Source organism: Streptomyces sp. NPDC039465 (genome assembly GCF_055639315.1).
Genome location: NZ_JBVKAP010000004.1, coordinates 423,562 through 478,894, shown reverse-complemented (window position 1 = coordinate 478,894; position 55,333 = coordinate 423,562). Strand labels below are relative to the sequence as shown.

Annotated in this window: 53 protein-coding genes (1 of these 53 cut by a window edge); 17 read left to right on the top strand and 36 right to left on the bottom strand. The window is 71.8% G+C overall.

All coding sequences use genetic code 11. The features are described from left to right. Positions 1-3 precede the first annotated feature (3 nt). Positions 4-837 carry a diacylglycerol kinase family protein gene (locus ACZ7LT_RS16725; protein WP_471236777.1) on the top strand — a complete coding sequence of 278 codons (834 nt, stop codon included), beginning with the start codon at positions 4-6 and terminating at the stop codon, positions 835-837. A gap of 131 nt (positions 838-968) precedes the next feature. On the opposite strand, the gene ACZ7LT_RS16720 is transcribed toward ACZ7LT_RS16725, so the two are convergent. Then, positions 969-1,466, bottom strand: a complete 498-nt coding sequence (locus ACZ7LT_RS16720) for a GbsR/MarR family transcriptional regulator (RefSeq protein WP_471236776.1) — start codon at positions 1,464-1,466, stop codon at positions 969-971. Between the two features lie 84 nt (positions 1,467-1,550). Between ACZ7LT_RS16720 and ACZ7LT_RS16715 the strand changes: the two genes are divergently transcribed. Next, complete coding sequence (locus tag ACZ7LT_RS16715; protein WP_471236775.1) at positions 1,551-2,447, top strand: ABC transporter ATP-binding protein; 897 nt, start codon at positions 1,551-1,553, stop codon at positions 2,445-2,447. Continuing rightward, entirely contained in the window at positions 2,444-4,012 is a 1,569-nt protein-coding gene (locus ACZ7LT_RS16710; RefSeq protein ID WP_471236774.1) for an ABC transporter permease, read from the top strand. Before ACZ7LT_RS16715 ends, ACZ7LT_RS16710 begins: the two co-directional genes overlap by 4 nt. Before the next feature lie 67 nt (positions 4,013-4,079). Here the strand turns inward: ACZ7LT_RS16710 and ACZ7LT_RS16705 are convergent, their stop codons facing one another. The 14 genes from ACZ7LT_RS16705 to ACZ7LT_RS16640 form a co-directional block, all read right to left on the bottom strand. After that, positions 4,080-5,246, bottom strand: coding sequence for a cytochrome P450 (locus ACZ7LT_RS16705; RefSeq protein ID WP_471236773.1), 1,167 nt, complete (start codon positions 5,244-5,246; stop codon positions 4,080-4,082). Positions 5,247-5,336: 90 nt separating this feature from the next. Further along, complete coding sequence (locus ACZ7LT_RS16700) at positions 5,337-5,996, bottom strand: response regulator (protein ID WP_471236772.1); 660 nt, start codon at positions 5,994-5,996, stop codon at positions 5,337-5,339. Further along, positions 5,993-7,363 carry a sensor histidine kinase gene (locus ACZ7LT_RS16695; RefSeq protein WP_471236771.1) on the bottom strand — a complete coding sequence of 457 codons (1,371 nt, stop codon included), beginning with the start codon at positions 7,361-7,363 and terminating at the stop codon, positions 5,993-5,995. The genes ACZ7LT_RS16700 and ACZ7LT_RS16695 overlap by 4 nt, the downstream gene beginning before the upstream one ends. 32 nt (positions 7,364-7,395) lie before the next feature. After that, positions 7,396-8,256, bottom strand: a complete 861-nt coding sequence (locus tag ACZ7LT_RS16690; protein ID WP_471236770.1) for an NAD(P)H-binding protein — start codon at positions 8,254-8,256, stop codon at positions 7,396-7,398. Positions 8,257-8,344: 88 nt separating this feature from the next. Continuing rightward, on the bottom strand, positions 8,345-9,010 hold the full coding sequence (locus ACZ7LT_RS16685; protein ID WP_471236769.1) for a response regulator: 666 nt from the start codon (positions 9,008-9,010) through the stop codon (positions 8,345-8,347). After that, positions 9,007-10,305, bottom strand: coding sequence for a sensor histidine kinase (locus ACZ7LT_RS16680; RefSeq protein ID WP_471236982.1), 1,299 nt, complete (start codon positions 10,303-10,305; stop codon positions 9,007-9,009). Before ACZ7LT_RS16680 ends, ACZ7LT_RS16685 begins: the two co-directional genes overlap by 4 nt. Position 10,306: 1 nt before the next feature. Continuing rightward, a complete protein-coding gene (locus tag ACZ7LT_RS16675) occupies positions 10,307-11,452 on the bottom strand; it encodes an acyltransferase family protein (RefSeq protein ID WP_471236768.1) in 1,146 nt (381 codons plus the stop codon). Continuing rightward, positions 11,445-12,377, bottom strand: coding sequence for an alpha/beta hydrolase (locus tag ACZ7LT_RS16670; protein WP_471236767.1), 933 nt, complete (start codon positions 12,375-12,377; stop codon positions 11,445-11,447). The genes ACZ7LT_RS16675 and ACZ7LT_RS16670 overlap by 8 nt, the downstream gene beginning before the upstream one ends. Before the next feature lie 152 nt (positions 12,378-12,529). Further along, a complete protein-coding gene (locus ACZ7LT_RS16665; RefSeq protein ID WP_471236766.1) occupies positions 12,530-13,399 on the bottom strand; it encodes an alpha/beta hydrolase in 870 nt (289 codons plus the stop codon). An 87-nt stretch (positions 13,400-13,486) separates the two neighbouring features. Continuing rightward, on the bottom strand, positions 13,487-14,710 hold the full coding sequence (gene kynU / locus ACZ7LT_RS16660; RefSeq protein ID WP_471236765.1) for a kynureninase: 1,224 nt from the start codon (positions 14,708-14,710) through the stop codon (positions 13,487-13,489). Continuing rightward, positions 14,703-15,548, bottom strand: coding sequence for a tryptophan 2,3-dioxygenase (gene kynA / locus ACZ7LT_RS16655; protein ID WP_471236764.1), 846 nt, complete (start codon positions 15,546-15,548; stop codon positions 14,703-14,705). Before kynA ends, kynU begins: the two co-directional genes overlap by 8 nt. A 113-nt stretch (positions 15,549-15,661) precedes the next feature. Continuing rightward, complete coding sequence (locus tag ACZ7LT_RS16650; protein WP_471236763.1) at positions 15,662-16,450, bottom strand: DUF3152 domain-containing protein; 789 nt, start codon at positions 16,448-16,450, stop codon at positions 15,662-15,664. 520 nt (positions 16,451-16,970) lie between these two features. Next, positions 16,971-17,384 carry a DUF3151 domain-containing protein gene (locus tag ACZ7LT_RS16645; protein WP_471236762.1) on the bottom strand — a complete coding sequence of 138 codons (414 nt, stop codon included), beginning with the start codon at positions 17,382-17,384 and terminating at the stop codon, positions 16,971-16,973. Between the two features lie 41 nt (positions 17,385-17,425). Then, positions 17,426-17,776 carry a hypothetical protein gene (locus tag ACZ7LT_RS16640; protein WP_471236761.1) on the bottom strand — a complete coding sequence of 117 codons (351 nt, stop codon included), beginning with the start codon at positions 17,774-17,776 and terminating at the stop codon, positions 17,426-17,428. Between the two features lie 287 nt (positions 17,777-18,063). On the opposite strand from ACZ7LT_RS16640, the gene ACZ7LT_RS16635 reads away from it, so the two are divergent. Together ACZ7LT_RS16635 and ACZ7LT_RS16630 are read left to right on the top strand one after the other, a co-directional pair. Then, complete coding sequence (locus tag ACZ7LT_RS16635; RefSeq protein WP_471236760.1) at positions 18,064-21,042, top strand: LodA/GoxA family CTQ-dependent oxidase; 2,979 nt, start codon at positions 18,064-18,066, stop codon at positions 21,040-21,042. A 20-nt stretch (positions 21,043-21,062) separates the two neighbouring features. After that, a complete protein-coding gene (locus ACZ7LT_RS16630; RefSeq protein ID WP_471236759.1) occupies positions 21,063-22,280 on the top strand; it encodes a tryptophan 7-halogenase in 1,218 nt (405 codons plus the stop codon). Here the strand turns inward: ACZ7LT_RS16630 and ACZ7LT_RS16625 are convergent. Further along, positions 22,267-22,995, bottom strand: coding sequence for a hypothetical protein (locus ACZ7LT_RS16625; protein ID WP_471236758.1), 729 nt, complete (start codon positions 22,993-22,995; stop codon positions 22,267-22,269). The two genes, ACZ7LT_RS16630 and ACZ7LT_RS16625, sit on opposite strands and share 14 nt — an antisense overlap. A gap of 454 nt (positions 22,996-23,449) precedes the next feature. Here ACZ7LT_RS16625 and ACZ7LT_RS16620 point away from each other — a divergent pair, with 454 nt between their 5' ends. Both ACZ7LT_RS16620 and ACZ7LT_RS16615 read left to right on the top strand, forming a co-directional pair. Beyond that, complete coding sequence (locus ACZ7LT_RS16620) at positions 23,450-24,517, top strand: ferritin-like domain-containing protein (RefSeq protein WP_471236757.1); 1,068 nt, start codon at positions 23,450-23,452, stop codon at positions 24,515-24,517. Positions 24,518-24,550: 33 nt separating this feature from the next. Continuing rightward, complete coding sequence (locus ACZ7LT_RS16615) at positions 24,551-25,720, top strand: hypothetical protein (RefSeq protein WP_471236756.1); 1,170 nt, start codon at positions 24,551-24,553, stop codon at positions 25,718-25,720. A 239-nt stretch (positions 25,721-25,959) separates the two neighbouring features. Here ACZ7LT_RS16615 and ACZ7LT_RS16610 read toward each other — a convergent pair whose 3' ends face one another. Then, entirely contained in the window at positions 25,960-26,190 is a 231-nt protein-coding gene (locus ACZ7LT_RS16610; protein ID WP_471236755.1) for a hypothetical protein, read from the bottom strand. Positions 26,191-26,420: 230 nt separating this feature from the next. After that, positions 26,421-26,849 carry a hypothetical protein gene (locus tag ACZ7LT_RS16605; RefSeq protein WP_471236754.1) on the bottom strand — a complete coding sequence of 143 codons (429 nt, stop codon included), beginning with the start codon at positions 26,847-26,849 and terminating at the stop codon, positions 26,421-26,423. Between the two features lie 117 nt (positions 26,850-26,966). Here ACZ7LT_RS16605 and ACZ7LT_RS16600 point away from each other — a divergent pair, with 117 nt between their 5' ends. Together ACZ7LT_RS16600 and cyaB are read left to right on the top strand one after the other, a co-directional pair. Further along, positions 26,967-27,725 (top strand): GntR family transcriptional regulator, encoded by a 759-nt coding sequence (locus ACZ7LT_RS16600; protein WP_471236753.1) that lies wholly within the window; start codon positions 26,967-26,969, stop codon positions 27,723-27,725. 23 nt (positions 27,726-27,748) lie between these two features. Next, complete coding sequence (gene cyaB, locus ACZ7LT_RS16595; protein WP_471236752.1) at positions 27,749-28,306, top strand: class IV adenylate cyclase; 558 nt, start codon at positions 27,749-27,751, stop codon at positions 28,304-28,306. Positions 28,307-28,351: 45 nt separating this feature from the next. Here cyaB and ACZ7LT_RS16590 read toward each other — a convergent pair whose 3' ends face one another. From ACZ7LT_RS16590 to ACZ7LT_RS16560, 7 genes are all read right to left on the bottom strand, one after another. Continuing rightward, complete coding sequence (locus ACZ7LT_RS16590; protein WP_471236751.1) at positions 28,352-29,785, bottom strand: MFS transporter; 1,434 nt, start codon at positions 29,783-29,785, stop codon at positions 28,352-28,354. A gap of 170 nt (positions 29,786-29,955) precedes the next feature. Further along, positions 29,956-30,978, bottom strand: coding sequence for a class II fructose-bisphosphate aldolase (gene fbaA, locus ACZ7LT_RS16585; protein ID WP_471236750.1), 1,023 nt, complete (start codon positions 30,976-30,978; stop codon positions 29,956-29,958). A gap of 250 nt (positions 30,979-31,228) precedes the next feature. After that, on the bottom strand, positions 31,229-31,777 hold the full coding sequence (gene pyrE, locus ACZ7LT_RS16580) for an orotate phosphoribosyltransferase (protein ID WP_471236749.1): 549 nt from the start codon (positions 31,775-31,777) through the stop codon (positions 31,229-31,231). A gap of 63 nt (positions 31,778-31,840) precedes the next feature. After that, positions 31,841-32,641 (bottom strand): aldose epimerase family protein, encoded by an 801-nt coding sequence (locus ACZ7LT_RS16575; protein ID WP_471236748.1) that lies wholly within the window; start codon positions 32,639-32,641, stop codon positions 31,841-31,843. Positions 32,642-32,695: 54 nt separating this feature from the next. After that, positions 32,696-33,439, bottom strand: a complete 744-nt coding sequence (locus tag ACZ7LT_RS16570) for an SRPBCC domain-containing protein (protein WP_471236747.1) — start codon at positions 33,437-33,439, stop codon at positions 32,696-32,698. Positions 33,440-33,760: 321 nt separating this feature from the next. Then, positions 33,761-35,407, bottom strand: a complete 1,647-nt coding sequence (locus tag ACZ7LT_RS16565) for a polyamine aminopropyltransferase (RefSeq protein WP_471236746.1) — start codon at positions 35,405-35,407, stop codon at positions 33,761-33,763. Positions 35,408-35,491: 84 nt separating this feature from the next. Further along, positions 35,492-36,010: a DUF2617 family protein gene (locus ACZ7LT_RS16560; protein ID WP_471236745.1), complete on the bottom strand. Its 519-nt coding sequence runs from the start codon at positions 36,008-36,010 to the stop codon at positions 35,492-35,494. Between the two features lie 726 nt (positions 36,011-36,736). On the opposite strand from ACZ7LT_RS16560, the gene ACZ7LT_RS16555 reads away from it, so the two are divergent. After that, positions 36,737-37,912, top strand: coding sequence for a pyridoxal phosphate-dependent aminotransferase (locus ACZ7LT_RS16555; protein WP_471236744.1), 1,176 nt, complete (start codon positions 36,737-36,739; stop codon positions 37,910-37,912). A gap of 61 nt (positions 37,913-37,973) precedes the next feature. Next, a complete protein-coding gene (locus ACZ7LT_RS16550) occupies positions 37,974-39,188 on the top strand; it encodes a glycosyltransferase family 39 protein (protein ID WP_471236743.1) in 1,215 nt (404 codons plus the stop codon). An 11-nt stretch (positions 39,189-39,199) separates the two neighbouring features. Here the strand turns inward: ACZ7LT_RS16550 and ACZ7LT_RS16545 are convergent, their stop codons facing one another. Further along, positions 39,200-39,733: a type III secretion system chaperone family protein gene (locus tag ACZ7LT_RS16545; RefSeq protein ID WP_471236742.1), complete on the bottom strand. Its 534-nt coding sequence runs from the start codon at positions 39,731-39,733 to the stop codon at positions 39,200-39,202. 163 nt (positions 39,734-39,896) lie between these two features. Then, positions 39,897-42,482, bottom strand: coding sequence for an ATP-dependent chaperone ClpB (gene clpB / locus ACZ7LT_RS16540; RefSeq protein ID WP_471236741.1), 2,586 nt, complete (start codon positions 42,480-42,482; stop codon positions 39,897-39,899). Between the two features lie 145 nt (positions 42,483-42,627). On the opposite strand from clpB, the gene ACZ7LT_RS16535 reads away from it, so the two are divergent. Continuing rightward, on the top strand, positions 42,628-43,041 hold the full coding sequence (locus tag ACZ7LT_RS16535) for a pyridoxamine 5'-phosphate oxidase family protein (RefSeq protein WP_471236740.1): 414 nt from the start codon (positions 42,628-42,630) through the stop codon (positions 43,039-43,041). Between the two features lie 148 nt (positions 43,042-43,189). On the opposite strand, the gene ACZ7LT_RS16530 is transcribed toward ACZ7LT_RS16535, so the two are convergent. Beyond that, positions 43,190-43,507 carry a (2Fe-2S)-binding protein gene (locus tag ACZ7LT_RS16530; protein WP_471236739.1) on the bottom strand — a complete coding sequence of 106 codons (318 nt, stop codon included), beginning with the start codon at positions 43,505-43,507 and terminating at the stop codon, positions 43,190-43,192. Then, positions 43,504-43,722, bottom strand: a complete 219-nt coding sequence (locus tag ACZ7LT_RS16525) for a hypothetical protein (protein WP_471236738.1) — start codon at positions 43,720-43,722, stop codon at positions 43,504-43,506. Before ACZ7LT_RS16525 ends, ACZ7LT_RS16530 begins: the two co-directional genes overlap by 4 nt. 132 nt (positions 43,723-43,854) lie before the next feature. Here ACZ7LT_RS16525 and ACZ7LT_RS16520 point away from each other — a divergent pair, with 132 nt between their 5' ends. Then, positions 43,855-44,835, top strand: coding sequence for a helix-turn-helix transcriptional regulator (locus ACZ7LT_RS16520; protein WP_471236737.1), 981 nt, complete (start codon positions 43,855-43,857; stop codon positions 44,833-44,835). A 2-nt stretch (positions 44,836-44,837) separates the two neighbouring features. Next, a complete protein-coding gene (locus tag ACZ7LT_RS16515) occupies positions 44,838-45,338 on the top strand; it encodes a hypothetical protein (RefSeq protein ID WP_471236736.1) in 501 nt (166 codons plus the stop codon). Between the two features lie 98 nt (positions 45,339-45,436). Here the strand turns inward: ACZ7LT_RS16515 and ACZ7LT_RS16510 are convergent, their stop codons facing one another. From ACZ7LT_RS16510 to dnaK, 4 genes are read right to left on the bottom strand one after another with little or no spacing between them, the layout of a single operon-like run. Then, on the bottom strand, positions 45,437-45,889 hold the full coding sequence (locus ACZ7LT_RS16510) for a heat shock protein transcriptional repressor HspR (RefSeq protein WP_471236735.1): 453 nt from the start codon (positions 45,887-45,889) through the stop codon (positions 45,437-45,439). Between the two features lie 4 nt (positions 45,890-45,893). Then, positions 45,894-47,069: a molecular chaperone DnaJ gene (gene dnaJ, locus ACZ7LT_RS16505; RefSeq protein ID WP_471236734.1), complete on the bottom strand. Its 1,176-nt coding sequence runs from the start codon at positions 47,067-47,069 to the stop codon at positions 45,894-45,896. 30 nt (positions 47,070-47,099) lie between these two features. Next, complete coding sequence (grpE, locus tag ACZ7LT_RS16500) at positions 47,100-47,750, bottom strand: nucleotide exchange factor GrpE (protein WP_471236733.1); 651 nt, start codon at positions 47,748-47,750, stop codon at positions 47,100-47,102. After that, entirely contained in the window at positions 47,747-49,594 is a 1,848-nt protein-coding gene (gene dnaK, locus ACZ7LT_RS16495; RefSeq protein WP_471236732.1) for a molecular chaperone DnaK, read from the bottom strand. Before dnaK ends, grpE begins: the two co-directional genes overlap by 4 nt. 285 nt (positions 49,595-49,879) lie before the next feature. Between dnaK and ACZ7LT_RS16490 the strand changes: the two genes are divergently transcribed. The 3 genes from ACZ7LT_RS16490 (at position 49,880) to ACZ7LT_RS16480 (ending at position 53,940) form a co-directional block, all read left to right on the top strand. Further along, complete coding sequence (locus ACZ7LT_RS16490) at positions 49,880-50,377, top strand: sugar transferase (protein ID WP_471236731.1); 498 nt, start codon at positions 49,880-49,882, stop codon at positions 50,375-50,377. Positions 50,378-50,553: 176 nt separating this feature from the next. Beyond that, entirely contained in the window at positions 50,554-52,809 is a 2,256-nt protein-coding gene (locus ACZ7LT_RS16485; protein WP_471236730.1) for a (Fe-S)-binding protein, read from the top strand. Positions 52,810-52,980: 171 nt separating this feature from the next. After that, positions 52,981-53,940 carry a Yip1 family protein gene (locus ACZ7LT_RS16480; RefSeq protein ID WP_471236729.1) on the top strand — a complete coding sequence of 320 codons (960 nt, stop codon included), beginning with the start codon at positions 52,981-52,983 and terminating at the stop codon, positions 53,938-53,940. Positions 53,941-54,005: 65 nt separating this feature from the next. Here the strand turns inward: ACZ7LT_RS16480 and ACZ7LT_RS16475 are convergent, their stop codons facing one another. The 3 genes from ACZ7LT_RS16475 to ACZ7LT_RS16465 form a co-directional block, all read right to left on the bottom strand. After that, on the bottom strand, positions 54,006-54,503 hold the full coding sequence (locus ACZ7LT_RS16475; protein WP_019888140.1) for a phosphoribosyltransferase: 498 nt from the start codon (positions 54,501-54,503) through the stop codon (positions 54,006-54,008). Positions 54,504-54,506: 3 nt separating this feature from the next. Beyond that, positions 54,507-55,082, bottom strand: a complete 576-nt coding sequence (gene dcd / locus ACZ7LT_RS16470) for a dCTP deaminase (RefSeq protein WP_030690788.1) — start codon at positions 55,080-55,082, stop codon at positions 54,507-54,509. An 82-nt stretch (positions 55,083-55,164) separates the two neighbouring features. Then, positions 55,165-55,333, bottom strand: the 3' portion of a protein-coding gene (locus ACZ7LT_RS16465; protein WP_471236728.1) for a hypothetical protein. Its footprint extends 11 nt past the window's final position; 169 of the gene's 180 nt are visible here — the last part of the coding sequence; the start codon falls outside the window, past its right edge; its stop codon occupies positions 55,165-55,167.

The window sequence follows — 55,333 nt, the reverse complement described above, 5'->3', positions numbered from 1 at the left end:
GAGGTGTCGGCTCCCGACCAGCTCCTGGTGGTCATCGACCCGGTCGCGCGCCGCAGCGACGGCGAGTCCGTACGGATCGCGAAGGATGTCCTGAGTGCCGGATCGTCGGCGAAGATCTGCTTCCCGGAGGACCCCCAGGAGTACGCGAGAGCCTTGGCGCGCCGGGGTTCCCGCAGGCCCGTCGTCATCGGTGACGACGGGTCGCTGCTGCGGATGGTGACCCTGCTGCACCGGGAGCGGGAGCTGTCGGCGGGGGCGGTGTCGATGGTTCCGGTGGGGGCCGCGGGCTCGCTGGAAATCGCCCGTTCGCTCGGCGTGCCGATGGGCGCGGTGGCGGCGGCGCGGACGGTCCTGGAGGGGTCCGCCCGGCGGCTGGATCTGCTCGTCGACGAGAGCGACGGGGTGGTGGTCGGGGGGCTGCGGATCCCGGCGACGACCGGTTCCCCGGGGCCGCCCGGCCATCCGTCGTCGGTCTGGGACACCTGCCGCTCGCTGGTCCGCACGCTGGTGCGCCCCGCGCCCGTCCTCGCGGCGGTGCGCACGCACCGGCTGCGGGTGGAGGCGGACGGGGTGCTGCTGAGCGATGTGGACGAGCCCGTGGAGGCTGTGAGCGTCCGTTCCACGGCGGGCCGCGCGGAGGTCGTGGTGCGCCCGCCCACGGGGTCGCCGCTGCGGGCGGTGGCGACGGCGGTCACGGTCTCGGGCCCGGACTTCCGCTACCGCGCGGACACGGTCCTGTCGGGCCCGGTGCGGAAACGTACCTGGACGGTCCGCCCGGGGGCGTGGGGCCTGACGCTGCCGCGCGCCTGGCCGCCGGAGCAGCGGAGAGCGGGCTGAGGCAGCGGCGCGCCTTGGCGCCGGACCAGCGGGCCGCGGGCTGACGCGGCCGTGCGCCTGGCCGCCGGAGGCGCTCGCCGCCCGGTCCGCGCGCGGCGCGCCGGCCTCCGGCGCGCCGCCTGGCGCGGCCCCTACTCCGCCGCGGAGCCCGCCGCGTCCTTCGTGGCGCGGTGGGCCCGCCAGCGGTCCAGCATGCCGAGCATCTCCTTCTGCAGGAACGCGAAGAACTCGGCCGTCTCGGCCGTCCGCGCGCCCGCCGCCGTGTCCTCGCCCAGCGTCCGCGCGCCATCCCTGAGCACCTTCTCCCAGCGCGACAGCATCTGGTCCCGGCGGGTGAACGTCTCGTACCAGAGCTCGTTGTGGAGCACGTACCGCTCCCGGCGCGAGCCCGGGTCGCGCTCCCGGCTGACCATGTTCACCTGGGCCAGATAGCGCACGGCGCCGGACACCGCCGCCGGGCTGATCCGCAGGTGCTCGGAGAGCTCCGCGGAGGTCATCGACGCCGACTCGGAGGCGAGGAGGGCGGCGAAGACCCGGGCGGCCATGCGGGACATGCCCGCTTCCGTCAGCTCGGCGGCGAACCGCTCCACAAAACGGGACACATCTTCATCAGTGGTCATGTCGGGCATCGTCTCCCTCGCTCGCGATCTCGATACGACTTTATACGCTTCCTTAACTTCATAAATTTGTGAAACTAGCGTAGGTTCACAACCATGACGAAGGCAATCACCGTCGCCGGACTGCACAAGTCGTTCGGCCGCACGCACGCACTGGACGGCCTCGACCTCGACGTCGAGACCGGCGAGGTCCACGGCTTCCTCGGCCCCAACGGCGCCGGGAAGTCCACCACCATCCGGGTCCTGCTCGGCCTGCTGCGCGCCGACTCCGGCGCCGCCCAGCTCCTCGGCAAGGACCCGTGGCACAACGCGGTCGAGCTGCACCGGCGGATCGCCTACGTCCCCGGAGACGTCACCCTCTGGCGCAACCTCTCCGGCGGCGAGGTCATCGACCTGTACGGACGGCTGCGCGGCGGCCTCGACAAGGCCCGGCGGGCCGAGCTCGTCGAGCGGTTCGAGCTCGACCCGACCAAGAAGGGGCGTACGTACTCCAAGGGCAACCGCCAGAAGGTCGCCCTCGTCGCCGCCTTCGCCTCGGACGTCGACCTGCTCATCCTCGACGAGCCCACCAGCGGCCTCGACCCGCTGATGGAGGAGGTCTTCCAGAGCTGCGTCGCCGAGGAGCGCGACCGCGGCCGGACCGTCCTGCTCTCCTCGCACATCCTCAGCGAGGTCGAGACCCTCTGCGACCGGGTCAGCATCATCCGCAAGGGGCAGACGGTCGAGACCGGTTCACTCGCCGACCTGCGCCACCTCACCCGTACCAGCGTCACCGCCGAACTGGCCGGCCCGCCCAACGGGCTCGCCCATCTGCCCGGCGTCCACGACCTCGACGTCCAGGGGCTGCGGGTCAAGCTCCAGGTCGACACCGACAAGCTCGACGCCGTGCTCCGCTCCCTCACCGAGTCGGGGGTGCGCTCGCTCACCAGCACCCCGCCCACCCTGGAGGAGCTGTTCCTCCGCCACTACACGGACGAGGTGACCGCGCGATGAGCGCCCTCGCAGGAACCGGAACGCTCGGACGGCTCGCGCTGCGCCGCGACCGGCTGATGACGCCGCTGTGGGCGGTGGTCGTCGGCGGACTGGCGGCCAGTGGCGTCGGTTCCCTGGCCGCCCTGTACGACACCGCGGCGAAGCGGGCCGAGATGGCCGCATCGATGAACGCCAACAGCTCGATGAGATCGCTCTACGGGCCGGTCTTCTCCGACTCCGTCGGAGGGCTCGTGGCCTGGCGGTTCGGCACCTTCACCGCCGTACTCGCCGCTGTCATGAGCCTGATCATCGTGGTGCGGCACACCCGCGAGGAGGAGGAGACGGGCCGTCAGGAGATGCTCTCCGCCGGGATGGTGGGGCGGCGCGCCCCGCTGACGGCGGCGCTGCTCGCCGCGCTCGTCGCCAACGCAGCGGTGGCCCTGATCGTCACGGCCGGGCTCGCCGGGCAGGGCGCGGGCGGGGCGCTCGCCCTCGGCCTCGCGGTCGGCGGGACCGGCATGTTCTTCGCCACGACGGCGGCGATCGCCGCGCAGCTCACGGAGAGCGCACGGCTCGCCAAGGGCCTGACGGCGGCGGTGCTCGGGCTCGCGTTCGGCCTGCGGGCGGCGGGTGACGCGGGGACGGCCGGGGGCGGTTCGGTGCTGACCTGGCTCTCGCCGCTCGGCTGGGCCGAGAACGTACGGGCCTTCGCCGGCGAGCGCTGGTGGGTGCTGCTGCTGATCGCTCTCACCGTGGCCGTGCAGGCGGCGGTGGCCTACGGGCTCGCCGGGCGGCGCGACGTCGGCATGAGCTTCCTGCCGGCCCGCCCCGGACCGGCCGAAGGCCGCATCGCCACGGTCGGCGGCCTCGCCTGGCGCCTCCAGCGCGGCAGCCTGCTGGGCTGGTCGGCCGGCTTCCTCCTCGCCGGGCTCGCCTTCGGCGGGATGGCCGACGGCGCGGCGGATCTCGTCGGCGACAACGAACAGACGCGCCAGATCTTCGAGCGGATGGGCGGGCAGGCGGGCCTCAGCAACGCGTTCCTCGCGACGATGGCCGGGCTCCTCGGAATGATCGGCGCGCTGTACGTGGTCGGATCCGTCCTGCGGCTGCACGGCGAGGAGACCTCACAGCGGGCGGAACCCCTGCTGGCGGGCGCGGTCGGCCGGCTGCGGTGGGCGGCGGGCCATCTGGCCATCGCCTTCGGCGGAGCCGTGGTGATCATGTTCCTCGCGGGGACGGGCCTGGCGGTGTCCTACGGCCGGGACTTCGGCCCGATCCTCGGGGCGTGCCTCGTCCAGCTGCCCGCGATCTGGGTCCTTGGCGGCCTGGCGGTGCTGCTGTGGGGCGCGTTCCCGAAGGCGGCGGTGGCAGCTTGGGGCGTGGCGGGGCTGGCCCTGGCCCTGGGCTGGATCGGCCCGGCGCTGGACCTGCCCCGGTCGGTCCTGGACCTCTCCCCCTTCGGCCACCTGCCGAAGCTCCCGGGCGGCGCGATGGAATGGCCGCCGGTGCTGGTCCTCGCGGGTGTGGCGGCGGCTCTGGTGGCGGTGGGGCTGGCGGCGCTGCGGCGGCGTGATCTGACGACCTGACGGGCTTTGCGCTCGTGCCCCCGGTGCCTGGTCGGCGCCGGGGGCACCGCCCAATGACGGGGTGCCCTCACACCGCCACCGGCAGCGACTCCAGTCCCCTCAGGACGAAGCCCGGCTTGCGGCGCGGGGTGGCGGCGAGCGTCAGGGACGGGGCGCGGGTGAGGAGGGCGGAGAGGGTGGCGGAGAGTTCCAGCCGGGCCAGGGGCGCGCCCAGGCAGTAGTGGATCCCCGCGCCGAAGGAGATGTGGGGGTTGTCGCGGCGTGCGAGGTCCAGGGTGTCCGGGTCGGCGAAGACCGCCGGATCGCGGTTGGCCGAGCCGAAGAGGAGCGCGACCTCCGCGCCGCGCGGGATGGGGACGCCGTCGACCTCGATGTCCTCCAGGACCCACCGCTCGAAGAGCTGGAGTGGGGTGTCGTAGCGCAGCAGCTCCTCCACGGCCGTGGGCAGCAGGGCAGGGTCCGCCCGCAGCGCCGCCAGGGCTTCGGGGTGCCGGAACAGCGCCCACCAGCCGTTGACCGTCGCGTTCACCGTCGCCTCGTGCCCCGCGTTCAGGAGCAGCGCGCAGGTGGAGACCATCTCCTGCTCGCCGAGGTCGACGGCGATCAGCCCCGAGATCAGGTCGTCGCCCGGCTCGACCCGTCGCCGGGCGATCAACTCCCGTAGGTACGCGGAGAATTCGTCCGAGGCGCGTACCGCGCGCCGGGCCGCCTCCTCGGACGGGTTCAGCTCGTACATCCCGCAGATGTCGGCCGACCAGGGCCGCAGCGCCGGCCGGTCCTCTTCGGGGACACCCAGCATCTGCGCGATGACGGCGACCGGCAGCGGCTCGGCCACCGCCGTGACCAGGTCCCCGCCGCCCTCCGCGACGAGCCGGTCCACCAGCTCGTCCGCGAGCCCCTGGACGTAGGGCGCCAGCCGCTCCACCGTGCGCGGAGTGAACGCCTTGGACACCAGACGCCGGATCCGGGTGTGGTCCGGGGGCTCCAGATCGAGCATGCCGTGGTCGTTGAGGGTGTGGAACGGCTCCTGCCAGGCCGGCGGGGCGGGCCGGTCCGGGTACGTACGCCCCAACCGCCGGTCCCGCAGCAGCCCGGACACGTCCGCGTGGTGGGGTACGAGGAACTGCCGGGTGGGCTCGTACCACCGCACGCGCCCCTTGGCCCGCAGCTCGGTGTACGCGGGGTACGGATCGGCGACGAAGGCGGCCGAGGACGGATCGAAGGCGAGGTCCATGCCGGGACGCTACCGGCCCGCTTGCGGCCCGCCCAGTGCGCGGGCGGCGGCCCCCCTGCCCGCCGCCCCGCCGTACGCGCCCGCCGCTCCCTACCCCGGCGTCACCAGCCGCGCCTCGTACGCGAAGACCGCCGCCTGCGTCCGGTCCCGTAGACCCAGCTTCACCAGGATCCGGCTCACATGCGTCTTGATCGTCGACTCGGCCACCACCAGATGGCCGGCGATCTCGGCGTTCGACAAGCCCTGGGCGATCAGCACCAGGACCTCCGTCTCCCGTTCCGTCAGGTCGCCGACCTGGGCCAGTGCCGGGAGCTTCGGGGTCTCCGCCGCCTTCGCGAACTCGGTGATCAGGCGCTTGGTGACGGTCGGGGCGAGCAGCGCCTCGCCCGAGGCGACCACCCGCACCCCGTCCGCGAGCTGGCGCGCCGAGGCGTCCTTCAGCAGGAAGCCGGAGGCGCCCGCGCGCAGCGCCTGGTACACGTACTCGTCCAGGTCGAAGGTGGTCAGCACCAGCACCTTCGCGTCAGCGTCGGCGGCGACGATCTCGCGGGTCGCCTCGATGCCGTTCAGTTCGGGCATCCGGATGTCCATCAGGACCACGTCCGGACGGAGCGCCGCGACCTGGGCGATGGCCTCGCGGCCGTTGACGGCCTCGCCGACGACCTCGATGTCCGGCATCGCGCCGAGCAGGACGGAGAAGCCCTCGCGGACCATCATCTGGTCGTCCACGATGAGGACCTTGATCGTCACTGCGCCTCCTCGCGCGGGACCGGGATGAACGCGGTGACCTCGTAGCCGCCGTCGTCCGTCGGCTCGGCGGTCATCTCGCCGTTCAGCATGGTCACCCGCTCCCGCATGCCGGTGATGCCGTGCCCGGCGCCCGGCGACGGCTTCACCAACCCCCGCGCGGGGCCGTTCACCACCCGCAGCGCCAGGCCGCCGAGGACGTACGACACCTCGACCTTCGCGGGCGCGCCGGGCGCGTGCCGCAGGGCGTTGCTCAGGGCCTCCTGGACGATCCGGTACGCCGACAGCTCGACACCCTGCGGCAGCTCCCGCACCGCGCCGACGACGGTCCGCTCCACGCTCAGGCCCGCGTCGCGGACGTTGGCGAGGAGCGCGTCGAGGTCGGCGAGGGTCGGCTGCGGGGCGTCGGGGGCCTCGTAGTCCTCGGCGCGGACGACGCCGAGGACGCGGCGCAGTTCGGTCAGCGCGGCCACGGCGTTCTCGCGGATCGTGGCGAAGGCCTTCTCCAGCTCGGGCGGCGGGTTCTCGACGCGGTAGGGCGCGGCCTCCGCCTGGATGGCGACGACGGACATGTGGTGGGCGACGACGTCGTGCAGCTCGCGGGCGATGGTGGTGCGCTCCTCCAGGAGCGTGCGCCGGGAGCGTTCGTGCGCGGTGACGGTCTGCTGGGCGGTGACCTCCTGCCGGGCCTCGCGGCGCACGTGCAGGGTGGTGGTGACCAGCAGGGTCATGGCGGTGATGAAGAGCAGCGGGCCCGCGATGGGTGCGCCGTCCTGGCCCAGGAAGACGGTGGCGAACAGCGCGTACGCGGCGGTGAGCGCCCACATCCAGGCGGCGGCGCGCGGCCGGGTCCGCAGCGCGACCACGGTCACCACGACGATGTGGGCGAGGAACGAGCTCGGCGCCCATGCGTCGATGCCGGACAGGAACGCCACGAACGGCGTGGAGCCCAGGGAGAGCCAGAACGCCGCGCGCGGCCGGACCAGCGTGAGCAGGATCGCCGTGGCCGGCACGAAGCCGGCGATCACGAAGACCAGCTCGTCGGAGTAGGGCACCGAGCCGGTCGTGTAGGCGATGGGGAAGGTCAGGAACGCCAGGAAGGCGATCAGTGCGTGCGGCAGCCAGCGCACGTGGTGGCGTATCCGGGACGGCAGCCGGCGGATGACCGGGCCGTCGGTCCGCAGCGGCCGCAGCAGGCGGTACTCCATGGGGTCGTCGAGGAGGTCGTGGCGCAGGCCCCGGAGCGCGCCCACGGCCAGGCGGTATTCGGGGCTGCGGCTGGGCGTGTGGGGCGCGCCGTGCGCGCCGGGGCTCTGCGTCTTGGTCACATCAGCCAAGGTAAAGGGGCGGACGGACGCGGTCGTCCCCATGGATGGGGATCCTTCCGCGTCCGTCCCAGGTACTACGCGGTCGGCGGCCGGAACAGCGCCGCGTTCTCCGCGGCCCAGGACGCGAACGTCCGCGCCGGGCGGCCGGTGACCTTCTCCACCGTCCCGGAGACGGTCCGGCCGACCTCGGGGGTGTTGCCATACGCCTCCACGAGGAAGCCGATCACGTCCTCTCCCAGGCCGGCGGCCCGCCACTGGGCGAGGGCCTCCTCCTCGGTCAGCTCGACCAGCCGGATGGGGGTGCCGCCGGCCGCGGCCAGGGCGTCGACCTTGTCCTGGAGGGTGAGGACCTCGGGGCCGGTCAGTACGTAGTCCTGGCCCGCGTGGCCCTCCTCGGTGAGCGCGACGGCGGCGACCGCGCCGATGTCGCCCTCGTGGACCATGGCGCTGAGCCGGTCGGTGAACGGCTCGCGGACCTCGCCGGTGTCGCGGATGCCGTCGGCCCACTCCCGGGCGTTGCCCATGAACTCGACCGGCATCAGCACGGTCCAGTCCAGGTCGCCCGCGCGCACCGCGTCCTCCAGGAGCGAGGGGCCGCCGCCGTGCAGCACGGTCACCCGGCGCACTCCGGCGCGCCCGGCCAGCTCCAGGATCCGGGGGCCGGTCTCCAGGGGCGCGAAGTACGGGCCGCCGAAGGTGATCAGGTGCAGGCCGGTGACGCCCTCCAGGGCGGCGGCGAACGAGTCGGGGTCGGTCAGATCGCCCTCGACCGCCTCGACGCCCCGCGGGAGGTCCGCCCGGGCGGCGTCCCGGGTGAGGGCGCGGACCTGGTGGCCGCGGGCGAGGAGTTCGGTGACGACCTGGCGGCCGACGGTTCCGGTGGCGCCGGTGACAAGAACGGTCTCGGCGGGGGTGCTGTTCGTCGTGTTCGTCATGGGTCGAAGGTAGGAAGGCTTGCGGTCAGGTTCTGTCCGCAAGCCTTCCGCGATCCGTCCGCGATCCCGGCCCTGGAAGTCCGCGGTTTCAGTAGCCCGCCGGGCGCACGATGCCCGTCTCGTACGCGTACACCGCCGCCTGCGTCCGGTCCCGCAGCCCCAGCTTCACCAGGATCCGGCTCACATGCGTCTTCACGGTCTGCTCGGCGACCACCAGCTCCCGGGCTATCTCGGCGTTCGACAGCCCCTGGGCGACCAGGGACAGGACCTCGGTCTCCCGCTCGGTCAGCGCCCCGACCCGGTCCTTGAGCGGGGCCCGCGGCGGCCCGCTGAGCCGGGAGAACTCGGCGATCAGGCGGCGGGTGATCCCGGGGGAGAGCAGCGCGTCCCCGCCGGCCACCACCCGGACCGCCTCGGCGAGCTGCTCGGCCGAGGCGTCCTTGAGGAGGAAGCCGGAGGCTCCGGCGCGCAGCGCCTCGTACACGTACTCGTCGAGGTCGAAGGTGGTCAGGACGAGGACCCGGATCCCGGGGTCGTCGCCGGTGATGCGCCGGGTCGCCTCGATGCCGCCGAGCTCGGGCATGCGGATGTCCATCAGGACGACGTCCGGCTTCAGCTCGGCGACCCGCGCCACCGCGTCGAGGCCGTCGACGGCCTGGCCGACGACCTCGATGTCCGGCTGGGTGTTGAGCAGGACCGTGAATCCCTGACGGACCATCATCTGATCGTCGGCGATCAGGACCCGGATCGTCATGTCTGCTTCTCCCCGCTGGTGTTCGGTAGGAAGGCGGTCACTTCGTAGCCGCCGTCGGGTGTGGTGCCGGTGGCCAGTTCGCCGCCGAGCATGGCCGCGCGTTCGCGCATGCCGAGCAGTCCGTGCCCGGCGCCCGGACTGGCCGGGGCCGGCTTCGCCGGGGCGGTGTTGGTGATCCGCACGCGCAGGCCCGGCGGCGCGTAGCCGAGCTCCACCCGCACCTCGGCGCCGGGCGCGTGGCGGATCGCGTTGCTGAGCGCCTCCTGCACGATCCGGTACGCCGACAGCTCCACGCCCGGCGTCAGCGGGCGACGCTCCCCGGACAGCTCGCAGATGACGGCGAGTCCGGCGGTACGGGCGTTGTCGAGGAGGGAGTCGAGGCGGTCGAGGGTGGGCAGCGGGGCGTGCGGCGCGGCCTCCGCGCCGGTGGGGTCCTCGGAGCGCAGGACGCCGAGGACGCGGCGCAGTTCGGTGAGCGCGTCCAGGGCGTTCTGGCGTATCCCGTCGAGGTTCTCCCGCAGCTCCGGCGGCGGGTCCGCCACCAGATGCGGGGCGACCTGCGCCTGGATGGAGATCACGGACATGTGGTGGGCGACGACGTCGTGGAGCTCGCGGGCGATACGGCTGCGCTCCTCCAGGACGGTGCGGCGGGTGCGTTCCTCGGCGGTGAGGACCTGCTGTTCGACGAGACGGGTCTTCGCCTCGCGGCGGGCGCGCAGCGAGGCCCCGACGACGGTCACGCCGGTGAAGAGGATCGCCGAGAGCAGCACGGTCGGCGCGTGCGAGTGGTCGCCGGTGAGCCCCTCCAGGAGGGCACCGAGCCCGACGCTGAGCACGACCGCCGCGCCCGCGACCCGGACCGGCCTGCGCAGCGAGAGCAGCAGCAGGACCATCGAGTGGGCGAGCAGCCCGGTGCTGAGCCAGGGCCAGGACTCCCCGGGGAACTGGTAGGTCTTGGCGCCCTCGGCGGCCGCCGCGGTCGCCCCCAGCGACAGCCACAGCGCGGGCATCGGCCGGAACATCGCGAGGACGACCGCGGCGAACTGCGCCAGGGCGACGACCTCGGGGAGGGCGCCGCCCGAGAAGGCGTAGGACTGGACGAGCAGATTCCCGTGGGCGACCCCGAGGAGCAGGGCGTAGACCACCACAAAGACGTGCGGGGACCGGCGCAGCCAGCGCGGTCCGCCCGTGGGCGGCAGCGGATGCCGGCCGGTGTCGCCCAGGTCGTCGCGGAGCGCGCGCCAGGCCCGGCCCGGCAGGCTCGCGGCGTCGAGGGGTGTCTTCACCGGCCCCACCCTAGGCATGACGGGTCCGGCCGACGCGGCCGGTCCCGTCCCCGGCCTTGCGGGGCCCCTGCGTCTCATACGTACGGAACACCGCCCAGCACACGGTCAGGGCCAGCGCGAACACCGGCAGCCAGGCGAGCCGGGCCGCCACCCAGGCCGCCCCGTCGGGGACGGTGTGCAGTCCGGTGCGCCGGCCGCCAAGGAGCAGGCCGGTGGCGGTGACCGCCATCATCGCCGTCTGGTGCCAGAGGAAGACGGTCATTGCGGAGAGGTTGAGCAGGGCCGTGGCGGCCCAGAGCGCCGGGCGCCGCATGGCGCGGCGCAGGGGTTCGAGGAGCAGCAGGGCGAGCCCGCACTGCGCGATGCCGAAACAGACGGCGGCGAGGGTGGGCGGGTTGAGGTTGGAGACCTGCGCGCCGGGCACGCCGACCATGGCGGCCGGGTAGCCGGCCCCCAGGACGAGCGCGGCGGTCGCGGCGGCGCCGCCGAGGGTCATCAACCAGGCGGCGCGCCGGCCGAGCTCACCGCGCGCCCACAGCGTGCCGAGGGCGTACGGGACCATCCAGCCCGCGGCGACGTTGACCCAGCCCAGCTGGTCCGGGCCGTCGAAGCCGAAGCGGATCAGGTCCACGTGCAGCACGACGGCGAACGGCCACAGCGGGCCGATCCGGGCGGCGAGCGGGGTGGCGACGGTGAGCGCGGCGAAGACCAGCAGGAACCAGAGCGGGGAGAGGACGAGCTTGAGGAGGGTGTGCAGCGTCTTCGGGTCGGTGCCGGTCGCGGTCAGCGCGACCGCGGCGACCGTCCACAGGCCGAGAAGTGCCACGACCGGGCGGAAGAGCCGCGCTAGCCGCCCGGTCAGCCAGGCCCGATGGCCGGTGCCGCGGGCCCGCGCGGAGGCGTGGCTGCGTGCCGCGACCATGCCGCCGACGAAGAAGAACACGGCCAGCGGCTGCAACGCCCAGGAGACCGGGGCGAGATACGGCATGTGCTGGAGGGGGCTGGCGGCGCGCAGGGTGCCGCTGTCGGCGACCAGGGCCGTCACCAGCCAGTGGCCGAGGACGACACCGAGGATGGCGAAGGCGCGCAGGGCGTCCGCTGCGCGGTCGCGGTCGGGCGGGGTGGCACGGTCGATCCGGCGTATCAGCTCACGCACGGCCGTCCCCCGTCCCGACCTCACGCACGATGTGGGCGATGCTGCGCAGGGCGGTGGAGCCGGGCCTGAGGTAGTCGCTGTGACCGGCGTCGCCCGCGTCGAAGGTGCGTGCGCCGTAGCCGGGCGAGACGGGGTCCGCACCGTGGCCGACCGTCGCGCCGAACAACTCCCCGCTGACGTACGGCACTTCGGCGATCCAGTCGTCGCTGCCGCGCCCGGCCCACACCCGCGCCTTGGTGGCCAGCGCGGCGGCGCTGTCGACGCCGGTGCCGGGGCTGCCGTAGAGGATGAGGTCGTCGACGGCGAGGCCGGACGCGGCAAGGCCGCAGACGACCGAGCCGTACGAGTGGCACAGCGCGGCGACCCGGGCGCGAGGGTTCAACCGGCCCATCTCCCGTACAAAACCGCGGAGTTCGGGGGCGGCGTCGGCGGCGCGGCCGGGGGTGAGGACGGCGGTGCCGACGGTGGCCGGGGTGTCGTAGCCGAGCCAGGAGACGACCGCCGCGCCCGGGCCGAGCTCGCGGTGCAGGGCGCGGGCGCCCTTGGCGAACCGCTCGTAGGTGTCGAGGGTGGTGTCGCTGCCGGGGACCAGGACGGCGATCCGGGTCGCGCGGGCGAGGTCGCCGTGGACCTCCACGGCGCGGCCGGTGCCCCGCGCGTCGAAGGTGAGCAGCCGCCGGTCGGGGTCGGCGAGGACCCGCAGGTGCGCCGCCCGCTTGTGGTCGCCGTGGGCGTCGGCCATACGGGCGGCCTCGACGGCGTTGTCGCGGTTGGCGGCGTACCGCGCCTCGGGCCCGGCGGCGGCGTCGAGGACGGCGGGCAGGGGCGCGGGGACCCTCGGCACCGTCGCACCGCACAGCGGCACGGCCACGGCGGCGGTGACGAGAAGGGCGAGGAAGGAGCGGCGGAACCGGCTGCTGTTCATGCCCCGACGCTATGAATCGTCCCTTGTCACCGGCATCACGCTGGAGAGGACACCTCGGGGGTAGCTCTCAGGTATGACGGGTAGGTGGTGTCACCCCTGGCGGTAGCCGCGCGGGTGTACGGGGGCCCGGGGGGCGATCCCATCCGCCGGTCTCACCAGGCCAGTTGGGCGATCTCCTCCGCGACGACCGCGCACGCGTCGGCCGCCGGGTCGATCAGGGGGAAGTGGCCCACGTCCTCCAGGAGCGTGAGGCCGACGGTCTCGCCCGACAGGGCCGCCGCCTCGACGTACGCGTCGGCGACCGCCTGGGGGACGACGACGTCCTCGCGGCCCTGGACGAGCGTCGTGGCGATTCCGGTCGGCAGCAGCGAGGCCGGGTCGGCGGAGCCCATCCGCGCGTCGAACTCCTCCTTGCCACCGAGGAGTTGAGTGACCGCCCCACCGCAGACATCGAGCTCCACGGCGCGTGCGAAGTGGGCGATGGGGGCCAGGGCGACCACACCGCGCAGCGCGGGCGGCGCCGGAAGGCGCCAGGGCGAGCCGAGGGGCAGGACGTGCCGGGCCGCGGCCCACAGGGCGAGATGGCCGCCCGCCGAGTGGCCGGTGAGCACGATCCGGCGCGGGTCGGCCTGCGGCAGGTGTCGCGCGGCCAGCTCCGGCAGCGCGTCCAGTGCGGCGGCCACGTCGTCGAAGGTCTCGGGCCAGCGCCCGGCGACCGGGTCGGTGCCGCGCGGGCGGGGGATCTCGCCGCCGCGCCGGTACTCGACGTTGGCGACGGCGAATCCGCGCCGTGCCAGGAAGTCCGTGAACGGCGTCAGGTGGAGCCGGTCGTACGGCGCCCGCCACGCCCCGCCGTGCAGGGCGATGACCAGCGGCGCCCGCTCCTGGCCGCCCCGGGGGGCGTAGAAGTCGACGACCTGGTCGGGGTGTTCGCCGTACGCGGCGGTGACATCCGGGGCGACTGCCGGGTGCGAGAAGGCCGATGCTTCCTCGGCGGCGTCGCGCGCGGCGGGGTCGAGCATGCTGTTCCCACCTCTCGGTGACCTGGCCGATCTGGCCTGACCTGCGGGGACCGTATCAGGACCACGGCCCCGCAGATCAGGCGATCATCAGACCGCCGCGGCGTCCCCGGGGACGTCCGCGAGGACCTCCGCGAGCACCCGGGCCGCCCGCTCCGTGTCGGCGAAGCCGACGTAGAGCGGGGTGAATCCGAACCGCAGCACGTCGGGTCGGCGCAGGTCGCCGACCACACCCCGGGCGATCAGCGTCTCCATGACCTGCGGCGCCTCGGCGCAGCGCAGCGCGACCTGGCTGCCGCGCTCCTCGTGCGCCTCGGGGGTGAGCGAGGTGACCCGGCCCTCGGGGGCGTAGGCCCGTACGCACTCCAGGAAGAAGTCCGTCAGGGCGAGCGACTTCGCCCGTACGGCGTCCATGGAGACGCCGTCCCACACGTCGAGGGCGGACTCCAGAGCGAGCATCGACAGGATGTCGGGGGTGCCGACCCTGCCGCGCGTGGCCCCGTCCGCCGCCGTGTAGCCGGGGGTCATCGCGAACGGATCGCGGTGCCCGGTCCAGCCCGGCAGCGGGGAGTCGAAGCCCGCCTGGTGGCGCTCGGCGACGTAGAGATAGGCCGGGGCGCCGGGGCCGCCGTTCAGATACTTGTACGTGCAGCCGACGGCGAGGTCCACGCCGTGCGCGTCGAGGCCGACCGGCAGGGCGCCCGCGCTGTGGCACAGGTCCCACACGGCGAGCGCACCGGCCGCGTGCACGGCGGCGGTGATGCCGGGCAGGTCGTGGAGCCGGCCGGTGCGGAAGTCGACGTGGTTGACGAGGGCGGCGGCGGTACGCGGCCCGAGCGCGGCCGGGACGTCGCCGGGCGCGACCGGGACGAGCCGCTTGCCGGTCATCCGGGCGGCGGACTCGGCGATGTACCCGTCGGTGGGGAACGTCGTCGCGTCGACCAGGATCTCGTCGCGGTCGTCCCCGGCGAGCCGGGCGGCCGCCACGACAGCCTTGAAGACGTTGACGCTGGTCGAGTCGCCCACGACGACCTGCCCGGGGGCGGCCCCGACGAGCGGGGCTATCCGGTCGCCGATCCGCTCGGGCGCGGTCCACCAGCCGCTCTCGTCCCAGGAGCGGATGCGCAGCTCGCCCCACTCGCGGGTGATGACGTCGGCCAGCCGGCCGGCGACGTGGCGCGGCAGGGCGCCGAGCGAGTTCCCGTCCAGGTAGACGGCCTCGTCCAGGGCGAACAGCTCGCGCTGCTTGGCCAGTTCGTCCTGGGCGTCGAGCGCGGCGGCCTTGTCGCGGAGGGTGGCATGCGGCTCAGACATGGCTGCGCGCCGTCCACAGCTCGGGGAAGACGTTCTTGCGGGCCCGCTTCTCCAGCCAGGCCACGCCGGCCGAGCCGCCCGTGCCGGTCTTGGAGCCCATGGCTCGCCGGGTCGCGACGAGGTGGTCGTTGCGCCAGCGCCAGACGAGCTCGCCGACGTCGGTCAACGCCTCGCCGAGGCGGACGAGTTCGCCGTTCTGGTCCGGGTCGGCGTAGATCTGGGCCCAGGTCTGCTCGATCACGGGCGACGGCTCGTACTTCTGCGACAGATCACGGTCGAGCACGTCCTGCGGCACGGGCAGCCCGCGCCGGTCGAGCAGCCGCAGCACCTCGTCGTAGAGGCTCGGCTGGTGCAGCGCCTTCTCCAGCTCCGCGTGGACGCGCGGCGCGGCCTTGTGCGGCACCAGCATGGACGCCGACTTCTCGCCGAGCAGGAACTCCATGCGGCGGTACATCGCCGACTGGAAGCCGGAGCCCTCGCCGAGCGCGCTGCGGTAGGCGTTGAACTGCGCCGGGGTGAGCTGGGACAGCGGCCGCCAGGAGTGGTTCAGCGCCTCCAGCTCCCGTACGGAGCGCTTGAGCGCGTCCATCGCCACCGGCAGCCGGTCCTCGCGCAGGGCGCGGCTCGCGGTCTCCCACTCGTGGACGATGACGGTGAACCACAGCTCCATCACCTGGGTGGTGACCAGGAAGACCATCTCTCCGGGGTCGTCGGAGAGGGGGTGCTGGAGGTGGGTGAGGACGTCGGCCTGGACATAGTCCTCGTACGGCGTCGTGCCCGCGAAGTCGAGGTTCGGATCGACCGAACCGGCTCCGGAGGCATCGGGGATCGTCGACATTTCTGTCTCCTCGATACGAACTACCGGGTAGCGGTCCGCTCCTTCCGTTCGGCGATGGAGCCCCGGTCCCCTCGGGGCCGCGCGCTGCGTCGCGTGCGGTCCCCTCCGCATCATTACACGATCGGACCCGATATGTAGCTGCCATCTTCGTCATACGGATACGCATTCGAACGGCAGCCGTTCAGGCCCTTGATCTGCTGCATCATGACGGGCGCGAGCTTGCCCGGTCCCGGGCAGCCCATGTGCTGCCGGATGCCGATCTCGTGCCCGACCTCGTGGTTGATGATCAGATGGCGGTACTCGGCGGGCGACCCGGCGAAGGTCGGGGAGCCCAGCATCCAGCGCTTGAGGTTGACCACGACACCCTGGGTGGTCTCGCAGTTCAGCTCGCCGCGCGTGTTAAGGCCCTGGGCCAGGCAGAGCTTGTCGGCGGTCTTGGGGGTGGCGATCCGGATGACGAAATCGGCGTTCTCGGAGACCAGCTGGAAGCGGCCCCGGCCGTGCGCGGCCCAGCCGCGCGGATGGGCCAGGATGGCCTGGATCTCCTCGGCGGCCTGGCGCGCGGAGATGTCGACGCCGTCCTCGACCTGGACGCGGTAGCGCCGCAGCGTCCCGGAGCCGACGGCGCCGCCGGACGCCTGGGCGGTGGTGAAGGTCCCGGCCCCGGAGGCGGGCACGTCCTTCTCGTCGGGCTTCTTGTCCTTGTCCTTGTCGGCCGGGGCCGAGGAGGACGGGGAGGTCTTCGGCTTCGCGGAGGCGGTGACCTTGGGTTTGGGCGGCGCGGCGGGCTCCGGCGTGACGGCGGGCGGCGCGGCTGCCTGCCCGGCGCGGTCGTCCTTGCGGTTGTCGATCCCGTCGTCGTGCCACAGGGCGAGGGCGGCGCCGCTGCCGACGATGAGCACCCCGAGCCCGACGACGAGGAGGGTTATCGGCGCGAGCGACCGGCGGCTGTTCCTGGCGCTGCTTCTGCCGCTGCCCCTGCCACTGTTTCTGCTGTCGCTTCTGCTGTTCCCCCGGCGGCTACCGCCCTGGCCGGCTATGCCGCCGCCGCGGCCTCCGGTGCTGCTGGTGCCACGGCGGCGGCCATGGCCACCACCGCGTCCTTTGGGTGCGGCGCCGCGCTTGCCCAAGACAGACTTCTCCCCTGTGTCGGCCGGGTGGGGGAAGAGGTGTGGGGCCTCTGCGCCGGCAGATGGTTGAACGGTCCGGGCGATCGTACCGGCCCTGATCGAACACCCTCGAACGCGCCAGGTCTCACGGCGTGGCGGAAAAGGCACACCGGGCTCGTGGCCGACGGAAGACAACTCCCGTGTGGCGCAAGGGACATCGTCCTGCACGGGCGGCTGGGCGTGGTGGCGTACCGGCCACCGCCGCGAGCGCGCCGCCGCCCAGGACCGTCAGGGGTCCGGGCGGCGGCAGCGGTCAGCCGAGCGTGTCGGCCGCGGTCTGCGAGGAGTCGCGAAGGAAGGTCGAGCAGCGCTCGTACTCCTCCTTCTCGCCGATCGCCTGGGCGGCGCGGGCCAGGGCGTGCAGGGCACGGAGGAAGCCGCGGTTGGGCTCGTGCTCCCACGGGACCGGTCCGTGGCCCTTCCAGCCGTTGCGGCGCAGTGCGTCCAGGCCGCGGTGGTAGCCGGTACGGGCGTAGGCGTACGACTCGACGACCCGACCGGCCTCGAACGCCTCGTCCGCGAGCTGGGCCCAGGCCAGCGAGGAGGTCGGGTACTGCGCGGCGACCTCGTCGGGCGCGGTACCGGCCGCGAGCAGCTCACGCGGCTCGGGCTCGTCGGGCAGACGGGTGGGGGGCGGTCCCCCCAGGAGGTTCTCGTGGATGGCCATGGGGTCAGTCTGCCCGACGGGGCGGGGAGGCGGGCGGGCGGCTACATCTCGCAGCTGATGCTGACGCCCCAGCCTCCGTGGCCGTCGCCGTGGACGTCGACGTGGACGCCGAACGACTGGGTCGTGGAATCGATGCCGATGCTGGCTCCCTCGGCCAGCGCCTGGCTCAGGAGCGCCCTCCACCGGAACGCTTCGGCGGGGTCGGCCGTGGCCGTCTTCAGCTGGTCCTGCTGCTTGTCGGTGAGCTGGAAGTACTCGTCCCCGAAGCCAATGACGCCACGGGTCTGAATGATGTCGATCGCCCTGCGGCGCTCGTTCTCATCGTTCTTCAGCCGCTGGATCAGGTCGCCGAAGGTCTCCGGGTCGAGCGCGGGCTTGGTGTACGTGGCCATGGTGTCTCCTCGAAGCCCATGGATGGGATGGATGGGCGCACAGCGGTACGTCGGATGCGACGGAGGAACCGGTGCGGGGAAGCCGGCCAGGGAGAGGCCCGAATCTTCCCTCTTGCCCCTTTTTCACCGTACGCGCAACTCGCTTGCCCCGCACGGCGGAAGCCGCTCCCGCAGCCCCCTCACTCCCCTGGGCCCGGCGGACTGGCGGCCCACGCGGCCGCCCCCGGACAGTGGCCGGAGACAGCCCGCGCGAAGACACAGTCCGCCCACCCCGGAAGGCCCGATCCATGTCCGGACCCGTGGAACCCCTGCCCGACTGCGCCGACGACCCCACCGGCGCGCTGCGCGCCATGTTCGTGGACCTCGTGCAGGGCAGGCGGATCGCGCAGGGGCAGGAACCCGCGCTGCGGCCCGTCTTCCTCAAGGCCCACGGCTCCGCCCGGGGCGTCCTCACCGTCGATGCCGACCTGCCCGAGGAGCTGCGCGTCGGCTTCCTGGAGGCCGCCAGGGCCCAGGGCGGGCTGACCGCGTGGGTGCGGTTCTCCAGCGACACCGTGCCCTCCCGGTCCGACCTGCGCACCACCCTCGGCATCGGGATCAAACTCTTCGGGGTGCCCGGCGAGAAGCTCCTGGCGGACGAGAGCGCCGCGGACACCCAGGACCTGCTGCTCCAGAACCACGACGTGTTCTTCGTCGACACCGCCCGCGACATGTGCGAATTCACCCGGGCCGGGGTGGTCGACAACGCCCTCCAGGCCTATCTGGACAGCCATCCGGTCACCAGCACGGTCCTCCAGGACATGGCCAAGGCCGAGGAGAGCACGCTGACGGCCACGTACTGGAGCGTGCTGCCGTACGGCTTCGGGGACGAGCGGCACGTCAAGTACAAGCTGGTCCCGGCGGGCTGCCCGGGCGGCGATCCGCAGGCCGTGCCGCCCGACGAGGACCCGTCCTTCTTCCGCGGCGACCTGCGGCACCGGCTGGCCGCCGGGGAGGCGGCCTTCGACCTGTTCGTGCAGGTGCGCACCGACCCGGACCGGATGCCCCTGGACCGGGCCACCGTCCGCTGGGAGGAGGCGGAGAGCGCCCCGGTCCGGGTGGCCCGGCTGACCCTGCATCAGCAGAACACGGAGGCCCGCGGCCAGGCGGCGTACGGCGAGAACCTCGCCTTCAACCCCTGGCACTCTCTGCCCGAGCACCGCCCGGCCGGCAGCATCGCCGAGGCCCGCCGCGAGGTGTACCGCGCCTCGGCCACCCGGCGGCGCGACGCCAACGGCATCCCGGTGACCGAGCCCGGCCCCGCCCGGCCCGCCTCCACCGAGCCGCCCGGCCGCGACACCCGGATCGTCCGCGCCGCCATCCACCCGGCGATCGGCGTGGCCCGCGTCGGCGACAGCGCCGAGGGGTTCTTCCTCGCCCCCGAGGTCGACGAAGCGCCCGCCGAGGCGTCCTACAAGGACGCGACCGGAGCCCTGAAGCGGCAGGCGGTCCGCTTCAGGGTGTACGGCTTCAACGCGGCCGGGCAGCCGGTCGCGGAGCTGACCGCGGACAACGCCGACCTCCTCTGGACCGTGCACGTGGCCAACAAGAAGGCGGCCTGGTACCAGTTCCAGCTGGCCCTGGACATCCCGGAGGCCGCCGAGGCGCTCCCGAGCAAACTGCGCAACGCCCTGGTCCGGCCCCGGAGCCGGCTGGTCATCGACCCGGGCTCCCGGTCGGTGCGCGGCCGCGACCGGGCCGGTCTGCCCGAGCTCCGGTTCGACACCGGCACGTTCCTGGGCACCCCCGTCTACCTGGGCGAGCTGCGCACCGACCGGGCCGGCCGGCTCCTCTTCCTCGGCGGCCGGGGCAAAGCGGCCTCGGCGGACAACCTCCCGGCGACGGACTTCGCCAACAACGACGGCTGGCACGACGACATCGCCGACGGGCCCGTGCGGGCCGAGGTCCGGATCGACGGACGCTCCATCCCCGTCGAGCCCGCCTGGGTCGTCGTCGCACCCCCGGACTACGCGCCCGGGCTCAAGTCCGTCCGCACGCTGTACGACCTGCTCCGCGACACATACGTGAAGGCAGGCCTGCTGCCGCGCCCGCAGCTGGTCTCCTTCACCCAGGACGTCCTGCCGGTGCTGCGGCGGCTGTGCGACCTCCAGTGGGTCAACCACGGGCTCGCCGTCCAGTTCGGCCACGGCGGCCGTGACCATCTGCTGGCGCCGGAGCGGCTCGCCCGGCTGGCGAGCAAGGACCCGGCCCACAAGGAGCTGCGCCGCCAGGTCCGGGCGTCCCTGCGGCACCTCGACCGCGACGGCATGTCCACCGTGCCCTGGCCCTCGGTGTACGGCGACGCCATGAATCTGCCGCCGGTCTCCCCGCGCCAGCACCTCGCCCTCTCGCCCCTCCAGTACGACCTGCTGACGCGCTGGATGAACGGGTCCTTCGTCGAGGACTTCCGGCCGGACGCCACCCCGGTGACCAGGCTGGAGGACGTACCGCTCGCCGAACGTCCCGCGACGCTCGACCGGGCCGCGCTGTCGTTCTGCCTGGCCGACGCCTTCCACCCCGGCTGCGAGCTCACCTGGCCGATGCGGCACGCCACGATGTACTCGGCGCCGTTCCGGATCAAGCACCGGCAGCAGCCCGAACAGGGCTACGGGAGCGTGCTCACGCCCCAGGCCGCGCTCGCGGTCGACGGCCCGCTGTACGCGCAGGGCCCCGGCGACCTCACCCGCTGGATGGCCGTCCCCTGGCACACCGACACGGCGAGCTGCCGCTCCGGCTACGAGAACACGGGGTTCGGGCCCCGCTACGACCCGTACCTGCCGACGTTCTGGCCGGCCCGGGTGCCCAATCACGTCCTGGCCGAGGAGGACTACGCGATCGCGATGGATCCCGCGCGGCCGCAGGAGGAGCGCCGGCTCGCCTTCGAGCGCCGGTCGGTGTGGCTGCGCTGGCTGCCCACCGGCTACGAGACCCAGATCAACGAGATGGTCCGGGACTTCGGCAAGCTCGGGATCGTCGAACGCCGGCCCGGCCCGCAGGAGACCCCGGGGCTCCCGGAGACGATGCTGGTGGAGTCGGAAGTGACCTTCGCTCCTGAGCCGGCACCGCCCCGCGAACGCAATCTGATCACCTTGCACGTGCCGGAGGCGGCGGATCCGGAGGTGCGGGCCGACGCGGCGGCCGCGGCCGCGGCGCTGGCCGAGCCGCCCGACGACGAGGTCTCGACCGGCTTCATCACCAAGATCACCCGCTTCCCGGGCCGCCGGTGACGGGCGGCTGCGACGCGGTCGTGGCAGGCGCCGGGCCGGCGGGATCGGTCGCGGCGCTGTGCCTGGCCCGCGCGGGCCACCGGGTCGTGCTCCTGGATCCCCGGCCCGGTGACCGTCCGGCGGGGCCCGCCGGGGCGGCGGCCACGACCGATTCCGACGGCCCGCCGCGCGACCTCCCGCACCCCCGGCCGCGGGCAGCGGGCCCGTACCGGATCGGCGAGACCCTGCCGCCCGCCGCACGGCCCCTGCTTCGCGACCTCGGGCTGCTGGCCGGGCTCGGCGCCGACGGGCACCTGCCCTGCACCGGCACCGAAGCGGCGTGGGGCTCCGGGGAGCTGTACGGGCGCGGGAACGTCCTGGACCCGCACGGGCACGGCTGGCATCTGGACCGCGTCCGGTTCGACGCGTTCCTGCGCGGCGCGGCCGAGGACGCCGGGGCCCGGCCCGTGTGCGGCGTGGCGGTACGCCGGACCGGGCAGCCGGGAGCGTGGCGGCTGGTGGTGCGGGAGCACGGGGCGGAGCGGGAGGTGCCCTGCGCGTGGGTGGTGGACGCCACCGGCCGGCGTGCGGTGATCGCCCGGCAGGGCGCCGTACGGCTGCGGCAGGACCGGCTCGTCGCCGCGTACGCCGTGCTGCCCGGCCCCGCACCGGCCGACCAGGATCTGCGCACGCTCGTCGAGGCGGCGCCGGCCGGCTGGTGGTACACCGCGCGCGTGCCGGCGGGGCGGCTGGTCGCCCATCTCACCGACCTCGACCTCGTCGATCCCCGGCTGCGCACCGCCGCCGGGTTCCTGGAGCGGGCGGCCCGCACCCGGCACGTACGGACCCGGCTGGACGGCTACGCGACCGGGCGGCCGCCGGAGCCGCGATGGGCGCCGGCCCACGGGCAGCGGCTTGCCCCGCCGGCCGGGCCGGGCTGGGTGGCCGCCGGGGACGCCGCGCTCGCCTGCGACCCGCTGTCCTCCCAGGGAATCCTGACGGCCCTGCACACCGGCGTCCGCGCGGCGCGGGCCGTCGACCGCTGTCTGCGCGGCGACGAGGACGGCGAGGGGCAAGGCGACGGGGGCGCGCTCGCCGAGTACCGCGCGTTCGTCGACGGGGTCGCGGCCCGCTACCTCGCGCACCACGCCCGGGCCTACGCGGACGAACGCCGCTGGCCGTCGGCGCCGTTCTGGGTGCGGCGGCGCCTCCCGGCGGTCCCGGCCGAGGCCCTGTCGGGGCTCCTCACGCCGGGTTGAGGCAGATGTTCTGCGTGGTGCCGGCCATGGTCGCCCGGTCCAGGACGACAAGCCGGTTGATGTACCCCTCCCGCATGACGAGCAGCGAGTACCCCGACCACATGCCGTCGATGAGGGCGATGAACTGGGCGTTCGCGTCGAAGGTGAGGGTGGTGGACCCGTCCGTGATCCAGGACCACGGCAGCAGCTGCTCGTTGGAGCAGTCCCGCAGGATCAGGGTCACGACCCACGGGAAGTGGAAGTCGGGGACGGTGGTGTCGCCCCGCTGGGCGCCCAGCACGGAACCGTCCTGGAACACTCCGCTCTTGCGCCCGCTACCGGTGGCCTTCTCCGCGACCTCGGCGAAGCGCCGGTGCAGCGGGCGCTGGAGCCGCGCGGTGGAGCCGTGGCCCTCGGCCTGGCGAAGGGAGATCCGGACGAACGCGGTGAGTTTGACGGCGAGGTCGGCCTCGTCGTAGACGGGGAAGAGCTCGGGGGGCACACACGGCTCGTCCGGCAGGTCGTCGAAGGGCGGGAAGTCGAAGGGCGGCGGGAACCCGATCGTGCCCGGGTCCTGGCTGTCCAGTTTCTTGAGGAGGTCGTCCCAGTCCAGGATGGGCATGGGCAGGCCCCGGAGCCGGGCACCCAGCTCGTAGATGAGTTTGGTCTCGGGGTGGGCCATCAGCAGCTGGGCCTCGAAGGACCCCTGGGACGTGCCGGCGTTCTGGTTCACCATCACCAGCTCCTGGTTGAAGGGTGTACCGATTGGAGGACGAGGGCCCGGGCGCGCGGCGGTCGACCGAGGCGGGCCGGGCGGGGATGACGCACCAAGCGCCGGGCAGGGCCGCTGCCTTCGGCGATCGTCGGCGGCCTGCGCTGGGGCGCTCCTTGTGCGGACACTCCCAGTCTCGCCCTGGGCGATGGAGCCCGCAAACGCGGCCCGCGCCGGGCTCGGCGCGCCGCCACCGGTCTCCTGTCGTACGGTGGAAGACGCCTGCTCGGCTCGGTCGTGCCCGCCAACGCACCCGGGGAGAAGGGCAGATGTCGACCGTGATTCATGAGGCCTGTCGATGACAGCCCATCGCTGACAGCCCATCGACGGCGGCCCAAAAGACAAGGCGCTGACGGCGCCGATCTATGCCCTTCCTCATGGACGAAAGGGCATGAAAGCGGCACAGAAGGGACTATCCATGACGTCGCTTCTCGAATACCGGAGCAACCGGATCGTCGAACTGATGGAGGAGCCCGCCGAGCGCCGCGACGCCGACTGGCTGAAGGAGTCGCTCCAGCAGGCGATGATGCTGGAACTGGCCACGCTGCCCCCGTACTTGTCCGCGATGTGGTCCATCGAGCCCCAGAGCGGGGACGTGCTCAAGGCGATCAGGCGGATCGTCTTCGACGAGATGTCCCACCTCGCTCTCGCCGGGAACATGCTCACCACCATCGGAGGCGTCCCCCGCCTCGCCGACGCGCATACGGTGCCGAAGTACCCCGGTCCGCTGCCCGGCGGCGTACGTCCCTCGCTGACCGTCTTCCTGAGCGGTCTTTCGAAGCAGTCCCTGGATCTGTTCGCGCAGATCGAGGAGCCCGACGACCCGATCGCGGAGGCCCGCTCGCACACTTCCATCGGCGCGTTCTACACCGCGATCCTGGAAACGTTCCAGGACCACGCGGAGCTGATCACCGGAGCCCATCAGCTCACCCTGGACATGGAGCACCACGGCGCGGGCAACAGCGTCGCGCCCCTCACCTCGCTCGCGGAGGTCGAGGCGGCCATCGACGTGATCAAGGAGCAGGGCGAGGGCACCTCCGCGTCGCCGGAGAACCCGCACCCCCAAGCGAGCGGCGAGCTCGCCCACTTCTACGTCTTCCGGGAGCTCTTCCACGGCCGCAAGCTGGTCAAGGTCGCCGAGAACCCGGACCGGTGGGAGTTCACCGGGGACGTCATCGCGATGCCCGGCACCCGCCCGATGGGCGCGGTGCCCGACGGCGGCTGGGGAGCGCCCGGGCAGCCGACACCCGACCCCGAAACGCAGGCCCTGCTGGACCAGGGCAACCAGACGTACAGCAGGATGCTGCGCTTCCTGGAGGACGCCTGGCGGGCGGACGACCCGGACACGGCGAACGCGCTGCTCGCGGACGACGCCGTCGGCGCGATGAGGGGCCTCAGGGGACCGGCCCGGGCCCTGATGCTCCGCGAGGTCCCCGGCGGCGGCGGCAAGACCTACGGACCGGAGTTCCGGTTCGTCGACACATAGGCCGAGCGGTCGGCCTGGTGAGGAACGAGTGCCATGAGCGAACAGGGCTTGGGCTCAAGTGAGGGCCCCTTCGAGGTCCCGCCGGATCTGCCCGCCGAGGGGACTCCGGGCCAGGAACCGGAAGGCTTCCGAGTCCCCCCGTACCCGCCGTCGGAGGACAGCCGCGCGGCGCTGGAACGGGCGAGCGGTCTGCGGGACACCAGGATCCGCGGCGTGCGGGACGAAGCCGTGGAGGCACTGTTCGCCGACGCGAGGAGCAAGCAGCAGAGGGGCCGGCCACGCCCCGCCGACCACCTGGTCGGCGTGGGGAACATCCAGGGTTTCGGCTGGGGACTGAGCGAGACCGGGGATGAGCTCGTGCCGGGCACGGAGGTCCTGCGCGTCTACGTGGCAGAGCCGGTGCCGACCGAGGCGGCACGGGAACTCGTCGTCGACGCCCTTGGGGTCCGCGCGGCCGGAGACCTGCCTCTGCATGTCGTCCACAGCGGGATCGCCAGCTGGCAGAACCTCACACACCGGCAGCGGCCGGCCGGGGGAGGAGTCTCCGTCAGCCATCACACAGGGGTGCAGGGCACCCTGGGCTTCTTCGGCACCGGTACCGACCCGGGGGACGTCGGCAAGATCTTCCTGGTCAGCAACAACCACGTCATCGCCAACGTGAACTCCGCCGCCTTCAGCTCCTGCATCGTGCAGCCCGCCGGCGCCGACGGGGGCCGCTGCCCCGACGACCGGATCGCGATCCTGGACAGGGTCCACCCGCTCGACCTGACGTTCACGAGCCCCAACTACGCCGACTGCGCCCGCGCCTGGTGCTATCCGGACCAGGTGGTGCAGAGCCAGCTCCAGGTGCACATGGTGTCCGGGGTCGGCCCCCAGTTCTACGGCATCGGGAGTGTGCCCCAGGCCGCCGCGATGCACATGTGGGTCGGCAAGACCGGCTGCATCACCCAGACCACCTACGGAAAGGTCGAAGACCCCTACTGGGGCGGCCTGATCAACGGACTGCCCTTCGACGGGCAGATCGCCATCAGGAACCCCGGGTACACCTTCTCCACGCACGGTGACTCGGGTGCGGTCGTCTGGTCCTACGACGCCAACGTCAACCCGGTGGGTCTGATCGTCGGAGGAGACCCGTTCACCCACGTCACCTACGCCACGCCCATCTCCTGGGTGCTCGAGTACCTGCACCTCAAGCTCCTCTGACCCGTGGGAAGCCGACGGCCTGGTCAGCGGGTACCGCGTGCCTGACGGGCCATGTGCTGGTACTGAGCCAGGTGAGTCAGGATGTCGTTCGCCGGGGCCGAGAGGGCGTGTCGGTGCTCGGTGCAGGCATAGACGTCGCGGCCCGCCCGGACGGCTACGAGTGTGACTGGGCGCTTGCCGCACTGGTCGCACGCGGTCGAATTCTTGGCCATCGGTTCCTTCCGATCAGAAGTCGTGGACTAGGCGTGCACGATGCTGGTCCCGCGCCACAGACGGCCGGTCGCGGACGTACGTGCCAGGTAGGCGCTGATCTCGTCCATACCGCTCCCGGCGGGCATGGGATCGAGGCCGAGTGCGATGTGCACGCGCCGCGTGACCCGCGAGAGCTCCCGCCATCGCGGTCCGGGCCAGGGGACGGTCATGAGGTACTCGGGGTGGCCGTAGTCGAGCGCCACAGCCACGTCACTCATGAGCACAAGCCGACCCACCTGCGTCGCAGGCTCATTGACCGGCGAGAGACCGAGCCCCCGAGCCAGGCCGAGCAGCAGGCGAAGGGCGTCCCGAGGCGGCGCTCCACCCGCGAGCGGGTCGTACGTGATCAGCATGCACGACCGTGACACGAGGGCTGCGTCGATCCAGGTGGAGACCGCCAGGTGCTCCAGGGCCGGCGGGTCAGGAAGACGTACCGAATACCGTGTGCTCACCGCTTCCGCCTCCGGGGGCATCGGTGCGACGAACTCGCCGTGAACAGAGGCTGCTCGTCCGCGCTCCGGCGGGATGCCTGGATCTCGTACGGTCCCCGACCCAGGCTGCACTCGTCGAGCCCGCACTCGGACGACGGGTCCGTGCCGGCCCTCGGGGCGCTGGCGCCGGAGGGTTGGAGTGGTGAGGTCACCGGCTTTACGTCCTTGTCGAGTTCGGCCCAGACCAACGCGCGGTCTGGGGCACGGTGGTGGCCGTATCGGTCGGCATGGCTGAGGGCCACGAGGATGGCCTGCTTGCTGGCGCTGCTCAGGTCGTCGGGAATGGCGGCCTCGATCCGGATGTGGTGCACCTCGTCGGTGATGCTCGACTTGGCCTCGATTGCCGCATTGAGCATGCAGACGATGGCCACCGTCCGGGTTTCCATGCTGGGCACAGCTCTCCCCTGTGATCAGCGCGTCACGGCTCGTGATGCTGAGTATTCAGCTTAAACCTGATGGGTTAGCTTTGTCAACGTCGACTGGACCACCCTCGGAGTGCGCATATGCCCCGCGAAAAGCCCTACCTTGAGGTGGCTGACGCCTTGCGCGTTCGAATCAAGTCCGGTGAGTGGGCCGTCGGTGAAAAGCTGCCCAGCCGCGCCCGTATCGCCGACGAGTACGGCGTCGGCCAGTCCGTCGCACAGCGCGCCATGGAACGCCTCATCATCGAGGGCCTTCTCGAAGGCCGCGCCGGATCCGGCACCTACGTCCGCCGCCCGCGTGAACGCCTCCGAATGGTCCGCTCCCGCCACCGCGAGCGCCGCGGCGGCAGTCCCTTCCGCGCGGACATGCGAGAGCAAGGCAAGGCCGGCACGTGGGAGTCACGCAGCACCGCCCGAGTGCCGGCCCCGGAGCGGATCGCCGAGCGTCTCGCCATTGAGCCAGGTGACCCGTGCGTCCACACCCGCTATGAGTTTCTCGCCGACGGGCAGCCCGTTCAGCTGTCCGAGTCGTGGGAGCCGATGTCCATCACCGACGGAACTCCGATTGTCCTGCCCGAGATGGGCCCCCACGCGGGCGCCGGAGTGGTCGAGCGGATGCGGTCCATCGGTGTCATCGTCGACGTGGCAGTCGAGGTGCCACGCCCAGCCCGCGCGACCCAGGAGCAGGCCAATCTGCTCGGCATTTCCGTCGGCGACCTGATCACCGGGATCGAGCGCACCTACTACACCGCCGAGGGGCGACCTGTGGAAACTGCCGACATCACGGTGGCCGACGTGCGATGGGAGATCGCCTACGAGATCGGCATCCAGCACGACTGACCTATGACGAAGGGGAGTCGTACGTGATCGAGGCGCAGCTGAAGGCGCGCGTGCACGCGCCGGAGGAGGTATTGCGGCGGCTCGAAGGTCGGGTGGCCGGGGTGCCCGAGGTGTACAAGGACACGTACTACGACGCGCCCGAGGGCGCCTTGGACGCGCGCGATGCCGAGCTCCGTGTTCGCACCGTTCATGGTCCGGACGAGACCCGTACGGTGCTGACCTACAAGGGCGCCAAAGTGGACGAGGCGTCCGGGTCGAAGCCGGAGCACGAGACTCTTGTGGCGGACGCCGAGGCGACGCACGCCATCCTCCGCGGTCTCGGGTACGTGCCGCTGATCAGTTTCGAAAAGCGCTGCCGTAACTACGCGTTTGAGGCGCGGGGCCGGAAGATGCTGGCCACCCTGGTCCGCGTTCCCGAAGTGGATGGCACATTCCTTGAGCTGGAGACGCTCGTGGAGAAGCACCACGTGCAGGAGGCGCTCGCCGACATCCGGGCCGTCCTTGCCGACCTCGGCATTCCCCAGGGGGACCTGACGCGCGAGCTGTACACCGACGCGGTGAAGGCCCACCGCGGGGCCTGACCCCGGACACGAGGAAGTGCCCTGACCTGTCCCTGGGAGAGGGCACTACGCCCGCTCCCCCGGATCCAGCGGCGGCGACGTCACCCCGCAGTGCACCTTGCACTCCGGGTGGCAGTCCGCCGCGCCGGGCCTTCTGACCGTGGCCCAGGCGAGGACCGCGCCCGCCGCGAGGATTCCCGCGCACAGCGGCATCGCCCGGCGGAAGGTGGACCCGAACTCCGCCGCCGAGCGGTACGCCTCCGGGCCCATCCCGGCGAGCAGCGGCAGTGCCGCCACCGCGAGGAGGCCGGCCGCGCGGGCGGCGGCGTTGTTGACGCCGCTGGCGAGGCCCGCGCGGGACACGTCGACCGAGGACAGGACGGTGGCGGTCAGCGGGGCGACCAGGACGGTCATGCCGAGGCCGAGGACGACCATCGCGGGCAGCACGTCCCGTACGTACGAGGCGTCCTCGCCGACCCGCAGCATCAGCAGCATCCCGGCGGCGCACAGCAGCGGGCCGACGGTCAGCGGGATACGCGGGCCGATGCGCTCGCCCAGCTCGCCCGACTTCGCGGAGAGCAGCAGCATCAGGACGGTGGTGGGGAGCATCGCCGTGCCCGCGGCCAGGGCCGAGTAGCCGGAGACGACCTGGAGCTGGAGGGCGGCGAGGAAGAAGAAGCCGCTGAAGGCGGCGTAGACGCAGAGGGTGACGACGTTGACCGCGGTGAACTGGCGGGACGCGAAGATGGACGGCGGCACCATCGGATCGAGCCGTCGTCGCTCGACGAGCACGAACGCCGCCCCGATCAGGACCCCCGCGGCCCCGGCCCACCAGGCCTCGCCGATCAGCGCGTACGTCACCAGCCCGAGGGACGCCGCCCCGAGGGCCGCGCCGAGCACGTCGAAGCGGCCGTGGGCCGCCGGGTCCCTGGACTCGGGTACGTGGCGCAGGGCGACCGGGACGCAGAGCGCGGCGAGCGGCACGTTGAGGAGGAACACCCACCGCCAGCCGGGCCCGTCGACGAGCCAGCCGCCGACGAACGGCCCGATGGCGGCGCCCACGCCCCCGAACCCGGACCAGAGGCCCACCGCGCGGGCCCGGTCGTCGGGGTGGAAGCTGGCCTGGATCAGCGCCAGCGACCCGGGGGTGAGCAGGGCGCCGCCGACGCCCTGGAGGGCGCGGGCGGCGATCAGCAGTTCGGCGTTGGGGGCGAGCCCGCAGAAGAGCGAGGCCAGCGCGAACCACACCACCCCGACGACGAACACCCGGCGTCGCCCGTAGCGGTCGCCGAGGGCGCCGCCGAGCAGGATGAGCCCGGCGAGGGTGAGCATGTAGGCGTTGACGGTCCACTGGAGCCCGGCCAGGTCGGCGCCGAGGTCCCGCCCGATGTGGGGCAGCGCGACATTGACGACGGTGGAGTCGAGCAGCGCCATCCCGGAGGCGAGCACGGTGGTGAAGACGACCCAGCGCCCGGTCGCCGAGTCCATCCGGATGTCCATAGCCGCATCCTCCCCGCGCCCGGGGCCGTCGGCGACCGCAGCCCGGGCCCGCCCGGGCATCGCGCGCCAAGGCCCGGGCATGGCGAAGGCCCGGGCTGGCACACAAGGCCCGGGCATGGCGAAGGCCCGGCCCCGCGCCGTAGGACGCGGGGCCGGGCCCAGGTGATGCCTTACTTGATGCGGGTGCCCGTCGAGCGGAGCGCCGCGCAGGCCTCGGTGACGCGCTTGGCCATGCTGGCCTCGGCGAGCTTGCCCCAGGTCCGCGGGTCATAGGTGGACTTCTTGCCGACCTCGCCGTCGACCTTCAGGACGCCGTCGTAGTTCTTGAACATGTGGTCCGCGATCGGACGCGTGAAGGCGTACTGGGTGTCGGTGTCGAGGTTCATCTTCACGACGCCGTTCTCCAGCGCGGTGGCGATCTCCTCGGCGGTGGAGCCGGAGCCGCCGTGGAAGACGAAGTCGAACGGGGAGGCCTTGCCGAACTTCTCGGCGACACCGGCCTGGAGGTCCTTGAGCAGCTCGGGGCGGAGCACGACGTTGCCCGGCTTGTAGACGCCGTGGACGTTGCCGAAGGAGGCGGCCAGCAGGTAGCGGCCCTTCTCACCCAGGCCGAGGGCCTCGGCGGTGCGGATGGCGTCGTCGACGGTGGTGTACAGCTCGTCGTTGATCTCGTGGCTGACGCCGTCCTCCTCGCCACCGGTCGGAGTGATCTCGACCTCGAGGATGATCTTGGCGGCGGCGGCCTTGGCGAGCAGCTCCTGGCCGATGGCCAGGTTGTCGGCGAGGGTCTCGGCGGAGCCGTCCCACATGTGCGACTGGAAGAGCGGGTTCTCACCACGGGCGACGCGCTCGGCGGAGACGTCGAGCAGCGGACGGACGTAGCCGTCCAGCTTGTCCTTGGGGCAGTGGTCCGTGTGGAGCGCGACGGTGATGTCGTACTTCTTCGCGACGATGTGCGCGAACTCGGCCAGGGCGACCGCGCCGCTCACCATGTCCTTGTTGTGCTGGCCGCCCAGGAACTCAGCGCCACCGGTCGAGATCTGGATGATGCCGTCGCTCTCGGCCTCCGCGAAGCCGCGCAGCGCGGCGTGCAGGGTCTGGGACGACGTGACGTTGATGGCCGGGTAGGCGAACTTGCCTGCCTTCGCCCGGTCGAGCATCTCGTTGTAGATCTCGGGGGTTGCGATGGGCATCTGTCCGCTCCTTGTGATGTGCGGGGGTGCGATATGTGCTGGCCCTGACCTGGGGGGCGACGTCATCGTCGCCCCTATCTTGGCACACGTGAGGGGTGGACCGTTTCACGTGAAACAGTCCACCCCTTTACAAAACCGCAGGTCAGAGCGGGTGCGCCAGGGAACGGCCGACGCGCCCCAGGTCACGACTTGGTCGCCGTGAGCTCTCGGAACGCCTCAGGAGACATCCGGCGCCCCACCTGCCACAGCGTCAGCTCAGACCGAGCTCGTCCAGCGCGTACGCGTACAGGTACGGCACCCCGGCCGTCCCGCTGATCTTCTCTGCCGCACCGGTCGCCCGGTCGACGATCGTCGCGACCGCCACGACATCGGCACCGGCCTCGCGGACCGCCTCCACGGCGGTCAGCGGCGAGCCGCCGGTGGTGGAGGTGTCCTCGACGACCAGCACCCGGCGGCCCTTGATGTCCGGGCCCTCGACCTGGCGCTGCATGCCGTGTGCCTTGGCGGCCTTGCGGACGACGAACGCGTCGAGCGTCCGGCCGCGGGCGGCCGCCGCGTGCAGCATCGACGTGGCGACCGGGTCGGCGCCCAGGGTCAGACCGCCCACGGCGTCGAAGTCGAGACCGTCGGTGAGGTCGAGCATGACCTGGCCGACCAGCGGGGCCGCGGCGCCGTCCAGCGTGATCCGGCGCAGGTCCACGTAGTAGTCGGCTTCCAGACCCGAGGAGAGGGTCACCTTGCCGTGCACCACGGCCTTGTCCTTGATCTGCTGGAGCAGGTCAGCGCGTACGTCAGTCATGCCGGCCAGCTTAAAGCCGCCTGAAGCCGCACGCTCACCGCCGCCCGCTCACCGGCCGCCCGCTCACAGGCGCCGCCAGGACCAGGTCGCGGCGATCTCCAGCGGTTCGAGCGGCGTGACGTACTGAGGGAGTGTGTTGAGGCCGTTCGGCGGACCGGTCTGCGGTTCGACACAGACCGCCGCCTCCCGCTCGTCGTAGACGACGACCCATTCGGCGCGGCTGGTCACCTTCAGTTCGAGACGCTCCGGCCAGGTGAGGGTGACGTCGACCCCGTCGGGCATGCCGAAGCAGTCGTCCCAGGGGCCGGGCTTCGGGTCGATCCGGCGGCCGGTGGGCAGATGGTCGGCGCCGCGCTCCTCCTGCCAGGCGGGCGAGAAATCGATCCGTACGGGCTCGCCGCCGCCGAGCGTGCGGTTGAACCACGGGTGCCAGCCGGCCTGGGCCGGGAACGAGTCGCCGTACGTCTCGACGCCGAGCTGGAGCGTGAGCGCGTCCTCGGTCAGCTCGAACATCTGGGTGACCCGGCCGAGGTACGGCCACGGCTCACCGAGCTCGTAGGTGAAGGCGGCTTCGGACTTGTCGGCGCGGGCCGTGCGCCAGGCGGTGTCGCGGCCCGTGCCATGGATGGCGTGCGGCCCGGAGTTCAGCGGCATCTGGTGCTTCTCGCCCCCGTTGCGGAACTGCCCGAGCTCGATCCGGCCGCACCAGGGCACCATCGGGAAGCAGCCGTACCGCTCGCCCTGGCGCAGCAGCTCCACGCCGCCGATCTGCAGGGACTCGATCCGGCAGCCGTTGTCGGGGTTGACGGTCAACTCGGCGTCGCCCGCCGTCAGTCGCGTCAGTCGCGTCTCGTTGTCGCTCACACCCCGACCCTAGGTCAGGCGGAGCCGCACCGCCGCGCGCACCAGGTGCGGTCGTCAGCGGCGGCGGCGCAGGGCCCGGCCGACGACCACGGCCGAGGCGAGGGCGAGGGCGGCCGCGGGTGCCATCCAGCGCAGTGTGGCGCCCGCGCCGGACGCCTCGGGGGCGGGGACGGGGGCGTAGCGGCCGCGCGGCGGGGCGTGGTCGACCTCCTCGGCGCTGCGGCCGATCATCGTGCGTCGGGCGTGCGCGGCCTCGGCGGGCGGCGCGACGGGCAGCTCCACCCGTTCGTCGTCGAACTCGTCCTCCATGAGGGGGTCGAGCGACGGCGGCGGCACGGGGGTGTCGTACACCGAGGGCGGCGGCTCCTCGACGTCGGCGGTGGCGGCCAGGGCCTCCGCGAAACGGTCGAGGAGGCGGTGGCCGGCGGCGGCGGTCGCCTCGGCCGGAAGGTCGGCGAGCCGCCCCTCCGCCGTGGAGGTGCCGCTGAAGGTCAGGGTGGTGCCGCCCTCGGTCGGGGTGAGCCGGATCCTCAGCGCGACCTTCGCCGAGCCCGCGCCGCGGGCCTCGGTGCCCTCGCCACTGACCGTGAAGTCGTCGCCCCGCCCGGTGATCCGCAGGGCCCCGCGGTACGTGATGGTGTTGCCGCCGACGCGCAGCTTCAGTCGCCCGGTCAGCGGCTCCGCCGAGGCGTCGGCGGCCCGCTGGAGACCGGGCACGCAGCGCGCCACCCGCACCGGGTCGGCCAGCGTCTGGCGAAGGGCCTCGGTCGGTACCGGAACGAACACCTCATGCTCCATGGAAGTCGAGACTACTCAGCCCCACGCGCCACGTCTCCGTATCGACCGGGCGGGTGTGCCGCGCTGGGCGGCGGGTGAACGCCGCGCTGGGCGGGTGTGCCGCGTCACCGGACGGCCGGTGGCCGCCGCGCCAGGCGGGCTCAGTGCCACGCGCCACGGCTGCCCCTCGGCCGCGGGGGTGCGCCACGCCGGGGGGTGTACCGCGCCGGACGCCCGGTGGCTGCCCTGGCCCGGTGGGCTCAGCCCCACGCGCCACGTCCCCGTACCGGCCGGGCGGGTGCGACGCGCCGGGCGGCCGGTGTCCGCCCCGGCCCCGCGGGCTCAGTGCCCGTACCGCGGGTGCACCAGTGTCGAGGGGACCATGTCGCTCGGGCGGGTGCGCTCGGCGAGACGGGACGCGGTGCGCAGTGAGGCCGGGGTCAGGGTGCGCAGGCGGGGCACGTTCGGGGCGAGGCCGAGGGCGGGCGGGGGGCCGGTGGCGGCGAGGACGAATCCCCAGTCCGCGGGGGCGGCGCGGGTGCCGCCGGCGCGGTCGGGGCCGGCCGGGAAGCCGTTGACCCGGCCGCAGGCCCCGTACGGGCGGGTCGCGAAGCCCGCCTCGCGCAGGGTCGCCTCGACCGTCCAGTACGTACGGGGCCGCGTGGTCAGCGGCCCGGCGTGGACGACGAGGCGGCCGCCGTCCGCGAGGGCGCCCGCGGCGAGGCCGTAGAACTCCGCCGAGTACAGCTTGGCGCTGGTGGTGATCCCGGGGTCCGGCAGATCGGAGATGATCACGTCGTACGTGCCGGAGGCGGAGCGCAGCCAGCGGAAGGCGTCCGCATAGACCACCTGGGTCCGGCGGTCGCGGTAGGCGTGGCCGTTGAGCGCGGCGAGCGCCGGGTCGGTGCGGGCGATCCGGACGACCCCGGGGTCGAGTTCGACGACGGTCACCGACGCCGCCCCCGGGTAGCGCAGCACCTCGCGCGCGGCCAGGCCGTCGCCGCCGCCGAGGATGAGCACGCGCGTGTGCCGGCCGCGCATCGCCGGGTGCACCAGCGCCTCGTGGTAGCGCTGCTCGTCGCGGCCGCTGACCCGCAGCCGCCCGTCGAGGAAGAGCTCGGGCGGTCCGGCCGGGCCGCCGGTGACGACGACCTCCTGCATCTCGGTCTGGACGGCGACCCGCACCCGGTCCCCGTACACGGCCCGGCGCGCCGCGCCCTCGAACTCTCCGACGAGGGCCGTCGCGGTGGCGAGGACGGCGAGGACGGTGACATTGGCGACGACGACGAGCGCCCGCGAACGGGGCGTCAGGTCCCGGCGGAACACCCACAGCACGAGCGCGCCGCCCGCGACGGCGTTGATCGCTCCGGTCAGCAGCGCGCCGGTGAGCTGCCCGAGCCACGGCAGCAGCAGGAACGGGAAGGCGAGGCCCCCGACGAGCGCGCCCACGTAGTCCGCGGCGAACAGCTCGGCGACCGTGCCCGCCGCGTCGTCGTCGGGCGCGTCGTCGTCGGGCCGCCCCCGGCTGCGGCGGCCGACCTCCGGTCTGGACGTGCGCTGGATGAGCGACATGAGCAGCGGAATCTCCGCCCCGATCAGTACGCCGATGGCCAGCGAGAACCCCACGAGGACGTACCGCGACTCACCCATCCAGGCGAAGGTCGCGTACAGCACGAGGGCCGAGCAGCCTCCGACCAGCGCCAGCGCCGCCTCCACCAGGCCGAAGCCGACGGCTGCCCGGCAGCGCAGCCGCTTGGCGAGCAGCGAGCCGATGCCCATGGCGAAGACCATCACGGAGAGCACGACGGACGCCTGGGTGACCGAATCGCCGATCAAGTACGAGGCCAGCGCGACGAGTTCGAGCTCGTAGACCAGCCCGCAGGCGGCGCAGACGAAGACCGCGGCGAGGACCAGGGACCGCCCCGCCCTCGGCCGGACGGGCGGCCGCGCCACATCTGTGGATGGCATGGACATGGGCGGGTCGGTCATGATGGTAACGCTACGTCACAGCCCTTTCACTTTTGGTCACCCACACGGGTGTTTGGCCCCACTCACACCCGCCAGGGCGACCTTTTACAGAACCACCGGCATCCGTGCTCCGATGCGGGTCCGCGTCACCACCAACTGCCCTTCCTGCGGGTAGGCGTGCCAGGTTCGCCAGCGCACCTGCCCTTCGTGCCGCTGCGCCAGCATCGCCGTGAAGGCGTGCGGCGAGCCCGGGAACGTACCGGCCAGACCGTTGGGATGGTCGGCGACGAGCGCGAGCAGCTCCTGCGCCCGGCCCGCGAACGAGCCCTGCGAGAGCGTCTCGACGCGCGCCGCGAACTCGTACTCCCACTCCCCCACTCGTTTCGAGACACCCAGCGGCAGCGGTGTGCTGCTGCCGGGCATACAGGCGACGGTCTCCGAACAGCTGCTCTGCTCCTCCTCCAGCAGGACCTGGTGCGAGGCGCCCAGAAGTCTCAACTGAAGCTTGGCTCCGGTCAGTTCGAGGTCGAGTACGGCGAGGGCGGGCAGCGGCTCCCGCCCCAGCGCCCAGGCCAGATCGGCCGCGCGCGTGTCGGTATAGGACGTTTTCAGGGTCGTGAGCATGGGTCGGCTCCGCAAACAGGGTTTGACGGGGTGGACCGGGGGCGCCCCGGAGAAATGGATTCAACGGGAGTGGGGGTTCGCCGGCTCGGGTCCACACAAGGTCCGAGGGCTGGATTTCCTCAACAGCGAGGGAATCATGAACTGCGGGAGACTCACAGCGTTTTTACCCAACTTGACGCGGTTTCCATCCCCTAGGGGGCTCCCCGGTTCATCTGTTCAAACAAATACGGATCGCGTGACGACAACGGGTTTCAGATCGGTCAACAAGAAGGCGCCCGGCCGGAGTTCTTCCGGCCGGGCGCCTTCAGTGGTCGCGGACCAGCTGCCCCGTGTCAGCTGCCTCCGCCACCGCATCCACCTCCGCCGCCGCCACCGCCGCCACCGCCGCAGGACGAGCCGCCGCCGCAGGAGGAACCTCCACCACAGGACGAGCCGCCGGAACCGCCGGCCCACCAACTGTCACGCCCACGCGACGAACGCCGGCGGTTGCCACCCCGCGAGGCCACCAGTCCGACGACCACGACCACAAGCACGATTCCGATCACGAACGCTTCCATTTACGTCACCCCCGTTTTTCGTGTGTCCGGTCGATGCCCTTGGCGCCGCGCGTTCAAATCCGAATTGAGGAAGTCCAGAGGTTCGGCGCCTCAGGTCTCACGACCGGTCGATCCCCCCGCGGCGGACGGGTCAAAGCACACTTGAGGAAGTCCAGAGGTACGCCGGAGGATGACCCTCATGACAAGGCCACCGCTCAACCGCCGCCTCGCCGCGTTCGGCACCACGATCTTCGCCGAGATGTCCGCGCTGGCCGTGCGGACCGGGTCCATCAACCTCGGACAGGGCTTCCCCGACACCGACGGCCCCGAGGAGATCCGCGAGGCCGCGGTCCGCGCCCTGCGGGAGGGCCGGGGCAATCAGTACCCGCCAGGCCCCGGCATCCCCGAGCTGCGTACCGCGATCGCCGACCACCAGCTGCGCCGCTACGGCACCGCCTTCGACCCCGACACCGAGGTCCTGGTCACCGCCGGCGCCACCGAGGCCATCGCCGCCTCGCTGCTCGCGCTCCTGGAGCCGGGCGACGAGGTGATCGCCCTGGAGCCGTACTACGACTCGTACGCCGCCTGCGTCGCCATGGCGGGCGGCGTCCGCGTCCCGGTCACCCTGCACCCCCACGAGGGCCGCTACGTCCTCGACCTGGACGAGCTGCGGGCCGCCGTCACCGACCGCACCCGGCTCGTCCTCCTCAACACCCCGCACAACCCCACCGGCACCGTTCTTACCCGTGACGAGCTGGCCGCCGTCGCCGCCCTCGCGGTCGAGCGCGACCTGCTCGTGGTCACCGACGAGGTCTACGAACACCTGGTCTTCGACGACGCCACGCACGTGCCGATCGCCACGCTGCCCGGCATGCGGGAGCGGACCGTCACCATCGGCTCGGCCGGCAAGACCTTCTCCTTCACCGGCTGGAAGGTCGGCTGGATCACCGCGCCGCCGGAGCTGACCGCCGCCGTCCGGTCCGCGAAGCAGTTCCTGACCTATGTCTCCTCCGGGCCGTTCCAGTACGCGGTCGCCGAGGCCCTGCGGCTGCCCGACAGCTACTTCGAGGGGCTGCGCGCCGATCTGAGCGCCAAGCGGGACCTGCTGAGCGACGGCCTGGAGGAGGCCGGCTTCGAGGTCTTCCGGCCCTCGGGGACGTACTTCGTCACCACCGACATCCGGCCGTTCGGCGAGAGCGACGGCTTCGCCTTCTGCCGGGCCCTGCCGGAGCGGTGCGGGGTGGTCGCCATCCCCAACGCCGTCTTCTACGACCACCGCGAACAGGGCGCGCCCTTCGTCCGGTTCGCCTTCTGCAAGACGCGGAGTGTTCTCGAAGAGGCGGTGTCCCGGCTGAAGGGACTGTAGGCCGGTCGGATCTCGCCCCGGAACGGCCTTTAGCGCCGCCCGGAATGTGCCGATTGTCGGGTTGACCGATGACGCGCACGACCGGAGGTGCCCCCTGTCCGCCGAGACCCTCGACCACGCGGCGTCCGCCGGCGCGCGGCCCGTCCCCCGCTGGCGGGCCGCGCTCCACCGCGCCGCCCCCGCACTCGGGCTGTTCGCCGCGGCGCGGCTCACCGGCATGGCCGCCCTGGCGGCCTGGGCCTGGCACATCGGGCGCTCGCCACGCGCGCTGCTCGCGACCTCCTGGGACTCCCTCTGGTACACCCGCATCGCCGCGCACGGCTACGGCCGGACGCTGTACTGGCCGGACGGCATGGTCCAGTCCGACCTGGCGTTCTTCCCGCTCTACCCGGCGCTGGTGCGGGCCACGACCGCGCTGCTGCCGGTGGCCGGGGGGACGGCCGGTCTGGTGCTGTCCTGGGCCGCGGCGGGCGCCGCCGCCTGGGGGATCTATCTGGTCGGCGAGCGGCTGCACGGCCGGGCCACGGCCACCGTGCTCGTCCTGCTGTGGGGCCTGCTGCCGCACTCGATCGTGCTCTCCATGGCGTACACCGAGCCGGTGATGACCGCCTTCGCCGCCTGGGCGCTGTACGCGGTGCTCACCCGGCGCTGGCTGTGGGCGGGCGCCCTGGCCGCGCTCGCCGGGCTCTCCCGGCCCAGCGGGATCGCGGTCGCGGCGGCGGTCCTCGTGGCGGCCGCGTACGAGCTGTGGCAGGGCCGGGGGCGTCGGCGGCCGGGCCGGGCGGCCGTGTGGGCGGGGGCGGCGCTGGCCCCGCTGGGCTGGTGCGGCTACGTGCTCTGGGTGGGGGCGCGCACCGGCGACCTGCTCGGCGGCTACTTCACCGTCCAGGAGGGCTGGTCGTCCCGGTTCGACCTGGGGATCGGCGCGCTGCGGGTCGTACGGACCGTGCTCACCGCCCCCACCCACTTCGGCTTCGGCATGGCGATGCTGATCACCGGCGCGGGGGTGCTGCTCTTCGTCCTGCTGCTGCTGGACCGGCCGCCGCTGCCGCTGCTCGTCTACACGACCGTGCTGGTCCTGATCACGGTCGGCGGATCCGGCTTCTTCGAGTCGAAGCCGCGCTTCCTGCTGCCCGCCTTCCCGCTGCTGCTGCCGCTGGCCCACGCACTGACGAAAGCCCGGCCGAGGGCCGCGATCGTGGTGGTCGCGGCCCTGGCCGGGCTGTCGTTCGGCTACGGGGTGTACGCGCTGACGCTCGCCCCGATGGCGCTGTGATCCCCTGGGCCCTAGGCCTCGTCGGGCTTGTCGTCCGACTCCGTCGGCTCCAGGCCGAACTGCTCGACGAGCCACTTGTCGAACCCGATGGAGGCCCGCACCCAGCTGACCGTCGAGGAGACGAAGTGCTCCAGCGAGACGCCGGTGCCGATGAGCATCTGCGCCTCACCGATCAGCCGGAGGGTGGCGGAGCCGTCCTCGTCCTCGTGCAGGTGGGTGTAGACCTTGGGCCACAGCGTGCGGCGGTTCCAGTCGTCGATCGCGTCGAGGATCTTGGCGCGGTCGTCGGCGGGGTGCGGACGGTCGTAGAAGGTCCGCACCGAGAAGACCCGCTGGTCCTCCTCACCACGGAACATGAAGTACGTCCGGAAGTCCTCCCACGGCGCCGCGAGGTCACCCTCGTCGTCGACGACGTACTTCAGCTCCATCTGCTCGAGCAGCTGCTTGACCAGGTCCTGGTCGGGGACCACGGGGCCCGCCGGTCCTGCGGCCTGAGGCTGGGGCTGTCCCCCGAAATTCGGAATCGAGGACGGGTCGATGCTCACCGTGAATTTCCCTTCGTACGGTTCCTGCCATCCTCTCCCATCCCCGGCGGTCGGTGGCAAGCCCCGGCCAGTGCGATCCGCTGCGGGCTGACAGGATCTCGTTCCCCTGGCGGACGCCACAGGGACGCCACGGGGGCGGAGCGGCGCCGGGCGCGCGGGGTCGTTACCCCGCCGCGCCCACGATCAGGCCGTCCTCGAACCGGTCCACCCGGACCGTGTCGCCGTCCCTGACCTCGCCCGCGAGGATCTCCTTGGCCAGCCGGTCGCCGATCACCGTCTGGATCAGGCGGCGCAGCGGCCGCGCGCCGTACGCCGGGTCGTTGCCCTCGTCGGCCAGCCAGGCCAGGGCCTCCGGCGTGACGTCGAGGGTGAGCCGGCGCTCGGCGAGCCGCTTGGCGAGCCGGTCGATCTGGAGGCGGGCGATGTCGGCCAGCTCGTCCCTCGACAGGGCGGAGAAGACGACCAGGTCGTCCAGCCGGTTGAGGAACTCCGGCTTGAAGGAGGCCCGTACGATCTCCAGGACCTGCTGCTTCTTCTCCTCCTCGCTGGTGAGCGGCTCGACCAGGTACTGGCTGCCCAGGTTCGAGGTGAGGACGAGGATGGTGTTGCGGAAGTCCACCGTCCGGCCCTGACCGTCCGTCAGCCGCCCGTCGTCCAGGACCTGCAGGAGGATGTCGAAGACCTCCGGGTGGGCCTTCTCCACCTCGTCGAGGAGCACGACGCTGTACGGGCGCCGGCGCACGGCCTCCGTGAGCTGGCCGCCCTCCTCGTAGCCGACGTAGCCGGGCGGGGCGCCGACGAGCCGGGCGACGGAGTGCTTCTCGCCGTACTCGGACATGTCGATGCGGACCATGGCCCGCTCGTCGTCGAAGAGGAAGTCGGCGAGCGCCTTGGCGAGCTCCGTCTTGCCCACGCCGGTCGGGCCGAGGAAGAGGAACGAGCCGGTGGGCCGGTCCGGGTCGGCGATCCCGGCCCGGCTCCTGCGGACCGCGTCGGAGACGGCCCGTACGGCCTCGCCCTGGCCGATCAGCCGGCGGCCGAGCTCGTCCTCCATGCGCAGCAACTTCTGCGTCTCGCCCTCCATGAGCCGCCCGGCGGGGATGCCGGTCCAGGCGCCCACGACGTCGGCGATGTCGTCCGGGCCGACCTCCTCCTTGACCATGGTGTCCTTGGCGACCTCCTGCTCGGCCTCGGAGGCGGCCTCCAGCTCCCGCTCCAGGGCGGGGATCTCGCCGTAGAGCAGCTTGGAGGCGGCGTCGAAGTCGCCGTCGCGCTGGGCCCGCTCGGCCCGGCCGCGCAGCTCGTCGAGCTTCTCCTTCAGCTCACCGACGCGGTTGAGGGACTGCTTCTCCTTCTCCCAGCGGGCGGTCAGGCCGCGCAGCTCCTCCTCGCGGTCGGCGAGGTCGCGCCGGAGCTTCTCCAGGCGCTGCTTGCTGGCCTCGTCCGTCTCGTTCTTGAGCGCCAGCTCCTCCATGCGGAGCCGGTCGACGGAGCGCTGGAGCTCGTCGATCTCCAGCGGGGAGGAGTCGATCTCCATCCGGAGCCGGGAGGCGGCCTCGTCGACGAGGTCGATGGCCTTGTCCGGCAGGAAGCGGGAGGTGATGTAGCGGTCGGAGAGGGTCGCGGCGGCCACCAGCGCGGAGTCGGCGATCTGGACCTTGTGGTGGGCCTCGTAGCGGCCCTTGAGGCCGCGCAGGATCGCGATGGTGTCCTCGACCGTGGGCTCGGCGACCAGGACCTGCTGGAAGCGGCGCTCGAGGGCGGGGTCCTTCTCGATCCGCTCGCGGTACTCGTCGAGGGTGGTGGCGCCGACCATCCGCAGCTCGCCGCGGGCCAGCATCGGCTTGAGCATGTTGCCCGCGTCCATGGCGGAGTCGCCGCCGGCGCCCGCGCCGACGACGGTGTGCAGCTCGTCGATGAAGGTGATGATCTGCCCGTCGCTCTCCTTGATCTCGGAGAGCACGGTCTTGAGGCGCTCCTCGAACTCGCCGCGGTACTTGGCGCCCGCGACCATCGCGCCGAGGTCGAGCGCGACCAGGCGCTTGTTCTTGAGCGACTCGGGGACGTCGCCCTTCACGATCCGCTGGGCGAGGCCCTCGACGACGGCGGTCTTGCCGACGCCGGGCTCACCGATGAGGACGGGGTTGTTCTTGGTGCGGCGCGAGAGCACCTGCACGACGCGGCGGATCTCGTGGTCCCGGCCGATGACCGGGTCCAGCCTGCCCTCACGGGCCGCGGCCGTGAAATCCGTACCGAACTTCTCCAGGGCCTTGTACTGGCCCTCCGGGTCGGGTGTGGTCACCCTGCGCCCTCCCCTGCTCTTCTCGAACGCGTCGAGCAGCCGCTCGGCCCGCGCCCCCTGCTGGGCGAGGACCTCGCCGGCCCGTCCGCCCTTGGCCGCGATCCCGATGAGCAGATGCTCGGTGGAGAGAAAGTCGTCGCCGAGCTCCTTGGCGCGCTTCCCGGCGTCGGCGACGACGGCGAGGAGATCGCGGTCGGGCTGCGGCGGGGCGACGGTGGAGCCGGTCACGCGGGGCTGGGCGGCCAGCAGCCGCTCCGCCCCGGACCGTACCGCGGCCTGGTCGGCCTCGACGGCGGCGAGGAGATCGACGATGTTCTCGTTGTCCTGACCCGCCAGCAGCGCGAGGAGCAGATGGGCAGGGGTCAGATCGGGGTGTCCGTCGGACACGGCGCGGCTCGTCGCCGCGTTGAGCGCGTCCCGGCTCCTGTTGGTCAGCTCTGCGTCCACGTGCGCGGTCTCCTCCTCGTGCTTCGGCTCTTCGGCGTGCCCCTCAGCACGCTCTCAGCATGTCTGACTCATCGAACGTGCACAAAGTTGAGTCTATTCCACTCAAGGTGTCGTGGGCGCCCCTCCCGCGGGTAGGTTCCGGCCCATGGCCATCGACCCACGGAACCCGGACGACTCGTACCTCAGCTTCTGGCGGGAGTACCACATGTGCACGCTGACCACCCCACGGCCGGACGGCAGTCCGCACGTGGTGGCGGTGGGCGTGACCTACGACCCCGAGGGCGGCGAGAAGGGCATCGCCCGGGTGATCACCAACAAGCACAGCCACAAGGTCGCCAACGTCCTGGCGGCCGGCCCGGACGGGGCACGGGTCGCGGTCTGCCAGGTGGACAAGGGCCGCTGGGCGACGCTGGAGGGCGTGGCGAGGATCCGGACGGAGGCGGAGGTCGTCGCGGACGCGGTGGAGCGTTACGCGGCCCGCTACGGCCGTACGCCGGCGCCCAACCCGGACCGGGTGGTCATCGAGATCGCGCTGACGCGGGCGATGGGACGCGCCTGACCCCGGAGGCTCTGACTCCGGGGCCCTGACTCGGGGGAACCCCGGGGGCGTACGGACACAGCACAGCGGCGCCATCGTGTTTCAGGTCCACGATGGCGCCGCTGTGTGGGGGAAGCACCTGAGCGATTTACAACGACGGGGGAACCGCTCAGGCACTGCGGGGGGTGGCGGTGGTGGTCTCGGGCTCGACCAGTTGGTGGTCGCGCTGGTCAAGGTTGACGAAGATCATGCCGTACCGGATGGCGCAGCGGACGGGCTGCGGCGCACCGCGGGGCCGCCTCAGACACCGGTAGGCACGAACGTCCTCGTCCTGCTCACGAGCAACGATGATCGGCTCGCCGAAGAGAGTGACCATCAACGAATCGCCACAGTGCGGAATCGCCGTGACGAGGTCGATGAAGTGCCACCCGGATCGATAGGCCGAAGCCATCTCACGCCGGAAGCGCGAGTCGTCGGGAACGTTCATGCGCCCACGGAAGACCAGCCGGGGTCGCTTTTCAGCGCGACCGACGTGTCGGGGGCCACGTCGAGGGCGAACGACCAGCCGGGGTCATGCGGCGCGGTCGCGGCGTTTGCGGGTGCTACCGACCAACCGGGATCCTCGACCGCCCCCAGAATCCCCCCCGCGGCAGCCGCGACGAAAGCGGCAGCGGCCACTGCGCGTATGAGTTTCTTCGTCATCACCGAGCAACCTCACTTGAAGGCAACGTCTCTTTCCAACCCCCGCGGCAACGACGATGGCTTACTCTCTCCGCTTACACCACCTAAGCCATGCATCATGTTCCTGAGATGCAGGAGCCTGGGGGTGTACATATGCAGAAAAAACCGGACCAACCCGGGCACCCGCATTCGCATGCCGAACTGTGCAAGGAGGGGGCGGAGCTCTATGCCGGAGCGTTGCGCACCGGACGAATAGCCCGGTCAGAGGCGGGGAAGGCGCCGTGCCTGCTCGACCTGTCGCTCCTTCACCCGGACCCGGACGACGCACAGTGGCTCCGTCCGGTTCCCCCCTCGGCGGCCCTCGCGCAATTGCTGCAACCGATCGAGCGGGAGATCCTGGAGCGCAGACGGCTCACCGTCGAACTCTCCGACGCGTTCGAGCCATTCATGGCCATCAGCGCCCAGGATCCGCCCACCACGCACGCCATCACGGTCCTCGAAGGCATCAGCAGGATCAACACCACCCTGGACCGCGTGGTCGCGGGGTGTACGCAGGAGCTACTGACCGTCCAGCCCGGCGGCGGCCGTCCAGCCCACGCGCTGAGCGAGGCCCTACGGCGCGTCAGACCCCTGCTGGGCCGGGGGATTCGCATGCGCACGCTGTACCAGCACACCGCCCGCCACACCGAACTCACCCTCGCCTACCTCGAACACGTCGGCCCCGAGGTGCAGGTCCGCACCCTCGAAGAGATCATCGACCGGCTCATCATCGTGGACCGCGAGGTCGCCTTCATCCCCGCCCGGCGCGACCGCCAGGTCGCCCTGGAGCTGCGCCACCCCGGCCTCGTCGAGTACCTCGTCGGTGTCTTCGACCAGTTCTGGCAGGTGGCCGTGCCGATCAAGGAGGAGATCCCCTACGATCTGCGCTCCGACGGCATCAGCGGAATCCAGCGCTCCATCGCCAAGCTGCTCGTCGAGGGCCACGTCGACGAGGCCATCGCCCGTCGCCTCGGCATGAACGTCCGCACCTGCCGCGCCCATATCGCCAAGCTCGCCTCCGCCCTCGGCAGCGGCAGCCGCGCCCAGCTCGGCTATCTCATCGCCCAGTCCGGCATCCTGGAGCAGGATCACTGATCATGAACGACCACCTTCCCGGCCCGCCCCGCATCCAACTGGACCCGCGGGCCGGCACCCTCGACGTGTCCGGCCCCGGCCTGCCGGCCGTACGGCTGGTGCGCGCCGACGGCGCCGAGGGGGCCAAGCTCAACGAGCACGTCCCGATCGGCACCCGCGAGGCCGCCCGGCTCACCCTCACCGTGGACGGCGTCCCCGCGAGGATCACCCCCGCCAAGGGCCGTATCTCCCGCAGGTCCTACCGCGTCGACGCCAAGGTCGGCGGCGCCCGCTACCGCCTCGTGCCCTGCTCGTACGGCGACAGCAGGCTGCTGAAGAACGGCCGCAAGCTCGGCGAGCTGGACTCCACCGGCGACGGCAAGGTCGCCGCCGACTGGGACGAGGGCGCGAAGGTCCTCGCCCAGGACGTCGCCGTCGGCACGGCCCTCGCCGCCGCCTTCGGCACCGGCGCCTCGCCGTGGTGGGAGACCACCCTGGACGTCATATCCGAGCTGATCCCCTAGCCGCGCCACACGGGCACGCGAACGACGAAGCCCCCTCCGCCCGGGAGACCGGATCGGAGGGGGCTTCGCCATGACACAGGGTTCGTCATGGCACAGGGCTACTCGCCGCGCTTGGGACGCCAGACCACCAGCGCACTCGCCTGCTGCACATCCGTGTACGGCACCAGATCGCGCCGGTACGAGGCGTGCACCTGCGCCTCGCGCTGACGCAGCGTCGCCGCCGCGCCCTCGACCGCCGCCGACAGCTCGGCCACCCGCGACTGGAGCGCCGCGACCTGGTTCTCCAGCTCGATGATGCGCTTGATGCCGGCCAGGTTGATGCCCTCGTCCTGGGACAGCGCCTGCACCTGACGGAGCAGCTCGATGTCCCGCGCCGAGTAGCGCCGGCCACGACCGGCCGTGCGGTCCGGGGAGACCAGGCCGAGGCGGTCGTACTGCCGGAGCGTCTGCGGGTGCAGGCCGGAGAGCTGGGCCGCCACCGAGATCACGTACACCGGCGTCTCGTCGGTCAGTTCATACGGATTACGGCTGCGTCCTGGTCGGCTGTCCATGACGTCAAGCTCCCTTCGCGGCCTGGAACAGCTCTGCCCTGGGGTCCTCTCCCGCGGTCGCCTCGCGGTACGACTCCAGCGCTTCCTTCGCCTTGTCGCCGAGCGTCTGCGGGACCTGCACCTCGACGGTGACCAGCAGGTCGCCGCGGGTGCCGTCCTTGCGGACCGCTCCCTTGCCCCGGGCGCGCATCGTGCGGCCGTTGGGCGTGCCCGCGGGCAGCTTCAGCGTGACCGCGGGGCCGCCCAGCGTCGGGACCTTCACCTCGGCGCCGAGCGCCGCCTCGTCGAAGGTGACGGGGACGGTGACGGTGAGGTTGTCGTCCTTGCGGCCGAAGACCGGGTGGGCGTCGACATGGACGACCACGTACAGGTCGCCGTGCGGCCCGCCGCGCTCGCCCGGCGCGCCCTTGCCGCGCAGCCGGATCCGCTGCCCGTCGGAGACACCCGCCGGGATGCGGACCTGCATCGTCCGCGAGGACTTGGCGCGGCCGCTGCCGTGGCAGACCTCGCACGGCGTCTCCGCGATCAGGCCCCGGCCCTTGCAGTCCACGCACGGGTCGGTGAGCGAGAAGCCGCCGCCCGAACCACGCGAGACCTGGCCGGTGCCGACACAGGTCGGGCAGACCCTCGGCGTGCCGTTCTTGTCGCCGGTGCCCGAACACGCCTTGCAGGGCTGCTGGCTGGACATCCGCAGCGGGACCGTGGCCCCGTCGACCGCCTCGGTGAAGCTGAGCGTCACCTCGGACTCGATGTCCTGGCCGCGGCGCGGCTGCGTACGCGTACCCGCGCTGCCCGCGCCGCGGTTGAACAGTCCGCCGAAGACGTCCCCGAGGCCGCCGCCGAAGCCCCCGGCGCCGCCGCCGGGGCCCTGGGCACCGCCGAAGAGGTCGCCCAGGTCGAAGTTGAACGAGCCGCCGCCGGGTCCGGGGCGGAAGCCGCCGTTCCCGAAGAGCGCGCGGGCCTCGTCGTACTCCTTGCGCTTCTTCGGGTCGCCGAGGATGTCGTTGGCCTCGGAGATCTCCTTGAAGCGCTCCTCGGCCTTGGTGTCACCCTTGTTGGCGTCCGGATGGTTCTCGCGGGCGAGCTTCCGGTACGCCTTCTTGATCTCGGCGTCCGTGGCGTCCTTGGGGACGCCGAGAACCTTGTAGTAGTCCTTCTCGACGAAGTCCTTCGTGCTCATCGACGTCCCTCCTTCCGGACGATCGTTGCGTCAGCCCTCCTCGGGGCCACCGCTCTCCTCGTCGGCCTTCTTCTCGTCCTTCGCGGACGGCGTCGCCCCGGGCTGGGGCTCGGCCACCGCCACGCGCGCGGGCCGGATGGTCCGCTCGCCGATCCGGTACCCCGGCTGCAGGATCGCCACGCAGGTCGTCTCGGTGACGTCCGGCGCGTACGAGTGCATCAGGGCCTCGTGGATGGTCGGGTCGAAGGGCTCGCCCTCCTTGCCGAACTGTTGCAGGCCCATCTTGGCGGCGACCGTCTCCAGCGATTCGGCCACCGACTTGAACCCGCCCACGAGCTCGCCGTGTTCCCGGGCGCGGCCGATGTCGTCGAGCACCGGCAGCAGCTCGGTGAGGAGGCCCGCGACGGCGATCTCCTTGACGGTGACCCGGTCGCGCTCCACCCGGCGGCGGTAGTTCTGGTACTCGGCCTGGAGCCGCTGGAGGTCCCCGGTGCGCTCGGCGAGCGCGCTGCGGGCCTGGTCCAGCTGGGCCGTCAGACCGGCGGTCTGGCTTACGTCCCCGGCCGGGGCCGCCGAGCCCTCCTCCGTGGAGGGGGCCTCGGCGGCTTCGGCGGCGTCGTCAGGGGTGGCGCCGGAGGGGACGTCAGGCTTCTCCTCGAAGCCCGGGGTCTCCTCCGTCACGCCTGGCCACCCTTCGGCTTCTCGTCGTCGACGATCTCGGCGTCGACGACGTCGTCCTCGGCCTTGGCCTGGCCCGCGTCACCGGCACCGCCGGCGGCAGCCTGACCGGCCTGGGCGTCGGCGTAGAGCGCCTGGCCGAGCTTCTGGGAGACGGCCGCGACCTTCTCGGTGGCGGTGCGGATCTCCGCGGTGTCCTCGCCCTTCAGCTTCTCCTTGAGCTCGGCCACCGCCGTCTCGACCTCGGTCTTGACGTCGCCCGGGACCTTGTCCTCGTTGTCCTTGAGGAACTTCTCGGTCTGGTAGACCAGCTGCTCGCCCTGGTTGCGGGACTCGGCGGCCTCGCGGCGGCGGTGGTCCTCGTCCGCGTACTGCTCGGCCTCCTGGCGCATCCGGTCGACCTCGTCCTTCGGCAGCGAGGAGCCGCCGGTGACGGTCATCTTCTGCTCCTTGCCCGTGCCGAGGTCCTTGGCCGTGACGTGCATGATGCCGTTGGCGTCGATGTCGAAGGCGACCTCGATCTGCGGGACGCCGCGCGGGGCCGGCGGGAGGCCGGTCAGCTCGAACATGCCGAGCTTCTTGTTGTACGCCGCGATCTCGCGCTCGCCCTGGTAGACCTGGATCTGCACGGACGGCTGGTTGTCCTCGGCCGTCGTGAAGATCTCGGACCGCTTGGTCGGGATCGTGGTGTTGCGCTCGATGAGCTTGGTCATGATGCCGCCCTTGGTCTCGATGCCGAGGGACAGCGGGGTCACGTCGAGGAGCAGGACGTCCTTGACCTCACCCTTGAGGACACCGGCCTGCAGGGCGGCGCCGATGGCGACGACCTCGTCCGGGTTGACGCCCTTGTTGGCGTCCTGACCGCCGGTCAGCTCCTTGACGAGCTCGGCGACGGCGGGCATACGGGTCGAGCCACCGACGAGGACGACGTGGTCGATCTCGCTGAGCTGGATGCCCGCGTCCTTGATGACGTTGTGGAACGGCGTCTTGCAGCGCTCCAGGAGGTCCGCGGTCAGCTGCTGGAACTGGGCGCGCGTGAGCTTCTCGTCCAGGTGCAGCGGGCCCTCGGCGGACGCCGTGATGTAGGGCAGGTTGATCGTCGTCTCGGTGGAGGACGACAGCTCGATCTTCGCCTTCTCCGCGGCCTCGCGCAGACGCTGGAGAGCCATCTTGTCCTTGGCCAGGTCGACGCCGTGCCCGTTCTGGAACTGCTTCACCAGGTAGTCGACGACGCGCTGGTCCCAGTCGTCACCACCGAGGTGGTTGTCACCGTTGGTGGCCTTCACCTCGACGACACCGTCGCCGATCTCCAGCAGCGAGACGTCGAACGTACCGCCACCGAGGTCGAAGACGAGGATGGTCTGGTCGTCCTTGTCGAGGCCGTAGGCGAGCGCGGCGGCGGTCGGCTCGTTGACGATACGCAGGACGTTGAGGCCCGCGATCTCACCGGCCTCCTTGGTGGCCTGACGCTCGGAGTCGTTGAAGTAGGCCGGGACGGTGATGACCGCGTCCACGACCTTCTCGCCCAGGTAGGCCTCGGCGTCGCGCTTGAGCTTCTGCAGGATGAAGGCGCTCATCTGCTGCGGGTTGAAGCTCTTGCCGTCGATGTCGATCTTCCAGTCGGTGCCCATGTGGCGCTTGACCGACCGGATGGTCCTGTCGACGTTGGTGACCGCCTGACGCTTGGCGACCTCGCCGACGAGCACCTCGCCGTTCTTCGCGAAGGCGACGACGGACGGCGTGGTCCTGGCGCCCTCGGCGTTGGTGATGACGGTGGGCTCGCCGCCTTCGAGAACGCTGACGACGGAGTTAGTCGTGCCCAGGTCGATGCCGACCGCACGTGCCATTTCAATTCCTCCAGCTGACCTGACTTGAGTGGAACTGACTCAAGGATGCATGACCGCCCCGGATGAGTCAACAGACCTGAGTCGAGGCGACTCAACTTCCCGTCGGATGGCTCACTCAGACCCGCCACTCGGCCCAGCTCAGAGCCGCTTCAGCCCGGCCCAGCTCCCGGCGCGGCCCCGGCTCACGGGCCGCGTCGCGCCGGGGGAATTCCCGTCACTCATGAGAGAGTCCGACCAGAGCCTGACACACGCGGACAAACGTCCCATGATCGGGAGGTGCGGGGCATGACCGCCAAGCGGGCACTCGACCTGCTGGGCAGCCTCTTCCTGCTGCTGGTCCTGGCGCCGGTGTTCCTGGCGGTGGCGGCGGCGCTCGCCCTGTCCGCCCTGGGCGCCCTCGATCACCCGGACGGGGTGCTGCGGAGGGACGTACGGGCGGGGCTCCACGGCCGGGAATTCCGGATGCTGACGTTCCGCACCCAGGGCCGCTTCCTGGCCCGGCTCCCCCAGCTGATCAACGTGGTCCGCGGCGAGATGTCCCTCGTCGGTCCGTGCCCCCTGGCGGCCGACGACGAGGGCTGCGCGGGCCAGGCGCGCCGGCGGCTGTCCGTACGGCCGGGCATGACCGGCCTCTGGCAGGTCAGCGGGCGTTCCGAGCTGCCATGGGAGGAGATGACCCTGCTCGATCTCCACTATGTGGACCATCACTGGCTGGGGATGGATCTGGCCATCCTGAGCCGTACGATTCCAGCATGGGCACGGGCGTCCGCACGGCCCATCTGAGCGGGCCCGGCGGGGCCCCGTCCATGGGGCCCGGCAAGGGTCGCCTGAGCGACACAGATCACCGCAGGCGCGGCTACAGCGCGGCGGAATATCTGGGTACTCTCAGCACGGACTGAATTAAGTTACCGCTTAGTACGTTCTGCAGATTCCCGCCTCGCAGGCCCGAGGAGCCCCTCATGCAACTCGCCGCGATCATTGTGTCGCTGACCCTGAGCGTGGTCGGCGTTGCGCTGCTCGCCCGCGCCATCGGCCAGTTCGTCCGCTACTTCAAGCTGGGCCAGCCGGTGCCCGCCGGCACCCGGACGGACAACCCCTACCAGCGCAGCGTCACGCTGGTCAGGGAGTTCCTCGGCCACACGCGGATGAACCGATGGGGCATCGTCGGCTTCGCGCACTGGTTCGTCGCGGTCGGCTTCCTGACGCTGCCGCCGACCATCGTCACCGCGTACGGCCAGCTGTTCCAGGCCGACTGGACGCTGCCGGTGCTCGGCGGGTTCATCCCGTACGAGATGTACATCGAGTTCATCGGCGCGATGACCATCCTCGGCATCGCCACGCTGATCGTCATCCGCCTGCTCAACCTGCCCTCGCGCCCCGGCCGCAAGTCCCGCTTCGCGGGCTCGAAGATGGGCCAGGCGTACTTCGTCGAGTACGTCATCCTCATCATCGGCCTGGCCATCTACGTGCTGCGCGGCCTCGAGGGCGCACTGCACCACGTCGACCACTACGAGGCCGCGTACTTCGCCTCGTACCCGCTGGTCCTGGCCCTCGACGGGCTGAGCGTCGGCAGTCTGCAGACCCTGGTCTACCTCTTCGCCATGATCAAGCTGAGCACGACCATGATCTGGATGATCACGGTCTCGCTCAACACGAACATGGGTGTGGCCTGGCACCGCTTCCTCGGCTTCCCGAACATCTGGTTCAAGCGCAACGCGGACGGCGCCAGCGCGCTCGGTGCGCTCCAGCCGATGACCAGCGGCGGCAAGGAGATCAACTTCGAGGACCCGGGCGAGGACGACGTCTTCGGCGTCTCCCAGGTCGAGCAGTTCTCCTGGAAGGGCATCCTCGACTTCTCCACCTGCACCGAGTGCGGCCGCTGCCAGTCGCAGTGCCCCGCCTGGAACACCGGCAAGCCGCTCTCCCCCAAGCTGCTGATCATGTCGCTGCGCGACCACGCGCACGCCAAGGCCCCGTACCTGCTGGCCGGCGGCGGCAAGACGATGGAGGGCGAGGAGAAGGCGTCCGCCGAGGCCCTGAAGGACGTCCCGGCGGCCGCGCTGGCCGAGGCCGAGCGCCCGCTGATCGGCACCGTCGAGGAGAACGGCGTCATCGACCCGGACGTGCTGTGGTCCTGCACGACGTGTGGCGCGTGCGTGGAGCAGTGCCCGGTCGACATCGAGCACATCGACCACATCGTCGACATGCGCCGCTACCAGGTGATGATCGAGAGCGCCTTCCCGTCCGAGGCGGGCACGATGCTCAAGAACCTGGAGAAGAAGGGCAACCCCTGGGGTCTGGCCAAGAAGCAGCGCGTCGAGTGGACCAAGGAGGTCGACTTCGAGGTCCCGATCGTCGGCAAGGACGTCGAGGACCTCACCGAGGTCGACTACCTGTACTGGGTCGGCTGCGCCGGCGCCCTGGAGGACCGGGCCAAGAAGACCACCAAGGCCTTCGCGGAGCTGCTGCACATGGCGGGCGTCAAGTTCGCCATCATGGGCGGCGAGGAGAAGTGCACCGGTGACTCGCCGCGCCGCCTCGGCAACGAGCCGCTGTTCCAGCAGCTCGGCCAGGAGAACGTGGCGATGCTGAACATGGCCTTCGGCGAGGACGACGAGGACCCGTCGACGAAGAAGCCGAAGTCCGCGAAGAAGATCGTCGCGACCTGCCCGCACTGCTTCAACACGATCGCGAACGAGTACCCGCAGCTGGGCGGCGAGTTCGAGGTCATCCACCACACGCAGCTGCTCCAGCACCTCATCGACGAGGGCAAGCTGATCCCGGTGACGCCGGTCGACGGTCTGATCACGTACCACGACCCGTGCTACCTGGGCCGCCACAACAAGGTCTACACGCCGCCGCGCGAGATCATGTCGGCCGTGCCGGGCCTGCGCCAGCAGGAGATGCACCGCCACAAGGAGCGGGGCTTCTGCTGTGGCGCCGGTGGCGCGCGGATGTGGATGGAGGAGCGGATCGGCAAGCGCATCAACACCGAGCGCGTGGACGAGGCGCTGTCCCTCAACCCGGACATCGTCTCCACCGCCTGCCCGTTCTGTCTGGTGATGCTGACCGACTCGGTCAACGGCAAGAAGAACGACGGTCAGGCGAAGGAGAGCCTGCAGGTCGTGGATGTGGCGCAGTTGCTGCTCGACTCGGTGAAGACGAAGCCGGAGGAGGAGCCGAAGCCGGCGGAGGAGCCGGTCGCCTCCTCCTGACGGCGTAGCGCTCCGGTAGGACCGCGCAGGGCCCGTACGTCTCACGACGTACGGGCCCTGTCGTCCCTCCGGCCCCTCCTCCCCTAGGGGATGTCACAGGTCAGCCGCAAAGGCCCTTGTGCGTCCCCCCGCCGGGCGCCCCGCACAGTGGGAACGGGTACGTTCGACGGCGTGGCTGGATTCAGGATCGGACGGGGCCGGGACAACAACCGCTCCCCGCAACAACAACCGCAGCAGGGACCCCGCGGTCCGCAGGCCCCCTATGGGCACCCCGCGGCGCCCCCGCCTCCGTACGGGCAGCACCAGCAGCCCCAGCCGCCTCACTGGCAGCAGAGACCACAGGGGCCGCAGGGAGGGCCGCAGCCGTACGGCGAGCCGGAGTACTTCGGCGACTCCTACGGCCAGCCGCAGCAAGGCGGCGGCCCGCAGTACGGGCAGCAGTACGATCCGCGACCGCCGTACGGAGCCGGCCCCGCTCACCCCTCGACGGCGAACACCCCGGGCCACACCCAGGCGTTCCGGATCGACGAGGACCCGTACGGCGAGGGCGCCACGTACCACGCAGGCGCCGCCCCGGCGGCTCCCGCGGGCCCGCGGCTGCCGTGGAAGGCCCTGCTGAGCGGCATCGTGATGCGCCCGGGCCCGACGTTCTGGCAGATGCGGGACCACGCGGTGTGGGGCACGGCGCTGGTCGTGACGTTCCTCTACGGCCTGCTGGCGATCTTCGGCTTCGACCAGGCGCGCGAAGAGGCGATCAACGCCACGATCTCGACGGCGATTCCGTACGCCCTGATGACGGGCGTCGGCTTCGTGATCGGCAGCCTGATCCTGGGCGCGGTGACGCACACCCTCGCCCGCCAGCTCGGCGGCGACGGCGCGTGGCAGCCGACGGTGGGTCTGTCCATGCTGATCATGTCGATCACGGACGCGCCACGCCTGGTCTTCGCCCTGTTCCTGGGCGGCGAGAACGGCCTGGTGCAGGTGATCGGCTGGCTGACCTGGCTGGCGGCGGGAGCGCTGTTCACGTCCATGGTGAGCAAGTCGCACGATCTGCCGTGGCCGAAGGCGCTGGGAGCGTCGGCGATCCAGCTGGTCGCACTGCTGTCGATCATCAAGCTGGGCACGCTCTGACGATGTGAAAAAGCCCGCCGAGTACGACGTACTCGGCGGGCCTTTTCCCTGTGCCTGGTGCGGACTCAGGCGTCCAGGACCTGTCCTTCACGCTTCACGACGGGCGGCTCGACGCTCCAGGGGAAGTTGATCCACTCGTCCGTCTTCTTCCAGACGTACTCGCACTTCACGAGGGAGTGGGACTTCTCGTAGATGACGGCGCTGCGGACCTCGGCGACGTGCTCGACGCAGAAGTCGTGGACGAGCTTGAGGGTCTTTCCGGTGTCGGCGACGTCGTCGGCGATCAGGACCTTCTTGTCGGAGAAGTCGATCGCGTTCGGCACGGGGGCGAGCATCACGGGCATCTCGAGCGTGGTGCCGACGCCGGTGTAGAACTCCACGTTGACGAGGTGGATGTTCTTGCAGTCGAGCGCGTACGCCAGGCCGCCGGCGACGAAGACACCGCCGCGGGCGATGGAGAGCACGATGTCGGGCTCGTAGCCGTCGTCGGCGATGGTCTGCGCGAGCTCGCGCACGGCGCGCCCGAACCCCTCGTACGTCAGGTTCTCCCGTACATCACTCATTGCTCACACCTGCGTCCGATGGAAGTTCATGTACGAACGGGAGGCCGTCGGCCCCCGCTGGCCCTGGTACCGCGACCCGTAGCGCTCGCTCCCGTAGGGGAACTCGGCCGGCGAGCTGAGCCGGAACATGCACAGCTGCCCGATCTTCATCCCCGGCCAGAGCTTGATCGGAAGCGTGGCGAGGTTCGACAGCTCCAGCGTGACATGCCCGGAGAAGCCGGGGTCGATGAAGCCGGCGGTGGAGTGGGTCACCAGCCCGAGGCGCCCGAGGGAGCTCTTGCCCTCCAGGCGCGAGGCGATGTCGTCCGGCAGCGTGATGACCTCGTACGTCGAGGCGAGCACGAACTCACCGGGGTGGAGGATGAACGCCTCGTCGCCCTCCGGCTCGACTTCACGCGTCAGGTCGAGCTGTTCGACGGCGGGGTCGATGTGGGGGTAGCGGTGGTTCTCGAACACCCGGAAGAAGCGGTCAAGCCTCACGTCGATGCTCGAGGGCTGCACCATGGATTCGTCGTACGGGTCGATACGGACCCGTCCGGCGTCGATCTCGGCCCGGATGTCCTTGTCTGAGAGAAGCACGCCCCGAGGATACGCAGAGCGCGCGGGCCCGCCCCAATCGGACGGCCTCCCGCGCGCCTCCACTACTCCCCGCTACGTGCCGCTACCGCTGCTGCAGCTCCCGGGCCCCCACGGGCACGGCATGCCGCAACCGCGCACACCGCGGACACCGGATGAGCCGCCCGGGCCCGATCCGCCCGGCACCGAGCTGCTGCATCGGAAACGAAGTGGTGGTGAACACGTGCCCTTCGGCACAGCGGACGGTGCGCTCC

What these genes read in the sequence shown, in the direction of transcription:
- ACZ7LT_RS16720 (WP_471236776.1), bottom strand. Translation starts at nt 1,466, where the DNA reads ATGCCCGACATGACCACTGATGAAGATGTGTCCCGTTTTGTGGAGCGG.
- ACZ7LT_RS16715 (WP_471236775.1), top strand. Translation starts at nt 1,551, where the DNA reads ATGACGAAGGCAATCACCGTCGCCGGACTGCACAAGTCGTTCGGCCGC.
- ACZ7LT_RS16710 (WP_471236774.1), top strand. Translation starts at nt 2,444, where the DNA reads ATGAGCGCCCTCGCAGGAACCGGAACGCTCGGACGGCTCGCGCTGCGC.
- ACZ7LT_RS16705 (WP_471236773.1), bottom strand. Translation starts at nt 5,246, where the DNA reads ATGGACCTCGCCTTCGATCCGTCCTCGGCCGCCTTCGTCGCCGATCCG.
- ACZ7LT_RS16695 (WP_471236771.1), bottom strand. Translation starts at nt 7,363, where the DNA reads ATGGGGACGACCGCGTCCGTCCGCCCCTTTACCTTGGCTGATGTGACC.
- ACZ7LT_RS16690 (WP_471236770.1), bottom strand. Translation starts at nt 8,256, where the DNA reads ATGACGAACACGACGAACAGCACCCCCGCCGAGACCGTTCTTGTCACC.
- ACZ7LT_RS16685 (WP_471236769.1), bottom strand. Translation starts at nt 9,010, where the DNA reads ATGACGATCCGGGTCCTGATCGCCGACGATCAGATGATGGTCCGTCAG.
- ACZ7LT_RS16670 (WP_471236767.1), bottom strand. Translation starts at nt 12,377, where the DNA reads ATGAACAGCAGCCGGTTCCGCCGCTCCTTCCTCGCCCTTCTCGTCACC.
- ACZ7LT_RS16665 (WP_471236766.1), bottom strand. Translation starts at nt 13,399, where the DNA reads ATGCTCGACCCCGCCGCGCGCGACGCCGCCGAGGAAGCATCGGCCTTC.
- kynU (WP_471236765.1), bottom strand. Translation starts at nt 14,710, where the DNA reads ATGTCTGAGCCGCATGCCACCCTCCGCGACAAGGCCGCCGCGCTCGAC.
- kynA (WP_471236764.1), bottom strand. Translation starts at nt 15,548, where the DNA reads ATGTCGACGATCCCCGATGCCTCCGGAGCCGGTTCGGTCGATCCGAAC.
- ACZ7LT_RS16645 (WP_471236762.1), bottom strand. Translation starts at nt 17,384, where the DNA reads ATGGCCATCCACGAGAACCTCCTGGGGGGACCGCCCCCCACCCGTCTG.
- ACZ7LT_RS16640 (WP_471236761.1), bottom strand. Translation starts at nt 17,776, where the DNA reads ATGGCCACGTACACCAAGCCCGCGCTCGACCCGGAGACCTTCGGCGAC.
- ACZ7LT_RS16635 (WP_471236760.1), top strand. Translation starts at nt 18,064, where the DNA reads ATGTCCGGACCCGTGGAACCCCTGCCCGACTGCGCCGACGACCCCACC.
- ACZ7LT_RS16625 (WP_471236758.1), bottom strand. Translation starts at nt 22,995, where the DNA reads ATGGTGAACCAGAACGCCGGCACGTCCCAGGGGTCCTTCGAGGCCCAG.
- ACZ7LT_RS16620 (WP_471236757.1), top strand. Translation starts at nt 23,450, where the DNA reads ATGACGTCGCTTCTCGAATACCGGAGCAACCGGATCGTCGAACTGATG.
- ACZ7LT_RS16615 (WP_471236756.1), top strand. Translation starts at nt 24,551, where the DNA reads ATGAGCGAACAGGGCTTGGGCTCAAGTGAGGGCCCCTTCGAGGTCCCG.
- ACZ7LT_RS16610 (WP_471236755.1), bottom strand. Translation starts at nt 26,190, where the DNA reads ATGAGTGACGTGGCTGTGGCGCTCGACTACGGCCACCCCGAGTACCTC.
- ACZ7LT_RS16605 (WP_471236754.1), bottom strand. Translation starts at nt 26,849, where the DNA reads ATGGAAACCCGGACGGTGGCCATCGTCTGCATGCTCAATGCGGCAATC.
- ACZ7LT_RS16600 (WP_471236753.1), top strand. Translation starts at nt 26,967, where the DNA reads ATGCCCCGCGAAAAGCCCTACCTTGAGGTGGCTGACGCCTTGCGCGTT.
- ACZ7LT_RS16590 (WP_471236751.1), bottom strand. Translation starts at nt 29,785, where the DNA reads ATGGACATCCGGATGGACTCGGCGACCGGGCGCTGGGTCGTCTTCACC.
- fbaA (WP_471236750.1), bottom strand. Translation starts at nt 30,978, where the DNA reads ATGCCCATCGCAACCCCCGAGATCTACAACGAGATGCTCGACCGGGCG.
- pyrE (WP_471236749.1), bottom strand. Translation starts at nt 31,777, where the DNA reads ATGACTGACGTACGCGCTGACCTGCTCCAGCAGATCAAGGACAAGGCC.
- ACZ7LT_RS16570 (WP_471236747.1), bottom strand. Translation starts at nt 33,439, where the DNA reads ATGGAGCATGAGGTGTTCGTTCCGGTACCGACCGAGGCCCTTCGCCAG.
- ACZ7LT_RS16565 (WP_471236746.1), bottom strand. Translation starts at nt 35,407, where the DNA reads ATGACCGACCCGCCCATGTCCATGCCATCCACAGATGTGGCGCGGCCG.
- ACZ7LT_RS16560 (WP_471236745.1), bottom strand. Translation starts at nt 36,010, where the DNA reads ATGCTCACGACCCTGAAAACGTCCTATACCGACACGCGCGCGGCCGAT.
- ACZ7LT_RS16555 (WP_471236744.1), top strand. Translation starts at nt 36,737, where the DNA reads ATGACCCTCATGACAAGGCCACCGCTCAACCGCCGCCTCGCCGCGTTC.
- ACZ7LT_RS16535 (WP_471236740.1), top strand. Translation starts at nt 42,628, where the DNA reads ATGGCCATCGACCCACGGAACCCGGACGACTCGTACCTCAGCTTCTGG.
- ACZ7LT_RS16530 (WP_471236739.1), bottom strand. Translation starts at nt 43,507, where the DNA reads ATGAACGTTCCCGACGACTCGCGCTTCCGGCGTGAGATGGCTTCGGCC.
- ACZ7LT_RS16525 (WP_471236738.1), bottom strand. Translation starts at nt 43,722, where the DNA reads ATGACGAAGAAACTCATACGCGCAGTGGCCGCTGCCGCTTTCGTCGCG.
- ACZ7LT_RS16520 (WP_471236737.1), top strand. Translation starts at nt 43,855, where the DNA reads ATGCAGAAAAAACCGGACCAACCCGGGCACCCGCATTCGCATGCCGAA.
- ACZ7LT_RS16515 (WP_471236736.1), top strand. Translation starts at nt 44,838, where the DNA reads ATGAACGACCACCTTCCCGGCCCGCCCCGCATCCAACTGGACCCGCGG.
- ACZ7LT_RS16510 (WP_471236735.1), bottom strand. Translation starts at nt 45,889, where the DNA reads ATGGACAGCCGACCAGGACGCAGCCGTAATCCGTATGAACTGACCGAC.
- dnaJ (WP_471236734.1), bottom strand. Translation starts at nt 47,069, where the DNA reads ATGAGCACGAAGGACTTCGTCGAGAAGGACTACTACAAGGTTCTCGGC.
- dnaK (WP_471236732.1), bottom strand. Translation starts at nt 49,594, where the DNA reads ATGGCACGTGCGGTCGGCATCGACCTGGGCACGACTAACTCCGTCGTC.
- ACZ7LT_RS16490 (WP_471236731.1), top strand. Translation starts at nt 49,880, where the DNA reads ATGACCGCCAAGCGGGCACTCGACCTGCTGGGCAGCCTCTTCCTGCTG.
- ACZ7LT_RS16485 (WP_471236730.1), top strand. Translation starts at nt 50,554, where the DNA reads ATGCAACTCGCCGCGATCATTGTGTCGCTGACCCTGAGCGTGGTCGGC.
- ACZ7LT_RS16475 (WP_019888140.1), bottom strand. Translation starts at nt 54,503, where the DNA reads ATGAGTGATGTACGGGAGAACCTGACGTACGAGGGGTTCGGGCGCGCC.